We start from the raw sequence: 57,671 nt of genomic DNA on the forward strand, positions 1-57,671 counted from the left end.
AAAGCTGATTGCTCATTTTGAATCTGACGAGAATTTCTTCTCTTTAATACTCACTCGTTGTTCAGTTTTCAAAGATCAAGCTTCATTTAAGACTTTCATCGTCGCTTGTGTTTCTCATCAGCAACTTTTATATCTTATCACAGCCAAGTTATAAATGCAAGCTTTTTTATTTCTTATTCATGACTCAGCAGCTCGTATTTCTTGGCCGGAATTAGAATATACCATATCAGATAACTATCTGCAAGCTTTTTTCACAAAAAAAGAGTGGCATCATCTGCCACCCTCCTGTTTAGTGTATGATCTCTTGAATATATAGCTCACGTGAGCTCGCCAGGTTAATGATTCGGCCGTTCACATTAACCATCGGACGAGTCGGGTTACTGCGGTCGGAGAATATGATTTCTCCCCTGACACCATCACTGAGCCGGACTTTCATTCCATTATGAAACTCCGTAGTTTTATTGATAAACGTCTGAACGATAGCCGGATCGAGCTTGCCGAAGCCCTCCTTCTGGATTTGTTCCAGCACCAGATAAGGCGACTGCGCCTTTTTATAAATACGTTCCATCGTCATCGCATGAAAAATATCGGCTACTGCTACGATTTTGGCATAGAAATGAATCTGACTGCCCTGAAGCCGGAGCGGATATCCGGAACCGTCTACCTTCTCATGATGCTGAAGCGCCGCAAGTCTGACACCTTCATTGATTGCCGTGACGTTTCGAAGAATCTGATAGCCATAGGTCGTATGTCTGCGCATCTCATTACGCTCGGCAGCTGTAAGAGTCCCTGGATTATTCAGAACGGCCGGATCTACCTTCACATTGCCAATGTCATGCAAGAGCCCTGCAAAGGCGGCCTGGAGCCAGTCCCTTTGAGGATGACCGCACCACTGGGCGATTTTATAAGAAGTAAGGGCACACAATACGGCATGATGATACACGTAATCCCGTTCGCTGAAATGACGCGGGGTAAAATTGAGCACATGATAATCCTTGATCTGGGCGGTGAGCGCTTCTACTCCGCTGCGTAGCTCCAGAATCGGCAGGCTGCCGCCGGCAGCCAAGCTGTAACAGCGCTTGATCAACGCCAGCATTTTGTCATACTCATCATGAAGCGGAGTCCGGCTGTAGGATATGGTTCCGGCTGTCGGCTTCACTCCACCTTTGTCGGAATTCTTCGAGGCTTCCACCGGCCCGTTCTCTTCTTCTGCACCATCCACTTCCACCTGCTCAATAAAGAATGCTTCCAGAATCTCCATATCTCTGGGCAGCAAAACTTTTCCCTTCTCAAACAGTGTTCCACCAAGAGGCGTGATTACATCCTGGTTTATTTTTAAGCCCGGCTTCGCTTCCATTACCGAGATACTTGGCATTATATTCAACTCCTCTATCCTTTACCTTACTGAATCTTCGGATACGGTACTATTTACCTAATTATAGTATGGATATGAAGAAGAGACTAGTATGAAAGGTTTATTCTTCTAAATTTTTTTTTCAAAAAAAAAAGTACCTGTCAGCTTCTAAGCCGCAGATACTTTCAAAGTGTTCAATCTTTTCTATTATTCTTCAGAACCTTCATCATCACTTGGAGTTTCATCCGATTCCGTTTCCAGCTCAGCTGATGTGTTCAATTCGCCTTCAACGGACTCTTCAAATTCGTTCTCCTCTTCGCTCTTATCGGTACGGCAGACAGTTGACACGGAGTCATCGTCCCTGGTATTGATCAACTTCACACCCTGTGCATACCGACCCATTGTAGAGATGCCATCCATGCTCATCCGAATCAATGTGCCGCCGGTTGTGATAATCATCAAATCCTCTTCCTGCTTAACGACCTTGAGGCTGACTACACGGCCATTCTTCTCTGTAAGATTAATGGTCTTGATCCCCTTGCCGCCGCGGGTCTGCAGACGATAATCCGATGCAGGAGTACGTTTGCCGTATCCGTTAGCAGTTACGATCAGCACATCCAGTTCCTTGTCGATACAATCCATACCGATCACATGGTCATCGTCATCGAGCGTGATTCCTTTAACCCCGGTAGCGCTTCTTCCCATGGAACGCACATCTTCTTCCGAGAAGGTAATGGACATACCGTCTGCAGTTCCGAGAATCAGCTTCTGCTTGCCGTCCGTAAGCTTCACGTCAATCAGCTCGTCCTCTTCACGAAGATTGATCGCGATCAGACCGACTTTGCGGATATTGTTGTAATCCTCAAGCGGCGTCTTCTTCACGATACCCTCGCGGGTGGCGAAGAACAAATACTTGTCGCTGTCGGCCTCCTCGATCTGAATGACTGCGCTGATCTTCTCTCCTTGTTCAATCTGAATCAGATTGATAATTGGAGTTCCCCGGGCGGCGCGGCCAAGCTCCGGTATTTCATAGGCTTTGATCCGGTAGACCTTGCCTTTATCGGTGAAGAACATGAGGTAGTTGTGGGAATTGCTCACAAAGAGATGCTCCACAAAATCCTGATCCTTGGTGTCCATTCCTATAACGCCTCGTCCACCGCGCTTCTGGCTCCGGTAAGTCGTTACCGGTAGACGCTTGATATAGCCGGTATGCGTTACCGTAATCACGACTTCCTCGCGCGGAATGAGGTCCTCGTCGAGGATGCTCTCTTCCCCGATCGTGATCTCGGTCCGGCGTTCGTCGCCAAACCGCTCACGGATTTCCTGCAGCTCGTTGTTGATAATCTCAAGAACAAGCCCTTCATCAGCCAGGATGGCTTTATATTCTGCAATCTTGACGAGCAGCTCATTGTACTCATTCTCGATCTTGTCGCGTTCCAGACCGGTCAGACGCTGCATCCGCATATCCAGAATCGCCTGGGCCTGCTCCACGCTAAGATCGAAGGTAGAAATCAGTCCGTCGCGCGCGATATCCACGGTACGTGACGCCCGGATCAGAGCGATGACTTCATCCAGATTATCAAGAGCGATACGCAATCCTTCCAGAATATGGGCCCGGGCTTCCGCCTTCTTAAGATCGTACTCGGTCCGACGGCGGATGACGCTAATCTGATGCTGCAGATAATGGTACAGCACGTCGCGCAGATTCAGTACCTTCGGCTCTTTGCCGACAATGGCCAGCATGTTAATGCCGAAAGTTGACTGCATCGCCGTATGCTTATACAGGTTGTTCAGCACCACATTCGGATTCACATCGCGGCGAACCTCCACCACGACGCGCATTCCGTTGCGGTCGGATTCGTCGCGCAGGTCGGTAATACCGTCGATCCGCTTCTCGCGAACCAGTTCGGCAATCTTCTCCACAAGACGTGCCTTATTGACCTGGTAAGGAAGTTCGGTGACAACGATCCGCGCCTTGCCGTTATTGTCCTCGATGAGAGCCTTCGCACGCATCGTTACCGAACCGCGTCCCGTACGGTAAGCCTGACGAATTCCTTCACGGCCCAGAATGAATCCGCCTGTCGGGAAGTCCGGCCCTTTGATGTATTCCATCAGTTCCATCGGCGTGATGTCCGGATTCTTGATCATGGCCTGCACGCCGTCTACAACCTCACCGAGGTTATGCGGCGGAATATTGGTGGCCATGCCGACGGCAATACCGCCAACACCATTGACAAGAAGGTTCGGGAAGCGGGAAGGAAGCACATCCGGCTCCTGTTCCTCACCATCATAGTTCGGGTTGAAGTCAACGGTTTCTTTATTTAAATCGCGCAGCATTTCCATCGCAATCTTGGAAAGGCGCGCTTCCGTATAACGCATTGCCGCAGCCATGTCACCGTCGACCGAGCCAAAGTTGCCGTGGCCGTCAACGAGCATATACCGCATGGAGAAGTCCTGTGCCATCCGGACCATCGTCTCATATACGGCCGAGTCGCCGTGCGGATGATACTTACCGATAACTTCGCCCACGATTCTCGCCGACTTCTTGTATGGCTTGTCCGGGGACATGCCGAGTTCCGACATTGCATATAGAATGCGGCGATGCACTGGCTTAAGTCCGTCCCGCACGTCAGGAAGCGCACGGCTGACAATGATGCTCATTGCGTAATCCATGAAGGATTCGCGCATCTCGGTACCGATGTCCCTATCCCTGATTTGCGGGTTATTTTGTTCAGCCATGAGTTGCTGGACCTCCTTCGGTTAAGAAGAAACGGGTGTCCGTTTCCTTAATGCCTATCTCTTAGTATTTTCTAAAAAAACTCACAATTAAACGTCCCCGTCTACCGCTCGGGGGTTAAAAACTTTCGCTGCATGTACCGGGATATCAGCCCTGTCCGTAAGCCCGAAGACGCCATAGACTGCTATGGAGCCGCCCGCAGACACACGCACAAACCGTGCACAAGGACACCATCCCATATCTTTTAATTATATCATTCTTTAGAACACTTGTCCTTAAATTTCAGACGTACAGAGGGAGGAGTAGCATGAGAATTCAGCGGGTTGCCAGCAAATGGGCCAAGACAGAAGCCATTTTGTCAGACCGCTTGCTGACCCCTTATATTCCCGAAACCCGTAAGTTTGATGACGTATCGCTGAGTGACATGCTCTTGATGTATGAGACGGTCTATATCAAGCCGGACCGCGGGACATACGGAAACGGAGTCATGCGAGCTGAGATTAGAAGCTTGTCCTCGGCATCCAGAAACGGAGATCTGACGAAATCCGAATCGGATAGCATCGAGCCTGTCCAGAAGTCAGTGTATATTCTACGTTACGGCACGCAGGCTAAAGTATTCCGCTCTGTAGAGGAACTGCACCGGGCTATATCCGATCGCATCGGAGGCCGTTTGTATATTATCCAAAAAGGCATTGACCTTCTAAAATTTAAAAAACGCCCCTTCGACCTTCGGGTGCTCGTTCAAACGACTCTGCAGGGGAATTGGGAGACTACAGGGATGTTGGCCAGAATGGCCGCCCCGCAGAAAATCGTGACCAACTACCATAGCGGAGGACAGGTTCTGGCTCCCCATGAGCCGCTTGGCAGCCATATGAGTACCGGGGAACTGGAGCGCACTCTGAAAAAGCTGGCTAATCTGGGGGTTCGCGCAAGCAATGGGCTGCAATCGGCTTATCCGGACATCCGTGAACTCGGATTGGATGTGGCCATAGACAATCACCATGACATCTGGATTCTCGAGATCAATACGATGCCATCCCTCATTGCATTTAAAAAATTCGCAGACTCCTCAACTTACCGAAAAATCCGTCGCTATGCCGCTCATTACGGCCGCTCCGGCTTCAGTCCCGATTCAAGCCTTCGCCGCCGGCCGCCCGTTTAACAACTTTTCAACTTTTCAAGGCATTCTCCGGTAGGCTCCTGACGTAAAAACAGCCTCCGGCAACTCCCGGATAACCGGAAGTTCCGAAGGCTGCTGGATGAAAAGCATAGGTGCGAATACACCTGCCGTACTTAAATATCCAGATTTCTGACGGTCTTGGCGTGTTCGTGTATAAAATCGCGCCGCGGTTCCACGTTGTCCCCCATCAGGGTATCGAAGATGCTGTCCGCCAGGATGGCGTCTTCAATCGTGACCTGAAGCATGCTGCGGCTCTCCGGGTCCATTGTCGTCTCCCACAGCTGGGCGGCGTTCATTTCACCGAGACCTTTGTACCGCTGGATATTGTATTTGGCATTCTCGCCGAAGGAAGCGATGATTTCATCCCGCTCCGCTTCGCTGCCGGCGTAACGCACGGTTTTGTTGCGCTCCACCTTGAAGAGCGGAGGCTGGGCGATATAAATATAGCCGGCTTCGACAATCTTCCGCATATACCGGTAGAAGAAGGTCAGCAGCAGGGTCCGGATATGCGCGCCGTCGACGTCCGCGTCGGTCATGATGACCACTTTGTGGTAACGGGCCTTGGACAGATCGAAGTCATCGCCAATCCCTGTTCCAAGCGCTGTGATAATGGCCCGGATTTCCGCATTGGACAAGATTCGGTCCAGTCTTGCCTTCTCTACGTTCAGGATCTTGCCCCGAAGCGGCAGAATCGCCTGAAAATGACGGTCACGGCCCTGTTTGGCCGATCCGCCAGCAGAGTCTCCTTCGACGATGAACAGCTCGCTGATCGAAGCGTCCTTGGAGGAGCAGTCCGCCAGCTTGCCCGGAAGGGCGCTGACTTCAAGCGCGCTCTTGCGGCGCGTCAGCTCGCGTGCCTTGCGGGCCGCTTCGCGGGCGCGGGAAGCTTGCAGCGACTTCTCCAGAATCCGGCGCGAGACGGCCGGGTTCTCTTCGAGGAATTCCTGCAGCTTCTCACCGAACAACGATTCGACAATCCCGCGGGCTTCGCTGTTGCCGAGCTTGGTTTTGGTCTGTCCCTCGAATTGGGGCTCAGGTATCTTGACGGAGATAATCGCCGTCAGACCCTCGCGGACATCGTCCCCCGTCAGATTGGAGCTGTTATCCTTGATCATGCCGGATTTGCGGGCATAATCATTGATGATGCGCGTCAGCGCGCTTTTGAAACCCGATTCATGCGTTCCGCCCTCATGGGTATTGATGTTGTTGGCGAACGAATAAATATTTTCCGTATAGGAATCATTGTACTGCAGGGCCACTTCGACCTGGATCATCTCGCGAGATCCGCCGACATAAATCGGCTCTTCATGCAGCACTTCCTTCTTCTCGTTCAGGAATTTCACATATTCCATAATGCCGCCGTCGTATTTGAAGGTGTTGGAAACGCCGCTGCGTTCGTCCTTCAGCATAATTTCAATGCCTTTATTGAGGAACGCAAGCTCCCGGATACGGGTAAGCAGCGTGCTGTATTCAAAGACGGTCGTTTCGGTAAATATCTCCGGGTCTGGCGTGAATGTCGTCTTCGTTCCGGTTTCTTCCGTTTCACCGATCGTCCGGATCTCGTATTGAGGAACACCGCGACGATACTCCTGCTGGTAGATATGACCGTCGCGCTTGACAGTGACGACCACTTTCTCCGAAAGGGCGTTCACGACGGAAATACCTACCCCGTGCAGACCGCCGGAGACTTTATATCCACCGCCGCCGAATTTACCGCCTGCATGCAGGACGGTCATAACGACTTCAAGCGTCGATTTCTTCAGCTTCGTATTCTCGCCTACCGGAATTCCGCGTCCGTTATCGATAACAGTGACGCTGTTATCCTCATGTACGATCACCTGAATCTGGTTGCAATATCCGGCCAGCGCTTCGTCGATACTGTTGTCCACGACTTCCCATACGAGATGGTGCAAGCCCTTCACACTGGTCGAACCGATGTACATGCCGGGGCGCTTGCGGACGGCTTCCAGCCCCTCAAGCACCTGAATCTGGCTCTCATCATATGTCGGTTGATTCATTGACATGCCTTCACCTACTTCTTTCAGATTAACTCAAATATCCTGCCTTGCTCAGCTGTCGGCCAGTATCCTGGAGCGTTTCTTGAGAGTGGAAGAAGAAATAGGGGAATAATACACGGCGTTCTGTGTGACGACTATCGATTTCGCTTCTTCTTCGCCGATCCGCTCCAGTCTTTTATCCTGAAGAGCAGCAGTTACGAACTGTTTGGACAGCTTGGAGGATTTCTCTATGGATATATCAAAAATAGCGATCATTTCGGATGACCGGATTATTTTTTCCCCGCCCAAATGAATGTACATGCTCTTCTTCCCCCCCGCTCGATTAGGAATCGATTCTTCCTCCGTGGACATGAAACTGGCAGGCGCCTTTTAGTCTATCGGCGTTCAGGCTTTCGATCCCCGTCGCCGTAATGAACGTTTGCACTTTGCTTTGAAAGGTTTCGATCAGCTGCGTCTGCCGGTACGGGTCAAGCTCCGACAGAACATCATCCAGCAGCAGAACGGGATACTCTCCGATTTCTTCGTGAATCAGTTCGATTTCAGCAAGCTTCAAGGAAAGAGCGGTCGTACGCTGCTGTCCCTGCGAGCCGTATACCGAAGCCTCCCGGCTGTTGATAAAGAAAGATAAATCATCCCGGTGAGGGCCGGTCAAAGTCATGCCGCGCCGGATTTCCTGTTCACGTGTTTGTGATAACTTTAACATAAATTTGTCCAATAAGACAGCTTCATCTTCCTCTTCGCGCTCTCCGAAAGAGGGAATATACCGCAGCTTCAGCTCTTCTCCGCCGTTCGTAATCCCCCTATGGATCTCCTCTGCCCAAATCTGCAGCTTCTTAATGAATTGTTTCCTTTTTTTGACGATTTTAACACCATGCTCTGCCAATTGGGCATCCCAAATTTCCAGCATAGCCCCGCCGCCATCTTTCTTGCCCCACAACTGCTTCAGCAGATTCCCCCGCTGGAGAAGCACCTTCTGATACTGCTGCAGATGAAAGAGATAACCCGGCTGAACCTGCCCGATCTCCATATCCAGGAACCGGCGCCGGATTCCGGGAGAGCCCTTCACAATTTCGAGATCCTCCGGAGCGAACATGACCACATTCAGCGAACCGACAAATTCGCTCAGCCGGCGCTGCTCCAGGCCATTGATCTTGGCCTTCTTCCCCTGCGAGGAATAAGTCAGCTCAAGCTTCAGATTCCCGTATTTCCGAGCTACTTCGGCTTCTATATGGGCGGCTCCGTCCGGAGCGTTAAAGGCAATCAATTCCCGGTCTTTGGAAGTCCGGTGGCTTTTGGTCATTGCCAGGCAGTAGAGAGCTTCAACAAGATTCGTCTTGCCCTGCGCGTTCTGCCCGAGAATGAGATTGACATCCCCAAGTCCCTCCAGCATCAGCGCTTCGTAATTGCGGTAATGGCGAAGGCTTATTCGGTTCACAAACACTAGAAGGTTCCTCCCCCATTGTAGAAGCACGGCTTCCATGAAGAAACCCGCAAAGCGCATCCCTGGCCCTTGAGAATGACCGGGTACTTTGCGGGACTCTTAACCATCATTATACCACTTTTTTTGAACTTTCGGCTAACTCTTAAGGTTCTACGCTTCGCTTGCTTCGCCCTCTATCTCAAACGAACCTTCGCCTTGAACTTCCACCTTGTCCCCCGGATACAGCTTTCTGCCCCGGCGTTCTTCCCGTTCCCCATTCACCGTCACAAGGCCTTCCTGAAGCAGCGCCTTCGCCATCCCGCCTGTGGATACACAATCCGCCAGCTTCAAGAATGAATCCAGTTTAATATATCCACTGTGGATAACTACTTTTTTCATCGTTTCTTTTCCTCTCCGCCGCTTATCCACAGCCGTGGAACCGGCGTTAATTTGTCGTTCGATAAGGCAGAATGACATACAAAGCCTGACTCTCATCCAGCGGCTTCAGGATAATCGGGCTCATCATTCCGGTAAAAGCGATCGTCAGCTGTTCGCTGTCGATTACTTTGAGTACGTCCAGCATATATTTGGAGTTGAACGAGATTTTCAGCGGCTCCCCTTTGAAATCAATGAGATCGAGTTCTTCCCGAACCTTGCCCAGCTCGGATGAGCTGGAGGAGATTTCAATGCCGCCCTGTTCCAGCGTCTGAAGACGGACAATATTCGTTTTCTCCTCACGGGACAGCAAATAAGCCCGGTCAATCGACTCGCTCAGCTTTTTTGTTTCCAGCGTCAGTTCTGTTTTGTACACGGTCGGAATAATTCTAGAAGTATCCGGATAGACGCCGTCCAGAATTCGGGTGTAGAACAGCACGCGGTCAAGCTTGAACAGCACCTGATTATCGGCTACGACGATATCGATCAGCATATTCTGGTCGGGGATAATTTTGCTCAGTTCGTTCAGCGTCTTGCCGGCAATGACGACATTGCTGAATTTGACGTCTTCGGTCCCTTCCAGTCTCGCAGCTCTGGTGGCAAGCCGGTGGCGGTCCGTCGCTGTGAATTTGAATTCCCCTTCGTTCAGATTCCACAGAATACCGGTTAAGATTGGCGTTGTCTCTTGAGTTGAAATAGAGAAAGAAGTCTGCTTGATCATATTCTTCAACAGATCGCCTGGCAGCGAAATGGTTTCGTTGCCTTCGATGTTCGGCAGTACCGGGAATTCTTCCGGATCAAGACCCACCATCTGAATTTCCGTCGATCCGGAAGAGATAAAGGTCTGAAAGCCTTCTTTGACTTCCATCTGGATTTCTTTGGACGGCAGCTTCTTAATGATTTCAACGAAAAATTTGGCTGGCAGCACAACGCTGCCGGGTCTGTCCACTTTCACGATCTGCTGGCTTTCATCCTCGGTTGGTATAAACGATTGGATGGAAATATCCGTGTCGCTTGCAGTCAGAGTGACGCCCTGATGCGTGACCTCCAGCTTGATACCGGTAAGAATCGGAATGGTTGTACGGCTGGATATAGCCTTCGATACATGTTGAATGGATTCGTTGAGTTCATTTTTAAGAATGCTGATTTTCATATTTTCACTCCTAGATCAATAATGGCTTGAATGAAGAATGTTTTAATCTTTTTAATAATAGTATTAGTAGTAGGGGCGCCGAATATGTGGATAAGCCGGGCGAACAACATAAAATTAAGCCTACGCACATGTGTATAGATTGTGTATAGGCTTGTTTATTCCTTTGAAGTTAAGAAGGGTTTTTTATTTTCTCTGAAATATTGTTGACCACTTTATACAGATCCTGATCGACCTTGATCGATTGGCTGATTTTCTCATGGGCGTGAATGACGGTCGTATGGTCCCTGCCTCCAAAGGCTTCTCCGATCTTCGGCAGCGAATAATCTGTCAGCTCCCGGGAGAGATACATGGCAATCTGCCGAGGAAAGGCGACAGCTTTCGTTCGTTTACGCGCTTTGAAGTCCTCCAGCCTCAGGTTGTAGTATTCGCCAACCTTCTGCTGGATGTCTTGAATCGTGATCATCTTCGGCCGGTTGGACGGGATGATATCCTTCAATGCTTCGGCGGCCAGGTGTGTCGTTACATCCTGATTCGTCAGGGACGAGTAGGCTACGACTCGAATGAGAGCGCCTTCCAGCTCACGGATGTTTGTATCGATTTGGTTGGCGATATACATCATCGCTTCATTCGGGATGTCCAGATTCTCCGCCTTCGCCTTCTTGCGCAGAATGGCGATCCGCGTCTCCAGATCCGGTGGCTGAATATCGGTGATCAAACCCCATTCGAACCTTGAACGCAGCCGTTCCTCAAGCGTCGGAATTTCCTTAGGCGGACGGTCGCTGGAGATTATGATCTGCTTGCGTTCTTCATGCAGGGCGTTGAATGTATGGAAAAATTCCTCCTGGGTTGATTCCTTGCCCGCCAGGAACTGAATGTCGTCAATCAGCAGGATGTCTACGTTCCGGTACTTGTTGCGGAAGCTTTCGCCGCGATTGTCGCGGATTGAATTGATGAATTCATTCGTGAATTTCTCTGATGAAATGTAGATCACCTTATTGCTGGGATTATGCTCCAAAATATAGTGGCCGATCGCGTGCATCAAATGGGTTTTGCCGAGTCCAACTCCTCCGTACAGAAACAAGGGATTATAGGCTTTGGCCGGCGCTTCCGCTACAGCAAGCGAAGCAGCATGCGCGAACCGGTTGCCGGAACCGATGACGAACGTGTCGAACGTATATTTGGGGTTCAGCATATGCGTCTGGGCTTCTTCGCGGGAGACGGCGGGAGGTCCGGGGGATACCTGCACGACAGGCTCGGCGGGCTTGTTCTCTTCGATCACAAACTTGACGTCGACCTGATTGCCGGTTACTTCATATACAGTAGCTCCAACCAGCTTCGTATACCTACTCTCCAGCCATTCGACCGCAAATGTCGTCGGCGCCGAGATAATCAGCGACTGCGCATTGAGGGAAATCGCTTTGGTTGCCTTAAACCAGGTGTCGAAGCTTGGTTTGCTTAATTTGGTTTGGATAATCGATAAAATCTGCTGCCATAATTCGGAAGTATGGCTTTCCACACACTGTCACTCCTTTAAGTCTTCCAAATGTGGCTTGAGCCATGAAGTGGAAATGTCGAAGAAAATAAATTGATGGAGACTTTATCCCCAGTACGCAGGAAGAAAAGACAAAAAAATATGGATAAACTTGAATTGTTCACAACTTTATCCACAACTTGTTGATAATATGGAGGACAATCAAATCTATTCACATTCAAAAGTAATACCATCATAGCAAAAGTAACCTTGTTTTTCAATGAACGCGCCGATTTTATCCACAAAATCAACGCCTTGTGTATAAATTTTAACCACAACACTACATATTGTTGATAATTTGTATAGGGTTCGACATGATTCCGTAGATGCCGATTTTTTTATACACAGGTTGTCGGCAATCGGGGAAAGTGAATATGGGGACTGTGGACAACGGTGGATAACAGCGAAGGATTGTGAGTAAGCGTTATTCGGCTCAGGATTGTGGATAAACTCCACATATAATGAGGAAGGCATGAAGCAACTAAAACAGTTGACTTCGGGTTTTGTTTTATGATTTAATATATAAAGGTGTTTTCTGTGAAAACTTTCCCAGAATAATAAAGATGACGAGCTGCTGTTACTGTCCGTGAGGGACGGCTGAGCCGTTGATAGACAGTCATTTAAGTTCCAGTAAGGGAGGTGCAATACATGAGACCGACGTTCAAACCGAATGTGAGCAAGCGCAAGAAAGTACACGGGTTTCGTGCAAGAATGAGTACGAAGAACGGCCGCAAAGTGCTGGCTGCCCGCCGCTTGAAAGGCAGAAAAGTTCTGAGTGCGTAATTCACGCTGACAAGACCACTACGGTGGTCTTTTTTTTCAACTATAAGAGATGAATAAGCGGCACGCCTCTGAAAATTGCTGGATCTCCGCCAAAAAGAGGGAGAGGAACGTAGGGTGCTTTAGTTAGCGCAGAGGGTCGGCTTATTATTTGACAGGAAACGCACGGGCGTCTACCGATATCGCCAGGCGTTTCTTCTTGCTTAGATGGCCCAAAAGAGATCCGTTTAACGTTATGGTCCGGTGCCTATAATATATTAGAAGAAAAAATTCGAAGAGCCTGCAGAAGGGTCTTTGATGAAGGAGATTTCCGTGCAAAAAAGCTTGCGTTTACGAAACCGTGCGGACTTCAGCCGCGTATACAGACATGGCAAGTCGTTTGCAAACTATCAATTCGTGGTGTACTGGTTCAACCGAAAGCAAGTGGAGCGGTTCCGGGTAGGCGTATCAGTCAGCAAAAAGGTCGGAAATGCCGTCGTACGCAACCGGATGCGGAGGCTTGTGAAGGAAATTGTACGGCATCATGAACCGGAGATTGCCGGCGGGCTGGACATGGTGTTTATTGTGCGGAAGGGCGCGCTCAATATGAGTTATGCCGAGCTTGAAAAAAGCGTCCTGCACGTGCTGCGCAAAGCCAAGCTGCTCAAGGCCTCGCGCAAATAGGGAAGCCGGTGGCGTGTTTATTTGTCTTCATAATTATGGTATGATTTACGATGCAGTGGAATGTTTAAGAGAGGGGTTATGAAGTGTCTCTATTGAAGACTAGACGAGGAAAAAGATTTCTCCTCATCGCCGTAATGATCCTGATGGTGGCTGTTCTGTCAGGCTGCGGTCAATCGGCTACAGTTACGCATACGACGGAAGATTTGAAGAACGGGGGCTTCTGGCAGAGCAATGTTGTGTATTATTTTGCCGTAGCTCTGGACACATTCGCCAAATGGTTTAACGGGGAATACGCTCTGGCCGTATTGGTCATGGTGATTATTGTCCGTACCCTCATTTTGCCGCTAACCATCAAGCAAGTCAAGAGTTCTAGGGCGATGCAGGCCATTCAGCCGGAGCTTCAGAAAATCCAGAAAAAATATAAAGACAATCCGGAAAAGGTTCAGCAGGAAACGATGAAGCTGTTCCAGGAGAACAAGGTCAATCCGATGGCCGGATGTCTTCCGCTGATTGTTCAAATGCCGATCTTTATCGCATTGTACAATTCCATCTATTATAATCCGCTGCTTCGCGACCACAACTTCCTATGGTTGTACCTTGGCAAACCGGACAAGTACTTCATCCTTCCGGCAATTGCAGCCATTACGACGTTCCTGCAGACCCGGATGATGACGAAGATGAATCCTTCTCAGATGCAGGGTCCGATGCAGTTCATGATGATGGTCTATCCCGTATTGATCTTCGTCATGTCTTACAATTTCCCGTCTGCTCTCCCGCTGTACTGGGTATTCAGTAACCTATACACGATTATTCAGAACTACTTCTTGTACCGGAATCATGGAAGCACTCCGCAGGTGGCTGCCGTGGATACCGGTTCCGGCGGTAAAGGCAAACCAGCGAAGCTGAAGGAGGCCAAAAAGTCCAAATGAACAAGGTCGTCGCAACAGGGAAAACCATTGAAGAAGCTGTAAAGCGCGGACTCGCGGAACTCGCGGTCAGCGAGGATAAGGTTACGATCAACGTGCTTGAACAGCCCTCCAAAGGATTCCTGGGATTAATCGGTGCGAAAGATGCGAAGGTGGAGCTTACGCTCCTTCCCGGGCAGTCACCGATTCCAGCGGCGAGTGCTCCGTCACTGCCTCAGCAGAATGAAACATCCGAGACGAGAGAAGAGGCGACCGGCGGTGTGTCCCGCCAAGATTCCGGAAACCAAGCGGAGGAAGCCTACCGGGAGGCTGTACGCTTTGTTGTGGACGTAGCCGCTACGATGGGGCTTCAGGTTCAAGTAGAAGTTGTACCGGGTAAAGATGCCGATCTCCTGCAAATCTCCGGTCCCGATCTCGGGCAGCTGATTGGCAGAAGAGGACAAACCCTTGATGCATTGCAATATTTGGCCAATATTGTTGCCAACCGTTACTCTGATAGCTATGTCCGTCTGATCTTGGACGCTGAGAATTTTCGTGAACGGCGCAAGAAGACGCTTGAAGATCTGGCTGACCGTCTGGCTAGCCGAGTCGTCCGAACCCGCAAGGAAGTCATGCTGGAGCCGATGTCACCGCAGGAGCGGAAGATCATTCACTCCAGACTTCAGGACCATCGCCAGGTGAACACCTTTAGCAAAGGCGAGGAACCTAACCGCCGGGTCGTCATTACATTGAAGTAGAGATTATAGCCGCAATGACTCCTTGACCAATAAGGAGTCATTGTTTTTTTCAACAGGCAGGATCAAGTCATTCAGAAAGGTGAAGGTAATTTACTCATGATTAGCGATACAATCGCCGCAGTATCATCAGCGGTAGGCGAGGGAGGAATCGCGATCATCCGGGTTAGCGGACCGGACAGCATTCCTCAGGTGGCGGCTCTGTTTCGCGGCGGGAAGCAGCTGACTGAGGCGCCGAGCCACACCGTTCATTATGGACATATTGTACACCCTGAGAGTGGAGAGGTACTGGAAGAGGTGCTGGTTACGATTATGCGGGCGCCCCGTTCGTTCACAACCGAAGATGTGGTGGAGATCAGTACCCATGGAGGCATCATCTCCGTCCGCAGGGTGATGGATATTTTGCTGCAGCAGCAGATCCGCCTGGCGGAACCGGGTGAGTTCACCAAGCGTGCTTTCCTGGGGGGACGTATTGACCTGTCCCAGGCAGAGGCCGTCATCGACCTGATTCGTTCGAAGTCGGACCGGGCTTTCTCTATAGCCTTGAAACAGGTCGACGGCTCTTTGTCTCAACGGATTGGGACGCTGCGGCAATCCCTGCTTGAGCTTCTGGCTCACATCGAAGTGAACATCGACTATCCGGAGCATGATGTGGAGATGCTGACAGCCGAGTTCATTAAGGAGAAGAGCGAGGAGGTCATCACCGGCATTGACCGGCTCCTCAAGACTGCTTCGCAGGGCAAGATTCTCAGAGAAGGAATCACAACGGCTATCATTGGACGGCCCAATGTGGGGAAATCCTCCCTGCTTAATGCGCTTGCTCGTGAGAACAAAGCGATCGTAACTGATATTCCGGGAACAACACGCGATGTGATTGAAGAGTATGTCACGATCAATCAGATCCCGCTCAAGCTTCTGGATACCGCCGGGATTCGGGAGACGATGGATGTAGTTGAGAAGATCGGAGTTGAGCGATCCAAAGCCGCCGTGAATGAAGCGGACCTCATCCTGCTCGTACTGAACGCAAGCGAGCCGCTGCATGACGATGAATTGGAACTTATGGAACAAATCCGCGGTAGACAAGTTTTATGTATCATGAATAAAATGGACTTACCGCAGCGTTTGGATAAAGGGCAGCTTCTGCAGTATTTCGACGAATCTGCTATCGTGTCCATGTCGGTATTGGAAGAAGAGGGGCTTGATCGGCTGGAAGAGTCCATCTCCGAACTGTTCTTCGGCGGCAAGCTGGAATCGGGGGATATGACCTATGTCAGCAATGTCCGTCACGTCGCGCTCCTGAATAAGGCCCGTCAGTCCCTGACGGATGCGTATGAGGCTGCCGAGCAGCTGATCCCGATCGATATGATCCAAATCGACGTTCGGCTTGCTTGGGAACAGCTTGGCGAGATTGTCGGAGATACGGCTGCCGACTCGTTGCTGGATCAAATTTTCTCGCAGTTCTGTTTAGGCAAGTAAGACATTTATGATCGGCTGTTCGAATCATTATATTTAATAGAAGAATGGGATGGGCGTGCGCTCATCCTTCCATATAGAAGGAGGATTAGGAAATGAGTTATGAAGGAGGCCGTTATGACGTTATCGTCATCGGCGCTGGTCATGCCGGAAGCGAAGCGGCTCTAGCCGCCGCCCGCATGGGCTGTAATACGCTGATGGTTACGATTAATCTGGATATGATCGCTTTTATGCCGTGCAACCCGTCCATTGGGGGACCGGCTAAAGGGCATGTTGTTCGCGAAATCGATGCGCTCGGCGGGGAAATGGGCCGGAATATCGATAAGACCTTTATACAGCTTCGCATGTTGAATACCGGCAAGGGGCCGGCTGTACATGCGCTTCGCGCTCAAGCCGACAAGTTTCTATACCAGCATACAATGAAGGAAACGATGGAGAAGACCCCGAACCTGACGCTCCGTCAAGGTATGGTAGAACGGCTTGTCGTTGAGGATGATGTGTGCTGCGGAGTGATCACCAAGACCGGAACGATCTATCGTGCCAAATCCGTCATTCTGACGACTGGCACTTACCTTCGCGGAAAGGTCATTATGGGTGAAACGACGTATGAGAGCGGACCGAACAATCAGCAGCCATCCGTTAAGCTGTCCGAGCATCTGCGCGAGCTTGGCTTTGAACTCGTCCGGTTCAAGACCGGAACGCCGCCGCGTGTGCACAAGGACACCATCGATTTCTCCAAGACGGAAATTCAACCGGGTGACGAGCATCCGAAATTCTTTTCGTATGAGACCAAATCTTCCGATAATGAACAGCTTCCCTGCTGGTTAACCTATACATCTGAAGAGACCCACAGTATTATTAACAGCAACCTGCATCGCGCTCCAATGTTCACGGGTATTATTGAAGGCACCGGTCCCCGGTACTGTCCTTCGATCGAAGACAAGGTAGTCCGTTTCAGCGACAAGCCGAAGCATCAGATTTTCCTTGAACCGGAAGGCAAGAGTACGGCGGAATATTATGTCCAGGGGCTGTCGACCAGCCTGCCGGAGGATGTACAGCTGTCGATACTGCGCTCGATTCCCGGCCTGGAAAAGGTAGAAATGATGCGCAACGGTTATGCGATTGAATATGACGCTATGGTTCCAACCCAACTGTGGCCAAGTCTAGAGACCAAGAAGCTCCCAGGCCTGTTCACAGCCGGGCAAATCAATGGCACCTCGGGCTACGAGGAGGCAGCTGGACAAGGCATTATGGCAGGCATCAACGGCGCCCGGAAGGCGCTTGGCAAGGAGCCGGTAGTTCTGGACCGTTCCCAAGGCTATATTGGTGTACTGATCGATGATCTCGTGACAAAGGGAACCAACGAGCCGTATCGCTTGCTGACTTCCCGGGCCGAATACCGTCTGCTGCTCCGCCACGACAATGCCGACCTGCGGCTCACGCCAATCGGCCATGAAATCGGCTTGATTTCGGAAGACCGCTACGCGGCTTTCCTCGATAAGAAGGCGAAGGTCGAGCAAGAGATTCAACGCCTTCAAGACACGAAAGTGAAGCCGGTTGAAGTGAACGCCATTTTGGAAGAGAAGGGCTCTGCCCCCATTGTGGATGGAAGCAATCTGCTTGTTCTGATGCGTCGTCCGGAAGTCGATTATGCCGTTATTGAACGCATTTCGCCACCGCCTATTGTTCTGGATGATGAAATGAAAGAACAGGTGGAAATTCAGATCAAATATGCCGGTTATATCGAGAAGCAGCTCCAGCACGTGGAACGGCTGCAGAAGATGGAGCAGAAGAAGCTGCCTGAGGACATCGACTACAGTGTCATACATGGATTGGCTATTGAAGCACGTCAGAAGCTCGACAAAATCCGGCCGCTCTCGATCGGTCAGGCCTCCCGGATCTCGGGTGTCACTCCTGCCGATATTTCCATTCTGCTGGTTCACCTGGAGCATTACAACCGGGTAACTGCCGCTGCGAAAGGATAATGAACAGGTAATGGACGCGATACAGGAACAATTTATCCGGCAGCTGGGCGACCATCAGCTTGAGGTCTCGGATCGCATTGATCAATTTGAGACTTATTATCGTGAACTGGTCAGCTGGAACGAAAAAATGAATCTTACCGGTATTACCGAACGGGATCAGGTCTATACGAAGCATTTCTACGATTCCTTGTCTCTTTCTTTCTTCGTGAATATGGACAAAGTTGAGTCACTGGCGGACATTGGCTCCGGAGCCGGATTTCCCGGAATTCCGCTTAAAATTGCCTTTCCACATGTACAGCTCACGATCGTAGACTCGTTAAGCAAACGCATTTCTTTTCTCCAACATGTGTGTGAAACACTTGGACTTCAGGGCGTCACACTCTTGCACGGCAGGGCGGAGGATATTGGGCGGTTGCCGGCACATCGAGACCATTATGATCTGGTTACAGCTCGTGCAGTGGCTCGCATGGCACTGTTAAATGAGTTTTGCCTTCCTTTTGTTCGCAAAGGCGGTGAGTTTGCAGCCATGAAAGGCAGCGACCCGACAGAGGAAGTGGCAGAATCTGTATTAAGCTTGAAAGAGCTGCGGGCGGAACTGGTGAAGGTCGAATCCTTCAAACTTCCCATCGAAGAATCGAATCGGCATATTGTACGGGTTCGTAAGAACGGAACAACCCCAGCCAAGTACCCGCGCAAAGCAGGTCTGCCAGCCAAGCAGCCGCTGCTTTAATGTTTCACGTGAAACAATTTCCAATTATAATAACGAAAACCGTCTCTCGACAGAAGGGCGGTTTTTTTTGGATGCAGGGATAAAAACCGCTCATTTAGTCATAAATGACGAACCCCTGCCAAACGTGCTCTTGCAAAAGGGCAGTGTCTGATCAGCCTGCCTCTTCGCTTCAACTTGCCGCTTCCACCAAACGCATGCCCACAAAAGGGTGGCGTTCGAAAAGAATCCTTTTATGGCGAAAAGAAAGGAAAAATAAGGCCGCACGAAGAATAGGATTATCCACCAAAAAGTGATAGAATAATAGAGTAACCGCGAAGTTAATAAACAACAAGAGAGGCACAAATAGCTAACCGAACGTATTCGCCTTTGTTATACAAGGTGAACCCTCTTATGATGGCCAATGCAGGATCATGAGGGGACTTTTTATGTTTTATGCGATATGTGCCTGGACATAAAGGTTTGTACGATTGGGTTTCCGGGTAAGGGCAGCGTCGTACTATAATGAAATTAGGTGGTAATGAACGGAATGAAAGAACAATTCACCAGACTGTTTGGGTTTACCGAGCGAAGCAGCGGAGAAGAGATCAAACAAATCCCCGTGAATGAAGTCATCAGCAGTCCTTATCAGCCCCGGACGATCTTTGACGATGAAAAGATTGATGAATTGTGCCAGACGATTAAAACTCATGGCGTCATTCAACCCATCGTGGTGCGGATGAAAGACTCCCAGTATGAAATCATCGCCGGAGAACGGCGGTGGCGGGCCGTAAAGAAGCTTGGGATGGAGACCATTCCGGCCATTATCCGTGATTTCAATAACTCACAAGCTGCATCCATTGCGCTGATTGAAAATCTGCAGAGAGAAGGCCTTACGTCGATTGAGGAAGCTATCGCGTATCAGAAGCTGATTGATCTTCATCAACTGACACAGGAAAGTCTTGCACAGCGCTTGGGTAAAAGCCAATCCACTATTGCCAACAAAATTCGTTTGCTCCAGCTACCTGAACAGGTGAAGACGGCCCTGATGGAAAGACAGATCACCGAAAGACACGCACGGTCGCTGCTCTCTCTGGATAACGAGGAAATGCAACTGAAGGTCTTGGGCGAGATCATTTCCAAGGGACTGAATGTGAAGCAGACTGAAGCTCGGATCGCTTTTTACAAAGAAGCGACGAAGATTAAGAAAGCCAAACGAATTTCCTATACCAAGGATGTCCGGCTTGCGCTGAATACGATTCGCCAATCGATCGAAATGGTCACAGGGTCTGGAATGGAAATTAAGACCTCCGAAAACGACCGCGGCGATCACTATGAAATTGTTATTCAAATCCCCAAAAAATAATACGGATATGAAATGCTGAAGGCGGCCTTGAGGTGATCGGCCGCCTTTTTTTGCGGCTGAACCGCTGCAATAACAACTTGATATTACTTCATGATCTTTCCGACAATCCGAGGTGAAATTAGTGTCCAAAATCATTGCCATAGCAAATCAAAAAGGTGGGGTCGGCAAAACGACAACCTCTGTGAACCTGGGGGCCGGCTTGGCCACTTTAGGCAAAAAAGTGCTGCTCGTAGATATTGATCCTCAAGGCAATACGACGAGTGGTGTGGGGATCAATAAGGCTGATGTTGAGAACTGCATATATAACATCCTGATTGATGACATCGTCCCCCAAGAAGCTGTGGTTGAAACGAAAATTGAAGGCCTGAACATTATTCCGGCCACCATTCAACTGGCAGGTGCGGAAATCGAGTTAGTATCGACGATATCGCGAGAATTGCGTCTTAAGAAAGCGCTGAGCACACTGAAGCAGCAATATGACTATGTTTTAATTGACTGCCCACCTTCATTAGGCATTTTAACGATCAACTCCTTAACCGCAGCCGATTCGGTCATCATTCCAATTCAGTGCGAATATTACGCTTTGGAAGGATTAAGCCAATTACTTAATACGATTCGCCTGGTTCAGAAGAATTTGAATCCTCATCTTAGTATTGAGGGCGTGCTCTTAACGATGCTCGATGCTCGGACTAATCTGGGAATTCAAGTTATCGAAGAGGTGAAGAAGTACTTCCAGGAAAAGGTGTACCGCACCATTATTCCGCGTAATATTCGTTTGAGCGAAGCGCCATCTCATGGACAGTCCATCATCACTTATGACCCTCGTTCCAAGGGTGCTGAAGTTTATACTGAACTGGCAAAGGAAGTGGTATCTTATGAGTAAGCGTTTGGGTAAAGGGCTGGATGCCTTAATCCCTTCCTTATCGATCAACGAGGATGACAAGGTTGTCGAGATTCCGCTGGCACAGCTTCGTGCCAATCCTTACCAGCCCCGTAAAGAGTTCAAGGAAGAGAGCATTCAGGAGTTGGCAGAGTCGATCCGGCAGCATGGCGTGATTCAGCCGATCATTGTTCGGAGTGTGCTGAAGGGCTATGAAATTATCGCCGGTGAACGCCGGTTCCGGGCATCGCAGTACTGCGGCAAGGCGACGATTCCGGCTGTTGTACGAAGTTTTACCGATCAGCAAGTGATGGAAATTGCCCTAATCGAGAATTTACAGCGGGAAAATCTGAACGCAATGGAAGTAGCGGTTGCTTATCAAGGATTGATGGACCAATTCTCCTTAACGCAGGAAGAGCTGTCGCTTAAGGTTGGCAAATCCCGTCCTCACATCGCGAACTTTCTTCGGTTGCTAACCTTGCCGGATGAGGTGAAGGAATATGTTTCACGTGGAACAATTTCGATGGGTCATGCAAGAGCAATTGTAGGTTTGAAAGAACCGGCTTTGATTAAACAACTGGCTAATCAGTGTGTTGATCAGGACTGGAGTGTCAGAGAGCTTGAAGAGGCGGTTAAAAATTTAGATCGCAAACCTGCTTCTGGGCTGAAGGCGAAGACGGTGAAACGTGATCCATACATTGATAACGTTGAAGAAATATTGAGAGAACGATTCAAGACCACAGTGAAAATTAAACATGGTAAGGAAAAAGGGAAGATCGAATTGAATTATTATAGCACCCAAGATCTGGAGCGTCTGCTGGAATTGCTTAGCAAATAAAAGATCACGAGAACATATCCGATCTGTCCTTGACGGGATAAGGTATGGATATGTTTTTTTCGGAAGGAGATGCGAGGGTGGAGAGAGTCATCTATTTAGATCATGCGGCAACCTCATGGCCTAAGCCGCCGGAGGTAGTGCAGGCATTGCTGGATGCGCTGGACGCCGGTGCGAATGCAGGGAGAGGGAATCATTCCCTGGCGGTAGGCTCCGGGAGAGTGATAGTGAGGGCGAGAATGGCGCTGGCAGAATTGTTTGGAGTGAAAAATGCACAGGATATCGCCTTCACGCACAACACCACAATGTCGCTAAATATGGCGATCCACGGGCTGCTCCGTCCTGGCGACCATGTGATTTCAACGATGACTGAGCATAATTCGGTGCGCCGCCCGTTAGAGTATCTGCGTAAAACAAAAGGGATCGACATAGACTATGTAAAGGTGAACTCGGAGGGCTGGCTTGATTTGCAGGAGCTGGAGTCCTTATTCCGATCTCGTACTCGAATGGTTATTTGCAGTCACAGCTCCAACCTTTTGGGCAGCATTTTGCCAATTGGCGAGATTGGAGAAATGGCCCGAAGACATGAAGCAGTCTTTCTGGTCGATGCGGCTCAGAGTGCCGGAGCTGTCGGAATTGATGTACAAGCGATGAATATCGATATGCTGGCCTTTCCGGGGCATAAAGGATTGCTGGGACCGCAGGGGACGGGCGGGTTGTATATTTCGCCCAATGTCGATCTGGAACCGCTGATGCAGGGAGGGACAGGGAGCCAATCGGAGAATAGCGAGCAGCCAAATGTAAGACCTGACAAGTATGAAGCGGGAACACAGAACGCGGTTGGTATCGCTGGGCTGCTTGCCGGTGTGCAAAAAGTGAAGTCGATCGGGACACAAGCGATTTACGAGCATGAATGGGGATTTGTCCAATACTTGATGGATGGCTTGAGTGGGATTCGGGGGATCACTATGCTTGGTCCTTCTGCCGGTAAAGAACGGACCGGCCTGCTCTCTTTTGTAATCGAAGGGGTGGAGACGGCGCAAATCGCTCATAGACTGGATCGTGAATATGGGATTGCCGTCAGATCGGGAATGCACTGCTCGCCTTTGGCTCATCAGTCTGCCGGTACGCTGGAGAGCGGTGCCGTCAGGGTAAGTGTGGGAGTGAGCACTACAATGGATGAGGTTGTGACAATGGTGAATGCGATGAAGGAAATGTTCGGTCGCCGGTAAAAGAAAAAGGGCGAAAAAGATAAATAGAATGAATACAGATCCATAGGGTCGATTGACGCAAGAAACGGTAATATGGAGATAACAGCTGCTGCGCAATGCTAAACAAAAAGGAAGGTTACCTCGATGTCAGAAATGAATCAATTCATAAGTGATCAAATCCAATTGGTAATTCCGGGAATAGTCTTGATTCTGCTTATCTTGTTTATTCTTGTTCTTGTTCAGGGAGGCAGAATTCGAACGATGCGCCGGAAGTATGAGGCCATGATGTCGGGGACCGGGATAGATGATCTGGAAACTCTGCTGATCGATTTGAAGAATCAGAACGATATGCTGGAGGAAGCGCATGGACGCCAAGAAGACGCGCTCAGGGATTTGCAGGAGAAGCTGAAAGGAATGAAGGGCAAGGTCGCTCTCAAACGCTACAACGCATTTGGCGAGCGGGGAAATGATCTCAGCTTCTCGTTAGCCATCCTGGATGACCGGCGCAGCGGAATCGTCATTACAAGTCTTCACAGCCGCGACAATTCATACATTTACGCTAAACCTCTGGAGCAGGGGGAATCGTCCCATCCGTTGTCTCCAGAAGAAAAGGAAGTTATTGCTCTTGCGCTGCAGCAGATTTAGAGTGAGTATGCCACTGCTTCAATGCAGAGAATAAACTGGATGCAATGATCTCCGACAGCCTCATAACAAGGCTGAGACGGGTGTTCTGAAGGACAAAATACTCCATAAAGCCGCCGACGTTAACGATGCCCGTCATATGGATATCGCCGACCGGCGGCAATTGTTTATTAACACCCGCGCCGGGGCGGAGCGGGCCTTCCACGATCTGAATAGATCCGACGCTGGAGGATTGTCCCAGACAAGCGTCTATGCCGATTACATAAGGATGAGAATAGGTGGATTCAATAAGGGTTAGGGTGGACTCCAGATTGACGGCATGAACCGGCTGATCCAATGTGCCGTATAAAGCAAATAAAGGGCTGTGGAACCGTGACAATGCTGTGCCTACCAGCGGTCCAAGCGCATCGCCAGTGGAACGGTCAGTGCCTATACAGACGATGACAACGGGCGAACCAGGCCGAACCCGTGAGAGATGGAATAGCAGCCGATGGATGAGAGCCGAATAGATTTCAGGGTCGGTATGTGATATTTTTAAACAAGACATTTCGTGCAGGGGCGCAGGGTTGGCGGAGCGAATCATACCATCTTCCTTTCCGGGTGATTGTCTTTGATGATAGCTAGTATATGGATGGAAGAACGGTTTTATACTTCAGTAGGAAGAGTTGAGCCCTGATGCCTAGGAGGAGCGTGACTTATGAACGAGGAAATGCTGATCGCTTTTGATTCCACTCAGCAGGCACTGCGGGCGGAAATGCTGCTGGAGTATGCGGAAATTGAAATCGATATTTGTCCGACGCCAAAGGAGATTACAGCCGGCTGCGCCATGTCCATTCAATTCTTCAGCAATGCGCTGGCGGAAGTGGAGAAGCTAATAGAGGAGCAAAACATCGAAATACGGGGCATCTATGCCAAAAATGAAAAAGAGGGTGGCTATACCCTGATTGAGGGATAAGGAGGAGTAGGAATGAGGCTGGGTCTGAACATGTTGCTGGAATCAGAGACTCAGGAAACCGTCGATAAGGCGGTCAACCAGGCGACACAGTTCAAGGACAAAATATGGGATTGGTTCACGAATGTAGACATGTGGACGAATGTGCTGTTCTCGGGCCTGCGCATTCTTTTTATTTTTATCGTAACCCGGATTATCATTAAGGTCGTCTATGGCGTGATTGATAAGTCAATCGAACGAAAGACGGACAGCCGGTTTCTGGGGAACACAAGACGGTTCTCGACGGTTGGAGAACTGTTGAAGAATACTGTTACGGTCATTTGTAATTTCATTATGATCCTGCTTGTATTATCCGAATTTCATTTTGAACTGGGTCCGCTTCTGGCGAGTGCGAGTGTGTTGGGGCTGGCAATCGGGTTCGGTGCTCAGAGTTTGGTCAAGGATGTAGTTACGGGTTTCTTCATTATTCTTGAGGATCAGTTCGCAGTAGGGGACGTGATCTCCACCGGAGGCATAAAGGGGACCGTCGAAATGATCGGGCTACGGACGACGAAGCTGCTGGGCGGCAACGGGGAAATGTATATTATACCGAACGGCACCATTGCCAATGTGACGAATTATTCGATGTCGAATGCGATGGCGGTTGTTGATGTTCCGGTCAAAATCGAACGCAGCCTCGAAGAGACGCTCAGACTAATCGCCCAGGCGATGGAGGGGATCGAGGAGCGCAACGAGAATGTGGTGGCCGTGCCGAACATCCTCGGCATTCAATCCATGACCACTGCCGAATATGTGGTAAGGGTGACTGCCAACACGCTTCCTAATCGGAGAGAAGCCGCTGAGCGCCAGATTCAGAACGATATCAAGAAGGCGCTTGAACTGCAGCAGCTGAAGGAAGCTGAGAAGGCGGAACAGGAGAAGGCTGAAGCAGAGGCGAAGGCCAGGGCAGAAGATAAGCGGAAGGCGGATAGCCGCGAAGAGAGGGAGCACGGGCTGGGGAGCAAGGATACAGAGGCAAGAAGAGAAGCGCAAAGAGGGGTATTGGAGCAGTCAGCCGGAGAAGAACAGACAGAAGGGAGAAAGCCGGATGGAACGTAAAAGCTTTCAGCTGGGCGATATCGTTCAGATGAAGAAACCCCATCCCTGTGGAACGAATGAGATGGAAGTCATTCGGATGGGGATGGATATCCGCATCAAGTGTACGGGCTGTCAGCACAGCGTGCTGATTCCGAGAGCGAAATTCGAGAAAAACTTAAAAAAAGTATTGCGATCAGCCGAGAATAAAGAAAATGAGCTTGGATCAAATTAAGGCTTGTCATTTCGCTGGAGTCGTGATACAATAAATCTTGCTGCGGAGAGGTACCCAAGAGGCCCAAGGGGGCTGACTCGAAATCAGCTAGGCGTGTCAAAGCGTGCGTGGGTTCGAATCCCACCCTCTCCGCCACCTAGCGCTAATAAATAACCTTCGTCTTTGAAGACGAAGGTTTTTTTGTGCTTTGGGCAAATAAATTGACACATAAAGAGAGGCCCTTTCGGGCCTCTCCGTCAGCAGCGCTTGAATGATTTTTGGATCTCTCTGTACAAAACGCTAAAGCGAGTCAGGAACACTCCGGATTGGCTTTTTAGAACCGCTCCTTCAACGTATTACCTTTATCTACTGTAGTGACTGCAGCAGTATCCTCGTGATTGTGTCGGCTTACGATGTCCAACGGAACCACACCTCTCTCTCGCGCTGCCTAAGTATAGAATGGACAAGAACGAGGAGTTTTATACATCGCCGCTTAATAAAATTAGTGGACCCGGGCTTTCTCGACTTTCTTCCATTTGCGGTTCTTGTTGGCTGTCTCCGGAAACGGATCGCCTTTCTTCATCTGGATCTGTCTGGGATTCTGGATTTGGGTATGGAAGCTGCGGGCTTCCCCGACTTCCACATAAAGTCCGGGGTTAGGGGCTCTATCGCCCTTTTCGAATTCGGTCTGCTCACCCATAGTTCTTCCTCCTGTCTGAATTGTAGTGGAACTGCCGCTTTAGTGTGTGCGACCCGATGGAGGTTCATGTGCTTAAGCCAGGCCCCATATTCAGACAGAAAGCAGGCTTGCATCGCTGCTCCGGATTTGGTATATTATTATAGTTCGAGTTTGTGCTCGATCCTTGCTCCTGACCCGATCAGGGGCCTTAGACCATAAGGAGGTGAAAGTTATGCGCAAATACGAAGTGATGTACATTATTCGTCCTGACATTGAACAAGAAGCCGTTCAAGCAGCAGTCGAAAAATTCCAAGGCATCATCTCCAACGGCGGGGAAATTACGAAGCACGATGTGCAGGGTAAGAAACGTCTTGCGTATGAGATCAAGAAATTCCGTGATGGCGTTTATGTTCTGGTTAACTTTGCTGCAGAGCCTGCAGTTGTTGCCGAGCTGGAACGTATCATGAAGATTTCCGACGAAGTCATTCGTTATCTCATCACGAATGATGTTGTTGCCTAAGACATCCAGGTTCGCTTTGTAAGAACATCGCTCCAAAGGAGGGAAACCCATTATGTTGAACCGTGTCATCCTGATCGGCCGACTGACCCGCGATCCTGAGCTGCGTTATACGCCTCAAGGCGTTGCCGTAACCCAGTTTACGCTTGCCGTAGACCGACCTTTTACCAGCCAAGGCGGCGAACGTGAAGCGGATTTCATTCCGGTCGTTACTTGGAGACAGCTGGCAGAGACCTGTGCCAATTATTTGCGCAAGGGCCGGCTGACGGCGGTAGAGGGACGCATACAAGTCCGGAATTACGAGAATAACGAAGGCAAGCGTGTATACGTAACCGAAGTTATTGCAGATAATGTCCGGTTCCTGGAATCCACCCAGAACCGTGAAGGCGGCAACGCATCCGGCGGTGGCTCCATGCCTGAACCTCCATCGTACGGCGGTGGACGCGGAAACGGTAACGGAAACAGCGGTTTCTCGCGCAACAATAATCAGGATCCCTTTTCGGGCGACGGTAAGCCGATTGATATATCGGACGATGATTTGCCATTTTAATACGGAAGGACTGAACAGACAATGGCTTTTAAACAAAGAGAAGGCGGAGACAACGACAAGAGACCGGCTCGCCGCGGCGGCCGCAACAAGCGTCGTAAAGTATGCTTCTTCACTGTGAACAAGATTACTCACATTGATTATAAAGATACGGAACTGCTGAAGAAATTCATCAGCGAGCGTGGCAAGATTCTGCCTCGGCGTGTAACTGGTACAAGCGCTAAGTACCAACGCGCTCTGACAATCGCAATCAAGCGTGCCCGTCAGATCGCCCTGCTGCCTTACACTACGGAGTAAGCTGGCATAAGGAACGGCCGTCTATCCTCTTGATGAGGACAGGCGGCCGTTTTTTGTGATGCTGCTGGCGATGAGTGGGTGGCCGAGCGATAAGCAGAGGCTGCTGGAAGATGTGGATTGACCATACCTGCAAAATGGTGTAAATTATAAGCAACCTATAGTGAAGGGGAAATTTTGATGTCGGTGAGCGTTCTTAACTAAGCAATTTCATATTGCCTGATTGGATGAATTCAAGCTGCACCTAAGCTTTATTTAAGTGCGCTTAGATCCAGGATGGTGAATGAGTTAGTTAAGAACACGCAAAGCGACAACAGCCTCTTCGGGACTGTTCTTTCGCCTGAAATGATGAAGCCGTGCTCTTGGAGCACGGCTTTTTTGCTGCAACAAGACGCAGAGCATTTCATCATCCCAAGGCAGGGGGACATTCCTAAAGACAAAGGCAAAGAAGCCGCAGCGGCTCTCTTTGCCTTTTTTTGTATCCAAAAGGAGGGTTAGATCATGCATAACGCAAGTCAGGAAATGCTGCAGTACAACGAAATCAAGGCAGAGCTCGGACGTTACGCCGTATCCTATGCCGGCAAATCCCTGGTTCAGCAAATGGAGCCGATGACGGAGCTGTCCCGGATCAAGAAAGCCGCGGAAGAGACGGGCGAAGCCAAAGAACTGTTGATGAAAGGCTCCAGCGTTCCGCTTCCTTCAATGGAGGGAATCGAGTGGGTCATGTCTCTGCTCGGCACAGGCTATCTCTTCAATGAGCAGGATATGACGTCGGTGGCGGTCTTCCTGAACAGCTGTGCCCAGCTGCGGAAGTACATGGCTTCGAAGGATGCTTCTTCGCGAATCGGCGCGTATGCTTCCTCGCTTAACGAATTGAAAGAGGTTAAGGCGGAAATCGAGCGCTGCATCCGCTTCGGAGTTATTGAAGACAGTGCGAGCAAGGCGCTGGAGAAGGTGCGCAAGCGCAAGCGTACCGCAAAGGAGCGGCTGGTCAAGAAGATCGAGAGCGTGATGGCGCGTCATGCCTCGATCCTGCAGGAGAATCTGTACAGTGTCAGAGGCGAGAAGTATGTGATACCGGTTAAGCGGGAATACCACAAGCAGGTTAAGGGTCATGTATTGGACCAGTCGACAAGCGGGCAGACGGTATACATCGAGCCTGACGAGGTCGCTGCGCTCCAGAGTGAGCTGAGCCTGCTGACGGCAGAGGAAGCACGGGAGGAGAGCGTCATATTGAGCCTGCTGACTGGGTTGATCGAACGGGAACAGGACAGTCTTCGTCTGAACATCGAGATCACAGGCGTGTATGACTTTATTTTCGCCAAAGCCAAATACGGACTTGCGATGGGGGCAGAGGCTGTTGCCTGCAATGACCAAGGCATACTGAAGCTGCACGCGGGAAGACATCCAATGCTGCCCGGGATGGTTCCCATCTGCGTGGAGTTCGGTGAAGGGTACCGTTCACTGGTAATTACAGGACCGAATACCGGGGGAAAGACTGTGGTGCTGAAGACCGTGGGCTTGCTGGCGCTGATGGCTCAGTCCGGCCTGCTGATTCCTGCGGCTCCGGAAAGCGAGTTCCCCGTGTTCTGGGATGTGATGAGCCTGATTGGCGATGGCCAGAGCCTGACCCAGTCGCTCAGCACGTTCTCGGCACAGATGAAGGGTGTAGATGAAATGCTGAGAGCGGCAGGAAAGGGTGTTCTGCTGTTGATTGACGAATTGGCAGCCGGAACAGACCCCGGCGAGGGCATCGCCTTGTCCATTGCCTTGTTGGAGGAGCTCAGCCGCAAGCGCGCCAATGTGATGGTGACGACGCATTATAATGAACTGAAAGCTTTCGCGGCAGCTGCTCCGCAGTTCCAGAACGCGAGGATGGAATTCGATCCCATAACCTTACAACCGCTATACAAGCTTAAGATCGGGGAAGCGGGGGAAAGCTATGCGCTGCAAATAGCCGAGAAGCTGGGGCTTCAAAGCTCGGTTATTGAGCGCGCCAGACAAATTACCGGCATTCAGAAAGAAATGAAGACAGGGGGAAGTCAGCTTCATTTCCAGTACGGGGCAGAGGAGAAGTCAAACGATAGGGAAAAAAACGCTAAGAAGCCGGAAACCGAGGCGAAGCTTCCCGCTTATCAAATCGGAGATGCAGTCTTTATTACGTCCCTGGGGAGAACGGGGATCGTCTACCGTGAGCGCGATGCCAAGGGGATGGTCGGTGTGATGGTGCAGAAGCATAAAATGCAATTCAACCATAAACGGCTGAAGCCTTACCTATCCAAGGAAGAACTGTATCCGGAGGATTATGATTTGGATATCGTGTTCGAAACGAAAGAAGACCGGAAGAAACGCAATCTGATGCGCCGCAAGCATGTAGATGGTTTAATGATTGTAAAAGAAAAGGAAGATTTGGATTTTTAATCACCTTGATCGAATGTTTGAATGAGCAGCGGCATATAGTTGGGGTATTTACAATCAGCTGTGCCATAAGCTTATTCGACGGGGCTATTCGGGAGCATTCTGTTGGAATCGAATTCCTGCAGGATGCTTTTTTATCCAGGGGTGTCGGATTTTGTTGTTTCTTTTTCAGCTCGTTGTGATTACAATAGTAATATTGCCTAACTACAATTCATGCCTGTTCCGTGGGAGTAGGTGCCCGCTGCACGAAATCTGTGGGGTTTGATCTCATACTTATAAGTCGTGAGCGCGTATCGGGGAGCGGCATTGCAAATATACACGAAGAGGTGCATTCATCCTTGTCTAATCTATTAATGATAAAGAAGGAATTGATATGAAAAAAAAGTGGAAAAAAATATATATTGCTTATATCGTCGTTCTGGTGCTGGCCGCGGGTGTGTTCCTGTTCCGCAAGCCGCTGACGGTTCTGGCATTCGATCTGTTCCTGTCGGATAAAGTGGAAGCCACGCTTCAGGAGAAGTCGTATCAGCCTCTTAACGAGGACAAGACGGTTAAGCCTGAGCCGATTGTCTATAAAAGCGATCCATTCTCCTTGATGCTGCTTGGTACAGACCAACGCAAGAATGAGACGGCCCGTTCCGATACGATGATCTATGCAGTGGTAAGACCGAATGATTATAAGGTGCTGTTGATTTCCATACCGCGTGACACATACACAGAAATTATCGGTCATGACGATAACAAGAAAGACAAGATTACCCATGCCTACGCTTTCGGCGGTCAACAGATGGCTAAAGACACGATGGAGGCGCTCCTCGGCCACGATATTCAGTATTATGCCACCATCAATTTCAATGGTGTCAAGGATGTTGTCGATGCGCTGGGCGGACTGCCCCTGCCGATCAAGAAGACGATCGAGAACAAAGGCAAAGACCATGAGAAGTTCACCATTGTCGGCGGAAAGGATCTGTACAACGGCGAGGAATCGCTCAATTATGTCCGCTACCGGGAAGACAGTGACTTTAACCGTACCAAGCGCCAGCAGGTCTTCATGGATGTATTGGCGAACAAGATGCTCTCGCTGGGGCAGATCAGCAAGGTGGATGATCTGCTGAGCATTCTGGGCGAGAACTTAAAGACGGATATTCCACCGACGATGATTACCGATCTTGCCAAGAAGTTCATGGGCGGCAAGGAAGCGGATATATCCAGCTTTACCGTAATGGGGGAAGGAACGAAGATTGACGGCATTTATTATGATATGGTCGATGAAAAAGATCTGAAGGAAGCGAAGGCCATGATCGACAATTGGATGAATGCTTCCACTCCGGTAGATCAGTTGATCGAGCCCGGAAAGGCAAGCAACGCTCTGGAAGCAAAAGCGACCTCCGCGGCTCAGTAAAGCCCTTCCAATCTTTGAACATTGAGCGAACATAAGATCAAACCAAGCAGCAGCCCAGGTTACTTTACCGGCTGCTGCTTGCCGTTGTTATGGTATACTGGAACAAAAAAATGATTTCCTGGGGGACTTTCTGAGGAGGACCTGGATAATGAATATTGCGTTTTTTTTGCTGCCCAAGCAGGAGGTGGCCTGTGTGACGCTTGACTCCACGCTGCGGCAGACGCTGGAGCGGATGGAGCATCACAGGTACACGGCTGTCCCCATCCTGAATTCCAATGGCGAATATGCCGGCACGGTAACGGAAGGCGATCTTCTGTGGTATATGAAAGATTCGGGAGGCAAGGCTACGTTTGAGAATGCTTCGAAATTTCTGCTGAAAGACATTCCGTTGAGAATGAGCAACAAAGCGGTGTCTATCGATGCGGACATGGAGGATTTGATCAATCTGGCCAAAGTACAGAACTTTGTACCGGTTGTCGATGATATGAACCGCTTTATCGGAATTGTACGGCGCAGCCAAATTATCGAATACTGCGAGAAATTTGTTACCCGCCAGTCGCTGGAATCCATGTAACGGGCGATTCGGCGCGGATGTCGATCAGGCCTGCATTTTCCGGGTGAGGGAATGCGGGCTTTTTTAGAACATAAGGATTGATAGCCTTCGCATATGAAATATGCCCAATATTTCCCGGTAAATATTCACTGTCTAAAAAAATCGTCAAGCAATTATCTTGGGCAGGCATTGCCGGGGAGCTGCCTTCTGTGTGGCGCGGTATCATTTATGATATAATGGAGAATAAAGCTTTTTCCCGGAGGTAGAGAAGACGTGTCCAATATGCCGAAGGATTTGGATGTAGCCAAACGGGCCAAGGTCATTGAATGGCTGAAGACTGAGGTTATCGATCAGGTTTCACGGTTATTCAAAGCATTATGGGAGGGCAGCACCTCACGGGTCAGCGACAGCTTGGCGAGTCTCATTATGAGTTCGTATATACTGGGACGCAGGCTTGGCATTTCATATCGCGATCTGGATGACGCGCTGATGGAGAAGCTGCGAAAGCACCGGCAGGAAGGTCACCAGCTGGAAGAGTGGTATCAGGATATATCCGCACTAGAAGAACATATGCGTAAGAGGTGAACATTGTTGAAATATCGCTGGACATCCCTGGCCTGGAGTGTTGCCTATCTGCTCCTGCTGTTATCGCTGTCAACCCCATTCATTATTATTACAACTTTGTTTTTGATGGTACCGGCCGTTGTATTGTTCGCGACGTTGAACGTGAGGCAGTTTATCTTAACGATCCTGCCCGTATGGCTTATTCTGGGGATCATCAGTCCGATCTATATCGTGATCGCAGCCTATCTGATTATACCCGCGCTTGTCATGGGACGATGGTATAAAAGGAAGGCTCCGGCCCTGTCAACGATGTTGGCGGGTGCAATAACGCTGATGGGCGAGTTCCTGCTGCTTCTGCTGCTGGGCAAGACGTTGTTTCAATTTGATCTGTATTCCTACGTCTATGATGTGCTCAACGAGATGCGTACGATGGCATTGTCACCGATACAGGAATTCGGAATGGGCGGAATTCTGGGCGACAGCTCCGATATCAGCAACAACAGCCGGGCCTTTATCCAGGTTATCCCGCTTGCGCTTATTATGGGATCTTCCCTGATCACCGTGGTCACGCATTCGATTGTGAGACCGATCCTCGCAAGCATAGGCTATGCCGTTCCGAAGCTGAAGCCTGCCCGGGAGTGGAGAATTCCCAAGTCGTTCATCTGGTATTACCTGATTGCGACGGTACTGCAGATGTTCTTCTATAATTCGAGCAACAATTTTGTGCTCATGCTTACGGATAATCTGGTACCGCTCTTGCGTATCTGCTTCATTATGCAGACGATCGGCTTCTTCTTCTTCGTTGCACATGAGCGGAATTGGAACAAAATATTTCCGGTTGCGCTTTCGGTGATCGCCATCCTGCTGCCTCCGATCTGGATAATCGGAATCATCGATCTGGTGGCGCCGGTGCGTGAAATGGTGTCCAAATCGAAACGATAGGGTGAGTGCTCATGCCAAAATTTTTGCAACGGCGCTGGCACGGCTATCACACCGTTTGGGCGTTCTTGCTGCTGCTGGTTCTGGTTATTGCCGTCAGTATATATAATTGGGTGCTTGGCGTAGTCTGTCTATTCCTGGCCGGCACGCTGTGCATCACCATGCTGAAGACGGAGCTGTCTTTCCGGCGCAATTTGGTGGAATACATCAATAGTCTCACCTTCCGCATCAAGCGGGTGGAAGGTGAAGCGGTCAGCACGCTGCCGTTGGGCATTATTCTGTACGGTGAGGATCGGAATGTTGAATGGAGCAACCGTTACGCCGGAGAGATCTTTGCGCGGAAATCGTTGGTTGGCGATCTGCTGCCCGACCTGCTGCCGGATCTGGGACCTGTGATGGTCCAGCCTGTGAAGCGGGAAAGCGGCAAGGACGGAGTTCAGAAGGAAATCCGGTTGGAAATCAGCGTTGACGAACGTTACTATCAGGTCGTGATCGTACCGAGTGAACGGCTGCTGTATTTGTTCGAAATCACCGAGCTTGTCGATCTGCGACAGCGCTACGAGGAGGAGAAGCTGGCTCTAGGAATCCTGCTGATGGATAATCTCGACGAGGCCGCGCAGGGGATGGATGACCAGCAGAGGACTTCGCTGATCGCAAAGGTTACGAGCGAAATTACCGATTGGGCCAGACAGTTTGATGTATATCTGCGCCGCTTGTCTTCGGAGCGGTATTTGATGCTCCTGAACCACCGCAGCCTGCAGGCGCTGGAGGAGAGCCGTTTCGTCATTCTGGACGAGGTCCGGGAAATGACGGCCGATCTGAAGGTGCCGATGACATTGAGCATCGGCCTTGCCTTCGGTGCCGAGTCCGCCAGCGAGCTCGGCGCTCTGGCTCAGTCGAGCCTTGACATGGCGCTCGGCAGAGGCGGGGACCAGGCCGCCGTCAAGGCGGGCCAGCGGCTGTCCTTCTATGGTGGCAAGACGAATGCCGCCGAGAAGCGGACCCGGGTGCGGGCACGGGTCATCGCGCATGCGCTGCGCGACCTGATCCAGGAGAGCGACCGGGTCATCATCATGGGCCACCGCAATCCCGATATCGACGCGGTTGGCGCGTCGATCGGCCTTCTGCGGGCGGCCCAGATGTACAATGTCGAGGCCGACATTGTGCTGGATGGCCCGAACCCCTCCATTACGCGCATGCTGGATCAGCTGAAGCGGGATGAGGAGCTGTACAGCTCATTCATCAACACAGAGCAGGCGCTGCAGATCATGACCGAGCACACGCTGCTGATCGTGGTCGATACGCACAAGGCTTCCATGACGATGGAACCGCGGCTTGTGCAGTCCGCCAGCCGGATTGTGGTCGTGGATCACCACCGCCGGGGCGAGGAGTTTATCAACGAAGCGGTGCTTGTCTACCTGGAGCCGTATGCGTCCTCGACCTGCGAGCTTGTAACCGAGCTTCTGCAGTATATCCACGAGAAGGTCAAGCTCAGCACGCTGGAGGCGACGATGCTGCTGGCGGGGATTACGGTGGATACGAAGCATTTTGCTCTGCATACGGGGTCGCGGACGTTCGAAGCGGCGGGATTTCTCCGCCGCTTGGGGGCCGATACTGTCCTCATACAGCGGATGCTGAAGGAAGATCTTCAGGAGTACATCTCCAAAGCGGAAATTATCAAGCACGCCCGAATGGTCTACGACCATATTGCGCTCGTTGTGACAGAGGCGGGCATGAAAATTCCGCAGCTGCTGATCGCCCAGACGGCTGACACACTGCTTGGGATGACGAATGTTCTGGCCTCGTTCGTGATCAGCGAGCGGCCTGACGGCCTGATCGGCATCAGCGCCCGTTCCCTGGGGCGGATGAATGTTCAGGTTGTGATGGAGAAGCTGGGCGGAGGCGGCCATTTGACGAATGCTGCGGCCCAGTTGGAGGGAACATGCAAGGATGCGGAGGCCAGACTGCTGGAGGTGCTGGCAGAAATTGAATCGAAAGAGGGTCTGTTCGAATGAAAGTAATATTCATCAAGGATGTTAAAGGACAAGGCAAGAAGGGGCAAATCAAGGAGGTATCGGAAGGTTACGCAACGAACTTCCTGCTGCCGCGCGGTATGGCGCGCCCGGCGACCGATGGCAACATGAAGACGCTGGAGAATCAGGCAGCAGCCGAGCAGCGCCGCAAAGATCAGGAGAAGGAAGAAGCGCAGAACCTCGGTGAGAAGCTGGGTGCCCTGACGCTTGACATGAAAGCGAAAGCCGGGGAAGGCGGCCGGCTGTTCGGCGCCATTACAAGCAAGCAAATTGCCGAAGCGCTGACGAAGCAGAACGGCATTACGATCGACAAGCGCAAGATCGAGCTCGAAGAGCCGATCCGCCATCTGGGAACGACACAGGTTCAAGTGAAGCTTCATACGGAAGTCAAGGCAGTGCTGAAGGTCCAGGTCACGGAGGAATAGTATGGGCGGAGATCTCTTTTTCGATCGGGTTCCCCCGCAGAATCTGGAAGCGGAACAAGCGGTCATCGGCGCGATTCTGCTGCAGGATGAAGCGCTGATAACCGTCATGGAGCGGGTGAGCACCGAAGACTTCTACGACAAGCCGCATCAAATGATCTTTGAAGCGATGATACAGCTCGGAGAAGAGAACCAGCCCATCGATTTGGTCACCCTGACAGCCAAGCTTCAGGATAAGGGAGAGCTTGAGGATATTGGAGGAGTCAGCTATCTGGCCAAGCTGGCGCATGCAGTTCCGACGGCCGCCAATGTGGACTATTACGCTCAAATTCTCGAAGAAAAGGCCATGCTCCGCCGGCTAATTCGCACGGCGACGCAGATTGTCAGCGAAGGCTACAGCGGCGGCGAGGACGTTGCCGGCATGCTGAGCGATGCGGAGCGGCGCATTCTCGAAATCTCCAACCGACGGAGCGGCAGTGGATTTATCGCCATCCGCGATGTGTTGATGGAAGTGTTCGAACGGGTTGAGCTGCTTCACCAGAACCGGGGAGGAACCTCAGGCATTCCTTCAGGCTTCGCCGATCTGGACCGGATGACGAACGGCTTCCAGCGCAACGACCTGATTATCGTGGCGGCCCGTCCTTCTGTCGGCAAGACGGCGTTCGCGCTGAATATCGCCCAGAATGTCGCCGTGCGCGCCAAGGAGACGGTTGCCATATTCAGTCTGGAAATGTCCGCCGCCCAGCTGGTACAGCGTATGATTTGCGCCGAGGCGAATCTGGATGCAAATCTGATGCGAACCGGCGACTTCAAGAGCGATGATGATTGGTCCAAGCTCACGATGGGTATTGCATCGCTCTCGGAAGCGGAGATTTATATTGACGATACGCCCGGAATTACCGTGGCCGATATCCGGGCCAAATGCCGGAGACTCAAAAAGGAGAAGGGGCTCGGCATGATCCTGATCGACTATCTCCAGCTGATCCAGGGCCGCGGCAAGAACGGGGAGAACCGCCAGCAGGAGGTCTCGGATATTTCCCGGACGCTGAAGCAGATTGCGCGTGAGCTGGATGTTCCAGTCATCGCGCTCTCCCAGCTTAGCCGCGGCGTCGAACAGCGGCAGGACAAGCGGCCGATGATGTCGGACCTTCGCGAGTCGGGCTCGATCGAGCAGGACGCTGATATCGTAGCGTTCCTGTACCGGGACGACTATTATAATCAGGAGACTGAGAAGAAGAACATTATCGAGATCATTATCGCCAAGCAGCGTAACGGGCCAGTGGGAACCGTGGAGCTGGTGTTCCTGAAAAATTTCAACAAGTTCGTTAACTACGAGCGTACCCATGCCGAACCATTCGCCGGGTAAGAATACTTCTGACAATTTCCGAACGATTGCACATTCACCCGTGCAATCGTTCGTTTTTATTTGACTTTGAAAATAACGGCTGTTACACTGATAATTGTGCTTTAGCGGATTAAACCGTCTAAGGCGACCGTTTGGGGCTGCTTAATTATTATGATCTTAAGAGGCCCTATCAATAAATAATGGTGCCGACAGCAGCACCAACGGAGGAATGAACATGTCAACGGTAGTCGTTGTGGGAACACAATGGGGAGACGAAGGCAAAGGCAAAATCACGGACTTTCTGGCAGAGCGTGCAGATGTGGTCGCCCGCTATCAAGGGGGCAATAATGCCGGCCACACGATTCTGATTGACGGCAAGAAATTCAAGCTCAGCCTGATTCCATCGGGTATCTTCTATAAAGAAAAGATCTGCGTGATCGGCAACGGCATGGTGATCAATCCAGCCGCGTTAATCGACGAAATCAACTATATTCACGAGAATGGCTTCGATACGGACAATCTGAAGGTCAGTGACCGCGCCCATGTCATCATGCCTTACCATATGGTGCTGGACGCGCTGGAGGAAGACCGCAAGGGGCCGAACAAGATCGGCACAACCCGCAAGGGCATCGGTCCGGCTTATATGGACAAAGCGGCCCGCGGCGGCATCCGGATCGCCGATCTGATGGATGCGGAAGAGTTCGAGTTGAAGCTGCGTCACCTGATGAACGAGAAGAACCAAGTCATCACCCAGGTGTATGGCGGCGAGCCGCTGGATGTCGAAGAGACGCTGAAGCAGTACCTGGAATACGCGGAAGTGCTCCGCCCTTACGTAACCGATACTTCGGTCGTGCTGAACGATGCAATCGATGACAGCTCCAAGGTGCTGTTCGAAGGCGCCCAGGGCGTTATGCTCGACATCGACCAGGGTACGTATCCGTTCGTTACGTCGTCCAATCCGTCGGCGGGTGGCGTCTGCATCGGCTCCGGTGTTGGACCTTCCAAGATCAAGCAGGTTATCGGGGTAGCCAAATCGTACACAACCCGTGTCGGCGACGGTCCGTTCCCGACCGAGCTGAATGACGAGATTGGCGACCTGATCCGCGAGACCGGACATGAATACGGAACCGTAACCGGACGTCCGCGTCGCGTAGGCTGGTTCGACAGCGTCGTTGTCCGCCATGCGCGCCGGGTGAGCGGCCTGACGGGTCTGTCGCTGAACTCGCTGGATGTGCTGAGCGGTCTGAAGACGGTCAAAATCTGCACCGGCTACAAATACCGCGGCGAGATCATCACCCACTATCCGGCAAGCCTGAAGATGCTGGCCGAATGCGAAGCGGTGTATGAAGAGCTTCCTGGCTGGGATGAGGACATCACTTCGGCCAAGACATTGAAGGATCTGCCGGAGAATACCCGCAGATATGTGGAGCGTGTCTCCGAACTGACGGGCATCCCGATTGCCATCTTCTCCGTCGGCCGCAACCGTGACCAGACGAACCAGGTGCTGCCGATTTACGAATAACCCAGCAGAAGTACGAATGAAGTACGGATCAATCCGCCGGAGCCAGCGCTCCGGCGGGTTTTTTAGCTATTGGGCCAACTCCCCGTAAGCGGCGTCCAGTTCATCGTATCACATCTCATCGCAATCACATCGTTCTGTACACTCTGGATGCCCGCCACAGGCAACTGGCCAATTTGGATAGCCGGCTTCCCTACACGTTTCTCCCGGCCCTTATCGGGCATACTGAAGAATAGCCGATCTATGCCCAACCGGGCATGATGAAATACGCGCTATCATGTGCCAGTTACAGGGGAGAGATGAACATGAAATGGGTAAAACGCGGGCTGGGCATCTGCCTGATCGCGGTGTTGTCCGGCTGTCTCACCATTCTGACAACGGGTGTAGTCGTCAACGCCTATGTCCGCTCTGTGATGAATGAAGTCGGTTTGAAGGTGGAGACGCCAGGCCCGGGCTTTGGCGGTATGCTGAGTGCGCTGCTGGGGACCGGAGGGTCCAAGACAGCCGACAAGAGCAATGCGGCCGCCAAGGATAAGAAAGACGGCTCGCAGACGGCATTGGGCACGGCCGGGGCCGTGCCAACGCCATCGGCTTCCGCTTCGTTCGAGGAGGCGGTCCCTACGGCCTCCTCGAATTCCGGCGGGGCAGTGTCCGCAGCAACAACGAAGCAGGGAAGCGGAGGCACCGCCGGAGGGGGACAGGCCCAGGACGATGCACTGCCTGTTATGGGCGCCGTTTCGGAGGACAGCACAGCCGGGACCGATCAGCAGCTCGTTGTCACGCCGGATGATATGAAGGACCTTAAGAAGAACCTGCCTTCCGAGGATAAGGTGAGCATTTTCAACATTTTGATGAAGAAGGTCCCGCAGGATGAGATGCAGAAAATATCCGCCGACATGGAGAACGGGCTGACAGAGCAGGAGGTCGCGGACATTCAGTCGATTATTTCCAAGTACGTTACCCAAGATGAATACAACAAGCTGATGGCGATGCTGACTGCGGATTCCAGCACGCCGTAGCATGGCAATTTCAAGCAGAAATACAGTGAACGTCTTGTGGAGAAAAGGGGTTCAGCTTTAGAAAAATCGGGAGGAACCGGCATGTAAAGCGGAAGTATGAGCTTTCATGCCGGTTCTTTATGTGCTGCGCCCAAAGTTGAAATGTCTCTTTCGCCTGTGTTAAAGTAAACAGGGACCTGATTTGGTTAATTTTTTGTAACTTATTCCACGTCATTCGAATGCGCTTGCTAAAGCGCTCAGCATATACTTTCTGCTCATACAAAAAGTGACCAAGCGGTCTTACCATAGTCCCGGCTGCTTAAGGCGGTATAAGGGGCAGGCTGAAAGGGAGAGTTTCATGAAAGGGAAGAACGACTTCCAGGATTGGAAGAACAGGCATGAGCTGTCTTCCGGCCTGGTGACCGGACAACCGGAGGACGAAACCGGCATGGTGCATACGCAGCCGGAGAAGCGTTCCCGCCGACGGATGCGTCTCGCCTGGCTGGGCGCCGTTGCCGGTGTTGCAATACTGGCCATCTCCGCCGCCTCGGCGCACCAGCATTACGTCGAAGCCAATACGGAGAGTTATTACCGGGTTCTGCTGCACGGCAAGGAGATCGGAACGCTCTACAACAAGGATGATTTGCAGACCCTCTTCAAGACCAAACAGCAGGAATATCAGGACAAGTACCCGGATGAAGTGATGGTGCTCCAGACGGACGGCATTACGACCGAAGCGGAGAAAGCCTACAAGCCGGAAGTGAACAGCGAAGCGACGCTGGACAAGTTGAGTGAAATGCTGAAGGCCTATGCCGTAGGCGTACAGTTGGTAGTCGACGGCAAAACGGTCGGAATTGTCAAGGATCAGGAGACGGCAAGCGCCGTCCTGAAGGGAGTCAAGGACTACTACATATCCGGAGAGACGGAGGCTGCAGCTGCCAAGTCGAAGCTGACCCGGACGGCCGCTTCCACGTCTTCCGCCTCTTCCGGAGATCATGTGCAGTCGGCGGATATTCGCGAGAAGATTTCCATCGTGCCCGTTAAGGCCGATCCCAATAAGGTGCTGGACGTGAAGGAGGCTGTCAAGGCGCTTACCCAGGGCGTTGAATCGCCGCTAGTTTATACCGTTCGTGAAGGCGATACGATTTCCAGCATCGCCAAGCGCTATGGCGTGACGCAGAAGGAGATTTATCAGAACAATCCTGATGTGAAGGAATTGACGCTGCAGATCGATGACGAGCTGAAGCTGACGGTTCCCCAGCCTCCAGTAACGGTCGTTACGACCGAGACGGCGAAGGAAACCATCGTCACAGAGCCTGAGGTTGAGATCCGCACGAGCAGCCTGCTGCCGAAGGGCAAGGTCAAGGTCGTGCGTCCGGGGCAGACCGGACTGAAGGAAATGCAGTACCGGCTGACCAAGGAGAATGGTGAAGTCGTCAAGGAAGAATGGCTCGGTCAGACTGTCCTGAAGGCTTCACTGCCGACCGTCGTGTATCGCGGAACGAAGGTGGTCGGTGTCGGTTCGGGCGGTTTCGCCTGGCCGGTCAGCGGAGCAGTGATCTCCAGCAGCTTCGGCGAACGCTGGGGAAGAGCGCATAAGGGCGTCGATCTTGTCTCCGGCAACCGCACGATCAAAGCGGCTGATGCCGGAACCGTTACCTTTGCCGGTGTCCAGAACGGATATGGCAATGTCGTGGTCATCAGCCATGGCAACGGGTACGAAACCTACTACGGCCACTTAAGCAAAATCCTCGTCTCCACCGGCCAGAAGCTGAGCCAGGGCGAGTCGATCGGCATTATGGGAAGCACGGGACGCTCTACGGGTACTCATTTGCATTTCGAGATCCGCAAGAGCGGCACGGCAATGAATCCGCTGAAGTTTTTGAATTAAAACTGCAAGATGATTGGGAAGAGCCGTCCGGCAGCCGCCGGGCGGTTTTCTTGGCTGGAGAGAAATGTACAGGTTGGCGGGGTGTCCGCAAGTACCTGAATCTGTTTCGAGTGCCTTGATCGCCTCGATTGCCCCAACGGACCGACCGCGCTAATCGCCCCGATTGCACAGACCGTCCGATTGCCCCGTTCTGATCACCTTGACTGCCCCAACTGCCTGGACGCGCTGATCGTCTTGACTGTTTCGACCTCCCCAACTGCCCGGGCTGCCCGACCACGCTAATCGTCCCGACCGCCACGCTGCTTCGACTACCCTAACTGCCTCGATTGCTTTGACCGTCCCGACTGCTGCTAACGCTTCGAAGCCAAGGACTCACTTTTGGAGTCGTGGGGTTATTTTGCTGTTTTTGCCGCCATGGGTGCAGCCTATATACTTCGTAGGATGTGACGCCAGGGCAGGTGTGTTAAAATAAGTGGAAAGAGTTTTATAGTAACAATGAAGGGTGAAACGGTGGAATTATGGCGATGGGAACGATTCTGGTTGTAGATGACGAGCAGCCGATTGCAGATATCTTGAAGTTTAACCTCGAAAAAGAAGGATACGAAGTAGTATGCGCCTTTGACGGGATCAGCGCGGTCGATCTGGCTCTGTCCAAACGGCCCGATCTGATGCTGCTGGATCTCATGCTGCCCGGCAAGGACGGTATGGATGTGTGCCGCGAGGTACGCTCCGCACATCTGGATATCCCCATCATCATGCTGACCGCCAAGGACGGGGAGATCGACAAAGTGCTCGGCCTTGAGATGGGCGCGGACGATTATGTGACCAAGCCGTTCAGCACGCGCGAGCTGCTGGCCCGGGTGAAGGCGCAGATGCGCCGGCAGAACAAGCCAGCCTTGGCGGAGACAGCGAGCGGACCCGAGGAGAGTAAGCAGGGCATCCATCATTTCGATCTGTTCATCGACACCGATATGTATACCGTCTATAAGAACGGGGAGCCGCTCGATCTGACGCACCGCGAGTACGAACTGCTGCATTATATGGTCCGCCATGCTGGCAAGGTCATGACCAGGGAGCATCTGCTTCAGGCGGTATGGGGATTTGAGTATTTCGGAGACGTCCGGACCGTCGATGTAACCATCCGGCGGCTTAGAGAAAAAATCGAGGAGAACCCGAGCAAGCCGGAATATATCTTCACGCGCCGCGGGCTCGGTTATTTGATGCACAGTCCTAAAAACGGAGGATTGTGATGAAAGGGATGTCCTTCTTCCGGACAATTCAAGCGAAGCTGATCATCATTTACGTGCTGCTGATTCTGATTGCGATGCAGCTGATCGGCGTGTATTTTGTAAGCTCTATGAAGAATTCACTGACCGACAACTTCACGAAGGACTTGAAGGCAAGGGCGGAGATGCTGTCCATCCTGACGGCAGACAAGTTCGGCAGCGAAGCGGGCGGCGCGGACGAGGATTCCTCGGTCGACAGCCTCCGCGGCATGGTGAACAATCTGTACATCAGCGGCGCGGAAATTCAGGTACTGGATGCCAGCGGCAAAATCATCACCACCTCGGTTCCGTCGCAGACCGATTATGTGGGACAGCGCAACACGCAGACCGTAGTCAGCCGGGCGCTTCAGGGAATCGGGGACAACGAAGAGTATATTATCGGCGACGACAATGTGCGAAAAAAAGTTGTGGCCAAGCCCGTATGGCTTGGCGGCAAGGTGGTTGGCGCTATCTACATCGCGGCGGACATGAAGGATCTGTATGCGACGATCAGCCGGATCAACAGCGTATTCATCTCCGGCATGCTGATTGCACTCGCACTTACGGCGGTTCTGGGCGTCATTCTGGCGCATACGATTACGCAGCCGATCAAGGAGATGACCCGGCACGCCACGGAGGTCGCAGAGGGCAGCTTCGACCGGAAGATGCCGATCTTCGGCAGTGACGAAATCGGCCAGCTCAGCAAAGCGTTCAACTATATGACGGGCAGACTGAGAGTCGCGCTATCCCAGAACGAGGAGGAGAAGGAGAAGCTCGCCTCTATTCTGACGAATATGAGCGACGGGGTGGTCGCTACCGACGAGACTGGCCGGGTCATCCTGATGAACCGCCGGGCCACGCTGATGCTGGGCTGCTCGGAGAAGCAACTGCCTGCGGGACTGCGGCTGGAGGGGCTGCTCGGCTTGGTTCCCGATCAGACGACGGCGCTGGAAGGCGGCATGGCGCAGTCAACCATGCTGCGGCTGGGCGAGGAAGAGGGCGAGAACCCGAACATCGTCCGGGTCACCTTCACGCCGATCCACCGGCGCGAGGGCGGTACAGCAGGCACGATCGCCGTGCTGCAGGACGTAACCGAGCAGGAAAATCTCGAAGCGTCCCGCCGTGAGTTCGTCGCGAACGTCTCGCATGAGCTGCGGACGCCGCTGACGACGATCAAGAGCTATGCGGAAGCACTCGATGACGGCGCGCTGGAGGACCCGCAGCTTGCCGGACGCTTCGTCGGCGTCATCCGCAGCGAGACGGAGCGGATGATCCGGCTCGTTACGGACCTGCTGCACCTGTCACGCTTCGACTCGCGGGAAGCGCAGCTTCGCTACCAGGAGACCGATATAGCCGAGATGCTGGAGGATGTGGCGGACCGCTTCTCCTTCCAGATTCGGCAGAAACGGATCTCGATCAGCACCGTCGTGCGCCGGGGTGTCACGACGGCCTGGCTGGATCGCGACCAGATCGATCAGGTGCTCGGCAATCTGGTCTCCAACGCGTTGAAATATACGCCAGAGGGCGGGCGCATCGAACTGGAAGCGGGGAAGAGCGAGGCCGGGATGCTGGAGGTGTCCGTTCAGGACTCCGGCATCGGCATTCCGAAGAGAGATATCGAGCGCATCTTCGAGCGCTTTTACCGGGTGGATAAGGCCCGTTCGCGCAATATGGGCGGCACCGGTCTCGGGCTGTCCATTGCCCGGGAAATTGTGAAGGCGCACGGAGGGACGATCTGGCTTCAATCGGAGCTGGACCAGGGCTCCAAGGTAACCTTTACGCTGCCTCTTGACACGCAAAGGGGGGAGCAGGCATGAAGGAACGGGTGAAATCCTGGATCTTGACGCTGCTTGTCCTGAGCAGTCTGGTCGAGAGCTATTATCTGGTCTACCGGCTGCCGGGCAGCGACTCGGCCGTGTTCTCCGAGAACCTGTATGTGAAGACCGACAATATGGGGCCTGAAGAGAAGGCGGAGAACCTGCTGTACCCCAGCCGGATGGTCATTCATCTCGGGAACGGTAAGCATACGCTGTTCTACCCGAGTTCCACCTTCTATAACTTGATCCTGACGAGGTTGAAGGGACGCAGCTTTGAGAGCTTTCAGCGCCGCTCGGTCCAGGACTTCGACTGGGCCAAAATCCGCACCGAGAATCCGGGCATCGAGCTATCCTTCGGCTCCGGGATTCCCGTCGCGCTGCTGCAGCGGATCATGCAGCTGTCGCCGGATTCCCTGTTCGAGGAGGAGAGCATCGACCGGATCTGGATCTATACGGCGAAGAATGATTCGAAGCCGCATGCCGTCTTTTTCAGCACAAGAGGAGATATCGTCTACGAGGCCGCCAAGGCCGACCTTACCGTTCAGGACGTGCAGCAGCATGTGGATTTCGGCAAGTCATGGACGCCATATACGACGGTGAACGGCAGTTACTATGTGCCGGAGAGCAGTCTCTCTCTGCTTCAGGCCGAAATGCCTTCCGGACTGTATACGGTGGAGCAGATGCAGAGCAGTCTCTTCTTTGACGCAGGCAGTACCCGATATATACTGGAAAAAGATGGTTCGGAAATCTACACGGACAGCAAGCGCAGCCTTCAGGTCGACGAAGACCGGAAGTGGATGAGCTACAGCGATCCGACCGCGCTGCCGGCCGGGGAGAGCAACGATGCCAAGGATGTGCTGGAGGCGGTCGATTTCGTCAACCAGCATGGCGGCTGGAATGGCACGTACCGGTTTCAGTCGGCGCAGGAGATTGACCAGGACCGGACGGTCTCCTTCCAGCGCTATTTTGGCTCCTATCCATATGGCGCCTACCCTGTGCTGGATCAGCCGCAGCTTCATTATGGGCAGATTCGCCTCCAGCTTCAGCAGGGTACGGTGACGGCCTATGAACGGTCTCTCATGTACAGTCAAGAGAATGGGGGGACCAAGAAGGTGGCCCAGCTGCCGGGCGGGGACGAGCTCCGCGTGAAGCTGGCGGAAGTCTCCAAGGGCACAACTGTCATCGATTTGTACCCGGTGTACAAACCGCTGGAGAAAGGGAAGAATCTGGAGCTGGTGCCGGTCTGGCAGGTTGAGCTGGGCAATGGAAACACCACAACGCTGGAATGACGACGGATAGGGAAAAGGAGGGGAGTTCATGGATTGGGGAAGGGCCAAAAGTGTGCTGATCTACTCGTTTCTGCTGCTGAATCTGCTGCTGTGCTACCAGCTGTGGATCGATCTGCGCGATCAGGCGAGCGCCAGCATGGACTTCACCTCGCTGTCGGATGCCACCCAGCAGATTATGAAGGAGAAGGATATCCGTATCCTGTCTCCGATTCCGGCGAATACGCCCCAGCTCCCCGACATCACCTACCGCTACTCGGCGGGAGATGGGGATGGGACGGTGAAGCTGAACCAGCCGGTAGACAGCAAGCTGATCTTTACGTTCTCCGAGCTGAGCGCGGAGCTTCAGGATGAAATTCCGGATATCGGGAATTTCCGGTTCGACTCGCTGGAGAGCGAGGGCGGCGTGTTCGTGCTTCATCCGCTGGTCGACGGCAAGTGGCCGTTGTTCAGCGTGAAGCTTGAACTGATCTACGACAATCAGAAGATCGTCGCCTACCGGCGGCCCCAGATCGAGATCGGCGAGAACGGTAAAGGCAAGGCTCAGAAGGTGCTGCCGGCGTCGAAGGCGCTGGGCAGTCTGATTGAGAAATTTTTTCCGCAAGGAGCCGCAGTAAAGGAAATCGAGCTTGGCTACTACGGCGAGCTGTTTAATTCGGAGAGCCAGGTGGCGGCGCCGATGTGGCGGTTTATGCTGGAGGACGGCAAGACGTATTACGTGAACGGCATCAGCGCCGATATCATCAGTCCCAAGACGCCTTGAGCAAAAGGGTCCGGGATGAATATAAGAGGGGAAGACAACGATGGGAATATCTTTTACGGTGCTGTCCAGCGGTTCGACCGGTAACGCCACGATCATACGGGGCGGCGGCAAGACGGTGATGATCGATGCGGGTCTCAGCGCGAAACGGATAGAGGAACTGATGGCCATACGCGAGATGAAAGGCGAAGAGCTGGCCGGCATCCTCGTAACGCATGAGCACTCCGACCACATCAAGGGGCTTGGAGCGGTGGCGCGCAAATATAATCTGCCGATCTATGCCAACACGAACACCTGGGGAGCAATCGAGAAGAGCATCGGCAGCATTGAAGAGCATAACCGGCATATTCTGGAGACCGGCGAGCATCTTGATTTCGGCGACATGCGGGTCGAGTCGTTCGCCATCTCGCATGACGCCGCCGAGCCGGTCGGCTACAACTTCTATGATGGCAAGGACAAGCTCAGTGTGGCAACAGACCTGGGCTATGTCAGCGAGAAGGTGAGGCTGGCGATTTCGGACGCTGACGTTCTCGTGCTGGAAGCTAACCACGACATTGAGATGCTCCGGATGGGGCGCTATCCCTGGAATACGAAGCGGCGGATTCTCGGCGATATGGGCCATTTGTCCAATGACGCGGCTGGCGCGGCGCTTAGCGAGATTCTGACGGGACGCACAAAGCGGACCTATCTCGCCCATCTGAGCCGCGATCACAATATGATCGATCTTGCGAGAATGTCGGTACGCGCGGCGATGGAGGACCGGGGCTGCTTCTACAAGGATAGCGAGTTCAGGCTGTGCGATACGTATTACGACCGGCCTACGCCATGGGATACGGTGAGCGAATCATAAGCTGATCCAGCTCGGACATTTTGCCCTCAAGCTCGCGGCGGGTAATGAATCCCTTGTCGATCATAAGCTCGACCACTGCGCTGAGCGTGAGTGTGAGGTGGTAGTGCTCGTCCTTGAGATCGCCGAGCTTGCCAATAAATTGCACCAGATCCATACTGCTCATTGAAGATTCCATGACCTCATTACACATCCTTTATATGGGAAGTTTTATTTTGCGGGAACAGGCCGCATCTTCCCGCCGCTGTGATACAATAGGAGGGCGAAGCGGAGCCCGAAGGTTCGGGAGCTGCCTGGGAGAGCGTCTGCAGGTGATTTTTCGCCTGCTATGCAAACTATGAATGTTCGGTGCGGCTATTATTTTCTATTAGTATAGTCGTGGCTGCTGCCATATATTCCTTGTGTTTATAAAGAACGGGTACGGAAATGCTGCTTCATGCTTGGTGCGGGAGTTACAGAGGGGAGAGAGTGACAAGTGGGACTGTTTGATGATGATTTCTATTCAACCAGAGTGTCCAGAAGGAGAGAGCGGAAGGCCTCCAAGCAGCCGATGCCCCGAGGATGGTCGGCGCGGAGCAAGAGCCGCAATCTGTCCACCCTGCAGATTTCCGCTATCAGCTCCGTTATCAGCGCAGTTGTCGCGGTACTGCTGTTCAGCCTTGTGACTGGGCAGCTGACCCATGACAAGTCCCATTTTCCCGCTGTTATTCAGAACGTCAAGCAGAGCAGCGGGGATCCTTACGACCGCATTGTGCAAGCGGCGGCGGCTGTACGCCCAGCGGTCGTCAGCATTATCAACCATAAGGAAGATACCAGCAAGAGCCAGCTTGATGAGTCGGCTCTTGGCTCAGGCGTGATTTATAAGAAAGAGAACGGGAAGGCTTATATTATCACCAACAACCACGTCATTTCCGGTGCAAGCAAGCTGGAGATCGTCATGGTGGACGGCGAGACCCGCAAAGCCGAACTCGTGGGAGCGGATAAGGTCAGCGATTTGGCTGTGCTCTCGGTAAATGCGGACGGCATCAACACGCTGGCGAAGATGGGCGATTCCTCCAAGCTGCAGTTGGGCGAGACGGTCATCGCCATCGGCAACCCGCTTGGTCTGGGTGACACGCTGACCTCCGGCATTGTCAGCTACACGAACCGGAAGATACCGGTATCGCTGAATCAGGACGGCGTGTATGATTGGGAGCAGGAGGTTATCCAGACCGACGCTGCCATCAATGAAGGCAACAGCGGGGGCGCGCTCGTGGATTTGAACGGCCGGGTCATCGGCATCAACACGATGAAGATTTCCGATACCGGCGTCGAAGGCCTCGGATTCGCTATTCCAGCCAACCATGTCGTGAAGATTGCCGAGGAGCTGGCCGCGAACGGGAAGATTGTCCGGTCCTATCTTGGCGTCTATTCCATGGATCTGAACAATCCGTACGTGCCGCTTGACGAGAATCAGCTTAAATCGCTTCACCTGCCGAGCAGCGTAACCGAAGGCGTAGTTGTTCTCGATGTTGTAGGCCCGGCGAAAGAAGCGGGGCTCAAGCTGAACGACGTCATCACGAAGTTCAACGGACAGACGATCGATTCGACCATTAGCCTGCGCAAGTATCTGTACGACGACACGAAGGTCGGTGACTCCCTTGTTATTACGTTTTACCGGGACGGGGTTGAGAAAGAGGTCACCGTGAAACTGGAGCAAAAACCGGAGGAATAATTCCGGAAGATCCCGGATATAATGATAAGGCGTTCCTTTCATGGCAGGCCGCAGCCCTTGATAAATCAGGAAAACGGCCTGCTGCGAAGGATGAATAGCCTTTAGCTCAGCTTGCCTTTAGGGCTGTGATGTGGTACTATGATCTAAATCATATGTTATGCTCGAACCCGAATTTTCACATTGAAAAGGGTTGTCGATGGGCGGAGAGCCTTTTTCAATGTGTGAATTTTTTCTTTGTTCAAAGACAAAATAACATATTAATTTCTTTTTTGGAGGCTATACACAATGCAAACAGGTACAGTTAAATGGTTCAACGCAGAAAAAGGCTTTGGCTTCATCGAAGTTGAAGGCGGAAGCGACGTATTCGTACACTTCAGCGCGATCACTGGCGAAGGCTTCAAAACGTTGGACGAAGGCCAACGCGTTGAATTCAACGTTGTTCAAGGCAACCGCGGACCGCAAGCTGAGAACGTTGTAAAACTGTAAATCAAACCCCGCCGTCCCGCTTGTCATAGAGTCGGGGCGGCCTTTTTTACAAATATGGAGAGTTCAATCCTTGGATATAAGAATGCATAGGCTGCACTGTCTATGAGGATGGAGCGGTTTCTTTCTGCGGATAGGAGAGCGGATGAATCACCCGCTTTGATCCTATAGATGCATGCGTCTGACCTTTTGTTAAGCATTTTAGCGAAAGAAAGGGAGGGAACGGCAATGAACTACCGGAAGAAGCCCATGGAAGAAATACCGGAAGAGATGACGGCCGTATGGTCCTGCACGAACGATGATTGCAACGGGTGGATGAGAGACAACTTCACGTTTGAGACTGCGCCGACCTGTCCCTTATGCCAGGCTCCGATGAAGCAGGGATCGAAAATGCTTCCCCAGCTGCTCAATTCTAACGGTGATCTCAAATCGCTGAAAAAAGGAATCTCCATTTCCTAACAGGATGTCTGTTCCTCAATATAGAGAAATAGAAGGTAGAGGAGATAAAAAGACAAAAGACGGAAAACCGTCTTATTTTTTTTGCTTTTTTCTACATCTTTTGTGATCAATGTCACAAATTTATTGGTTTTGACCGATAAAAAGCCCGTGGATGTGTGACATATATCACAATCTATCGCTTTAAATTTTGACAGAATAAAAGCAATTAAACGGGGGGAAGGAAGGGAAACCATGGACGTTCTAATGCTGTCGCGTATGCAGTTTGCGTCGACAACGATTTTTCACTTTTTCTTTGTGCCTGTCACGATCGGATTGTCTTTCATCATCGCGATCATGGAGACCATGTATGTGCGCAAAGGGGACGAGGTATACAAACGGATGGCGAAGTTCTGGGGCAAGCTGTTCCTGGTCAACTTCGCTATCGGTGTGGTTACCGGTATTCTCCAGGAATTCCAGTTCGGTATGAACTGGTCGGATTATTCCCGATTTGTCGGAGATATCTTCGGAGCGCCGCTGGCGATTGAAGCGCTGCTTGCGTTCTTTCTGGAATCGACATTCATCGGGATCTGGATCTTCGGCTGGGAGAAGGTATCGAAGAAAATCCACCTGCTCTCCATCTGGTTCGTAGCCATCGGCACGACGTTGTCCGCGTTCTGGATTCTGGCCGCGAATTCCTTCATGCAGCATCCGGTAGGATATACGATTAACAACGGGCGGGCGGAAATGAATGATTTTCTGTCCCTGATCACGAACGGTCAGGTTCTGGTTGAGTTCCCGCATACGGTGCTCGGCGCTTTCGCCACCGGTGCGTTTCTGATTATCGGGATCAGTGCATTCAAGCTGCTCAAGAAGCAGGATATGGACTTCTTTAAGCGCTCCTTCCAGATTGCCGCGATTGTCGGCGTTATCTCCTCCATCGGCGTTGCCTTTGCCGGACACTGGCAGGCTCAGTATCTGGTCAAGACACAGCCGATGAAGATGGCCGCGTCCGAAGGACTTTGGGAAGACAGCGCCGACCCTGCGCCATGGACTGTTGTGGCCAGCATTGACCCGGAGAACAAAGTTAGCAGTCATGAGCTCAAGGTTCCGTACGTTCTCAGCTTCCTGTCTTACAGCAAGTTCTCAGGTTCCGTCAAAGGGATGAACACGCTGCAGAGCGAATATGAGCAGGCCTACGGCCCTGGGGACTATATTCCGCCGGTTCGCACAACGTTCTGGAGCTTCCGTATTATGATCGCGGCCGGTATGGCCATGATTTTCATTACGTTGTGGGCAATATATTTGATGTGGCGCAAAAAATTGGATCAGCCGAACACGAAGTACTTGCGGATCTGTCTCACCGGACTACTGCTGCCGCCGATTGCCAACACTGCGGGCTGGACGATGACCGAGTTCGGCCGTCAGCCATGGACCGTATTCGGACTCTTGACGACCGACAAGAGCGTCTCGCCGAATATTACGTCCGGGCAGGTGCTGTTCTCGCTCATTACTTTTAATACTGCATACGCCGCACTGCTTATCGTGCTGATCTATCTGTTCGTCAAGGTAATCAAAAAAGGACCGAATGGCATCGAAGACGAATCGGAGCATTCGACAGATCCATATAATACGAAGGAGTGATACTATGATCTCACTTAATGAACTATGGTTTGTGCTGATCGCGGTACTCTTCGTCGGATTTTTCTTCCTGGAAGGCTTCGACTTCGGAGTTGGCATGCAGTCTCAGCTGCTGCCGGCCAATGAGAAGCAGCGGCGGGTCATGATCAACTCGATCGGCCCTTTCTGGGACGCCAACGAAGTATGGCTGATCACTGGGGCAGGCGCGATGTTCGCGGCGTTCCCCAACTGGTACGCGACGCTGTTTAGCGGCTTCTATGTACCGTTCGTATTTGCACTGTTCGGCCTGATTCTGCGCGGTGTAGCCTTTGAGTATAGAGGCAAGGCGGAGTCGGCGGGCTGGAGAAAAACCTGGGACCTGTCGATTCTGATCGGCAGCTTCCTGCCGCCTTTCCTGCTGGCCATCGTGTTCGCGAGCTTCATCAAAGGGCTGCCGATTGACGGAGATATGCAGATGCACGCCTCCTTCTTCGGCGATATCGTCAATGTGTACACGGTTCTTGCCGGCTTGACCGTTATTCTGCTCTGCAATGTGCACGGCCTGCTCTTTACGGCGCTGCGCACCTTCGGCGAGCTGCAGGACCGGGCGCGCAAGCGGGCGCAGATACTGCTGCTGCCGACAGGCGCACTGCTGCTGGCATTCGTCATCATGACGTACTTCGAGACCGATATTTTTGAAGTTCGCGGAACCCTGCTGTGGGCGATTGTCCTGCTCGGCATTGTGGCGTTCGTGCTGTCCGGTTACTTCTGCAAGAAGAAGCGCGACGGCTGGGCGTTCGGCATGACGGGCGCGGTGCTGGGACTCTCGGTAGTCTCCGTCTTCGTGGGTCTGTTCCCGCGGGTTATGGTGAGCTCGCTCGGCGAGGCATTTAACCTGACAATTACTAATTCGGCTTCCGGTCACTACTCGCTCAAGGTCATGACGATTGTGGCGCTCACGCTGCTTCCGTTCGTGCTTGGCTATCAGATTTGGAGCTATTTCATCTTCCACAAACGGCTTAGCGACAAGGAGACTCTGGAATATTAATGGATAAAAATTTGCTTGGGTACAAAGGAGTCAAGCCAGTCTTTGTGGCGGTAGGCTTCCTGACCCTGGTGCAAAGCTTATCCATCCTTCTGCTGGCGAAGTCGCTCGCGGAAGTCATCTCCGCGCTGTTCGCGGGCGATCCGCTGAAGGAACAATGGGGCACTGCGCTGTTGTTCCTTCTTGCGTTTCTGGTCCGCCATGCGTGCGGGCAGCTCATGAGCGGGCTGGCCTATCGGTTCGCGGAGAAGACGAGCGGAGACATGCGCCGGAGGATGATGGAGAAGCTGTTCCGGCTCGGACCGCGTATGGCCGGAGATCAGGGAACGGGAACGCTGGTTACGCTGGCGCTTGAAGGCGTAACCAAGTTCCGCACCTATCTGGAGCTGATCATTCCCCGGATGGTCGGAATGGGAGTGACGCCATGGGTGCTGCTGCTGTATGTGTTCCTGCAGGACAAGACTAGCGGGATCATTCTAACCTTGACGATGCCGATCATCGTGGTCTTCATGATTCTGATCGGCACGACCGCACAGAAGCATATGGACCGCCAGCTGGCGTCGTACCGGACGCTGTCGAATCACTTCGTCGATTCGCTGCGCGGCCTGGAGACACTGAAGTTCCTCGGACGGAGCAAGAGCCACAAGCGCTCCATTGCCGAGGTCAGCGACCGCTACCGGTCGGCGACGATGAAGACGCTGCGGGTGGCGTTCCTGTCTTCGTTCGCGCTCGACTTCTTCACGATGCTGTCGGTCGCTTCCGTCGCCGTCAGCCTCGGTCTTCGCCTGGTGAACAGCGAGATGACGCTCGTGACCGGACTTACGATTCTGATTATCGCCCCGGAGTACTTTCTGCCCGTGCGGCTGGTGGGCGCGGACTTCCACGCCACGCTGGACGGCAAGGAAGCAGGGGAGAAGATAAAGAGCATTATTGATAAAGAAACGGTGCAGGCTTCGCTGATCGGGGAGAAGACCGCCCCGGTTCAGGCAGGGGAAGCCGGGGCAGCGGCTGCTTCCGGACAGACAGTATCGGCCGAACGAGCAGTGCCGGCTGAACATGCAGCGCCGGCTGAACATGAACAAGCGAAGCAAGGCGATCGGACGGAATCATCCGGAGCGATAGATGGGACTGAACCGTCTATTCGAGGCGGAAAGAGCCAAACCGGTCAGACAATCGTCCCATCTGTGGCGGGCGCTCAGCCTGCTCTGCCGACGGCTGAAGTTTTCACGTGGAACAATGGTGGCACTCTGTCGCTTAACGGTATCGGCCTGCGCCATGAAGAAGACGGTCCAGCTTCGTTGATAGATGTTCATCTGCAGTTTGCCGGAACCGGCAAAATCGGCATCATCGGCGAGAGCGGCGCCGGCAAGTCAACGCTGATCGATATACTGGCCGGCTTCCTGCATCCGGGAGAAGGCATGATCACGATCAACGGCCAGGCGGTCAGCGGATTGACAGACGACGCCTGGCGGCGCCAGGCCTCGTATATTCCGCAGCGGCCGTATATTTTCAGCGGGACGCTTGCGGATAACGTCCGGTTCTACCATCCGGAAGCGTCGATAGAAGCCGTCGAAGGGGCCGTTGCGGCGGCGGGCCTGGCACCTCTTGCCGCTAGCCTACCGGGAGGCCTGAACGAGCCCATCGGCGGCGGCGGACGCCGACTCAGCGGCGGGCAGGAGCAGCGTGTGGCGCTCTCCCGGGCGCTGCTCAGCGACCGGCCGATCATGCTGCTCGATGAGCCGACAGCCCATCTCGATATCGAAACCGAGTATGAGCTGAAAGAGACCATGCTGCCGCTGTTCGAAGGCAAGCTTGTCTTTCTGGCTACACACCGCCTGCACTGGATGGCGGATATGGACCAAATAATTGTCATGAAGCAGGGACGGGTCGCCGAGGTCGGCACCCACCAAGAGCTCCTTGAACGCAAGGGAGCCTACTATGAGTTGGCGATGGCGCAATTGGAGGCGATCGGATGAGAAAGGAAAGCTGGTTAACCGCATACGTTCCCGCGTACTTCTGGCGCTTTCTGCTGATCGTGCTGCTTGGAACACTGACGATCTTCACGGCTTCGTCCCTGATGTATACGTCCGGCTTCCTGATATCCAAAGCATCCATTCCGCCGGAGAACATTCTGATGGTCTATGTCCCGATCGTCGGCGTCCGCGCGTTCGGTACGAGCCGGGCGGTCGTCCACTATGTGGAGCGTCTGGTCAGCCATGATACGATTCTGCGCATTCTCTCCAAAATGCGTCAGCGCCTCTACGACATCCTGGAGCCGCAAGCGCTGCTGCTGTCTTCGCGCTTCCGCACGGGCGACATTCTCGGCATGCTGGCGGACGATATTGAATATCTTCAAAATATATATCTGCGCACCGTATTTCCCGCAGTCATCTCGCTGATCGTCTACGCGGGAGCGGTGATTGCCATCGGAACCTTTGATGTGCGGTTCGCGCTTGTAACCGCGCTGTATATTTTTGTACTGGTCGCGGTGCTGCCAGCCCTGTCGCTACTGCTGACCCAGCGCCGCCAGCGCGAGGTGAAGCAGGAGCGGAACCGACTGTATCAGAAGCTGACGGACGCCGTGCTCGGGATGAGCGACTGGATGATCAGCGGACGGCAGAGCCAGTTCGTCGAGACGTATGAGCAGGACGAGCGGGTGGTGGCCCGCACCGACGCCGCGCTGCGCCGCTGGGCGCGCACCCGGACCTTCATCGGCCAGGCGGTGATCGGCCTCGGCGTCCTCTCCATGATCTGGTGGGCGGGCGGCGAGTTCGCGGACGGGGCCATCCCAGGAACGCTGATCGCCGCGTTCGTGCTGGTCGTCTTCCCGGTGGCCGACGCATTCCTTCCGGTATCGGAGGCGATCGAGAAGATTCCGCAATACCGGAACTCCCTGGAACGGCTGCAGGGGGTAGAGGAGCCGCAGGCTGAAGCGTCAGGCGCGGCTGGTCTAGCTGCTCCGGCTGGCCGGGCAGCCGCTTCTGTTGCCACTCCGGTTGCCGGGGCGAATATCGGTGGGAAGACGGCTGCCGGATTATCGGCAGGTTGGTCTCCCGCGTTAGCGGATGGACCGACTGCCAGCGCCGGGGCGGAGCGGCCAGGGGGAGACACCGGTTTCGCGGCTGTGGAGGCCGCATCGGTTGCTGAAACGGCTGCTCCTCCGCTTGCCGGGATGAACGGCGGAGGGAAGACGGGTGTCGGACCCGCTGCAAGCGCCGAGGCCGGGAAGACAGGAACGGCATCGGGCGCTTCTACTGCCGCTTCCTCCGCAAGAACTACCGCTGAAGCTGCCGAAGCCGCTTCCGGCGGCTTGAACAACTGCTCGGCTCATATCTCCATCCGTCAGGCGGGTTACCGCTACGGTCAGGATGGAGAGTGGTCGGTGCAGGCCCTTGACCTCGACATTCCGCAGGGCAAGCGGATTGCCATCATCGGCCGCAGCGGCGCCGGCAAATCGACGCTGCTGAAGCTGATCCAGGGCGCCCTCTCACCGGGCGCCGGGCATGCGGAGATTAACGGGAAGCCTGCCGTCTCCTACGGAGACGACATTCCCAAGCTCATCTCCGTCCTGAACCAAAGTCCCCACCTGTTCGATACAACGGTGGGGAACAACATCCGCCTCGGCCGCCCCGATGCGTCCGAGGCCGACATCGCCGCTGCGGGCGCGCTGGCGAAGCTGGACGGCCTGATCGCGTCGCTTCCGGCCGGGTATGATACGCCGGTTCGCGAGGCGGGCCAGCGCTTCTCCGGCGGCGAACGGCAGCGGATCGCATTGGCGCGTATCCTGCTGCAGAACACCCCGGTCGTCCTGCTCGACGAGCCGACTGTCGGCCTCGACCCGCGCACCGAGCGGGAGCTGCTGTCAACGATGTTCGCCGCCATGCAGGGCAAGACGCTGGTGTGGGTCACCCACCACCTCGTCGGTGCGGAGAGCATGGACGAAGTCATTTTTATGGAAAATGGCCGAATTATCATGCGCGGCACCCACGCCGATCTAATGGCGGCCGAG

At 52.6% G+C, this 57,671-nt stretch carries 54 protein-coding genes and 1 tRNA gene (1 of these 55 running past the window's edge); 44 read left to right on the forward strand and 11 right to left on the reverse strand.

What is annotated here, in order from left to right; genetic code table 11:
• Window positions 1–289: 289 nt before the first annotated feature.
• Together KIH86_RS00060 and gyrA are read right to left on the reverse strand one after the other, a co-directional pair.
• A complete protein-coding gene (locus KIH86_RS00060; protein WP_223087933.1) occupies window positions 290–1,375 on the reverse strand; it encodes an HD-GYP domain-containing protein in 1,086 nt (361 codons plus the stop codon).
• Between the two features lie 186 nt (window positions 1,376–1,561).
• Window positions 1,562–4,093, reverse strand: coding sequence for a DNA gyrase subunit A (gene gyrA, locus KIH86_RS00065; RefSeq protein ID WP_223087931.1), 2,532 nt, complete (start codon window positions 4,091–4,093; stop codon window positions 1,562–1,564).
• A gap of 305 nt (window positions 4,094–4,398) precedes the next feature.
• Between gyrA and KIH86_RS00070 the strand changes: the two genes are divergently transcribed.
• Complete coding sequence (locus KIH86_RS00070) at window positions 4,399–5,253, forward strand: YheC/YheD family protein (RefSeq protein ID WP_223087928.1); 855 nt, start codon at window positions 4,399–4,401, stop codon at window positions 5,251–5,253.
• Between the two features lie 131 nt (window positions 5,254–5,384).
• Here the strand turns inward: KIH86_RS00070 and gyrB are convergent, their stop codons facing one another.
• The 6 genes from gyrB to dnaA all read right to left on the reverse strand — a co-directional run bounded on the left by gyrB (window position 5,385) and on the right by dnaA (window position 11,813).
• Entirely contained in the window at window positions 5,385–7,295 is a 1,911-nt protein-coding gene (gene gyrB / locus KIH86_RS00075; RefSeq protein ID WP_223087926.1) for a DNA topoisomerase (ATP-hydrolyzing) subunit B, read from the reverse strand.
• 45 nt (window positions 7,296–7,340) lie between these two features.
• Complete coding sequence (remB, locus tag KIH86_RS00080; RefSeq protein ID WP_223087923.1) at window positions 7,341–7,589, reverse strand: extracellular matrix regulator RemB; 249 nt, start codon at window positions 7,587–7,589, stop codon at window positions 7,341–7,343.
• 22 nt (window positions 7,590–7,611) lie between these two features.
• Window positions 7,612–8,730: a DNA replication/repair protein RecF gene (recF, locus tag KIH86_RS00085; RefSeq protein ID WP_223087921.1), complete on the reverse strand. Its 1,119-nt coding sequence runs from the start codon at window positions 8,728–8,730 to the stop codon at window positions 7,612–7,614.
• Between the two features lie 150 nt (window positions 8,731–8,880).
• On the reverse strand, window positions 8,881–9,108 hold the full coding sequence (gene yaaA / locus KIH86_RS00090) for a S4 domain-containing protein YaaA (RefSeq protein ID WP_223087918.1): 228 nt from the start codon (window positions 9,106–9,108) through the stop codon (window positions 8,881–8,883).
• 46 nt (window positions 9,109–9,154) lie between these two features.
• The gene (gene dnaN, locus KIH86_RS00095) at window positions 9,155–10,297 is read right to left on the reverse strand and encodes a DNA polymerase III subunit beta (RefSeq protein ID WP_223087914.1); all 1,143 of its coding nucleotides are present in this window, start codon (window positions 10,295–10,297) and stop codon (window positions 9,155–9,157) included.
• A 169-nt stretch (window positions 10,298–10,466) separates the two neighbouring features.
• Entirely contained in the window at window positions 10,467–11,813 is a 1,347-nt protein-coding gene (gene dnaA / locus KIH86_RS00100; protein WP_223087911.1) for a chromosomal replication initiator protein DnaA, read from the reverse strand.
• A gap of 663 nt (window positions 11,814–12,476) precedes the next feature.
• Here dnaA and rpmH point away from each other — a divergent pair.
• The 12 genes from rpmH (at window position 12,477) to KIH86_RS00160 (ending at window position 24,032) form a co-directional block, all read left to right on the forward strand.
• Window positions 12,477–12,611: a 50S ribosomal protein L34 gene (gene rpmH / locus KIH86_RS00105; RefSeq protein WP_025337168.1), complete on the forward strand. Its 135-nt coding sequence runs from the start codon at window positions 12,477–12,479 to the stop codon at window positions 12,609–12,611.
• Between the two features lie 309 nt (window positions 12,612–12,920).
• A complete protein-coding gene (gene rnpA, locus KIH86_RS00110) occupies window positions 12,921–13,271 on the forward strand; it encodes a ribonuclease P protein component (protein ID WP_223087947.1) in 351 nt (116 codons plus the stop codon).
• 143 nt (window positions 13,272–13,414) lie between these two features.
• Window positions 13,415–14,200, forward strand: a complete 786-nt coding sequence (locus tag KIH86_RS00115; RefSeq protein ID WP_262416652.1) for a YidC/Oxa1 family membrane protein insertase — start codon at window positions 13,415–13,417, stop codon at window positions 14,198–14,200.
• Window positions 14,197–14,934, forward strand: a complete 738-nt coding sequence (jag, locus tag KIH86_RS00120; protein ID WP_223087906.1) for an RNA-binding cell elongation regulator Jag/EloR — start codon at window positions 14,197–14,199, stop codon at window positions 14,932–14,934. The genes KIH86_RS00115 and jag overlap by 4 nt, the downstream gene beginning before the upstream one ends.
• A gap of 96 nt (window positions 14,935–15,030) precedes the next feature.
• Window positions 15,031–16,407, forward strand: coding sequence for a tRNA uridine-5-carboxymethylaminomethyl(34) synthesis GTPase MnmE (gene mnmE / locus KIH86_RS00125; protein WP_223087904.1), 1,377 nt, complete (start codon window positions 15,031–15,033; stop codon window positions 16,405–16,407).
• 92 nt (window positions 16,408–16,499) lie between these two features.
• Window positions 16,500–18,389, forward strand: a complete 1,890-nt coding sequence (gene mnmG, locus KIH86_RS00130; protein ID WP_223087901.1) for a tRNA uridine-5-carboxymethylaminomethyl(34) synthesis enzyme MnmG — start codon at window positions 16,500–16,502, stop codon at window positions 18,387–18,389.
• Between the two features lie 10 nt (window positions 18,390–18,399).
• A complete protein-coding gene (gene rsmG, locus KIH86_RS00135; protein ID WP_223087898.1) occupies window positions 18,400–19,119 on the forward strand; it encodes a 16S rRNA (guanine(527)-N(7))-methyltransferase RsmG in 720 nt (239 codons plus the stop codon).
• Between the two features lie 526 nt (window positions 19,120–19,645).
• On the forward strand, window positions 19,646–20,461 hold the full coding sequence (gene noc, locus KIH86_RS00140) for a nucleoid occlusion protein (protein WP_223087896.1): 816 nt from the start codon (window positions 19,646–19,648) through the stop codon (window positions 20,459–20,461).
• Window positions 20,462–20,582: 121 nt separating this feature from the next.
• A complete protein-coding gene (locus KIH86_RS00145; RefSeq protein WP_223087892.1) occupies window positions 20,583–21,344 on the forward strand; it encodes a ParA family protein in 762 nt (253 codons plus the stop codon).
• Window positions 21,337–22,179 (forward strand): ParB/RepB/Spo0J family partition protein, encoded by an 843-nt coding sequence (locus KIH86_RS00150; protein WP_223087890.1) that lies wholly within the window; start codon window positions 21,337–21,339, stop codon window positions 22,177–22,179. The genes KIH86_RS00145 and KIH86_RS00150 overlap by 8 nt, the downstream gene beginning before the upstream one ends.
• 77 nt (window positions 22,180–22,256) lie before the next feature.
• A complete protein-coding gene (locus tag KIH86_RS00155) occupies window positions 22,257–23,408 on the forward strand; it encodes an aminotransferase class V-fold PLP-dependent enzyme (RefSeq protein ID WP_223087887.1) in 1,152 nt (383 codons plus the stop codon).
• Window positions 23,409–23,531: 123 nt separating this feature from the next.
• Window positions 23,532–24,032 carry a DUF4446 family protein gene (locus tag KIH86_RS00160; RefSeq protein ID WP_223087885.1) on the forward strand — a complete coding sequence of 167 codons (501 nt, stop codon included), beginning with the start codon at window positions 23,532–23,534 and terminating at the stop codon, window positions 24,030–24,032.
• On the opposite strand, the gene yyaC is transcribed toward KIH86_RS00160, so the two are convergent.
• Window positions 24,004–24,612: a spore protease YyaC gene (gene yyaC, locus KIH86_RS00165; protein WP_223087883.1), complete on the reverse strand. Its 609-nt coding sequence runs from the start codon at window positions 24,610–24,612 to the stop codon at window positions 24,004–24,006. The two genes, KIH86_RS00160 and yyaC, sit on opposite strands and share 29 nt — an antisense overlap.
• A gap of 114 nt (window positions 24,613–24,726) precedes the next feature.
• On the opposite strand from yyaC, the gene KIH86_RS00170 reads away from it, so the two are divergent.
• The 4 genes from KIH86_RS00170 (at window position 24,727) to KIH86_RS00185 (ending at window position 26,425) form a co-directional block, all read left to right on the forward strand.
• On the forward strand, window positions 24,727–24,984 hold the full coding sequence (locus KIH86_RS00170) for a DUF3343 domain-containing protein (protein ID WP_223087879.1): 258 nt from the start codon (window positions 24,727–24,729) through the stop codon (window positions 24,982–24,984).
• 30 nt (window positions 24,985–25,014) lie between these two features.
• The gene (locus KIH86_RS00175; RefSeq protein WP_223087941.1) at window positions 25,015–26,079 is read left to right on the forward strand and encodes a mechanosensitive ion channel family protein; all 1,065 of its coding nucleotides are present in this window, start codon (window positions 25,015–25,017) and stop codon (window positions 26,077–26,079) included.
• Window positions 26,069–26,290 (forward strand): DUF951 domain-containing protein, encoded by a 222-nt coding sequence (locus KIH86_RS00180; protein ID WP_223087876.1) that lies wholly within the window; start codon window positions 26,069–26,071, stop codon window positions 26,288–26,290. The genes KIH86_RS00175 and KIH86_RS00180 overlap by 11 nt, the downstream gene beginning before the upstream one ends.
• A 44-nt stretch (window positions 26,291–26,334) precedes the next feature.
• A tRNA-Ser gene (locus KIH86_RS00185) sits at window positions 26,335–26,425 on the forward strand.
• A gap of 346 nt (window positions 26,426–26,771) precedes the next feature.
• On the opposite strand, the gene KIH86_RS00190 is transcribed toward KIH86_RS00185, so the two are convergent.
• On the reverse strand, window positions 26,772–26,969 hold the full coding sequence (locus KIH86_RS00190; RefSeq protein WP_223087874.1) for a YjzC family protein: 198 nt from the start codon (window positions 26,967–26,969) through the stop codon (window positions 26,772–26,774).
• 211 nt (window positions 26,970–27,180) lie between these two features.
• On the opposite strand from KIH86_RS00190, the gene rpsF reads away from it, so the two are divergent.
• The 20 genes from rpsF to KIH86_RS00290 all read left to right on the forward strand — a co-directional run bounded on the left by rpsF (window position 27,181) and on the right by KIH86_RS00290 (window position 48,368).
• Window positions 27,181–27,468 carry a 30S ribosomal protein S6 gene (gene rpsF / locus KIH86_RS00195; RefSeq protein WP_223087872.1) on the forward strand — a complete coding sequence of 96 codons (288 nt, stop codon included), beginning with the start codon at window positions 27,181–27,183 and terminating at the stop codon, window positions 27,466–27,468.
• A gap of 52 nt (window positions 27,469–27,520) precedes the next feature.
• Window positions 27,521–28,015: a single-stranded DNA-binding protein gene (ssb, locus tag KIH86_RS00200; RefSeq protein ID WP_223087870.1), complete on the forward strand. Its 495-nt coding sequence runs from the start codon at window positions 27,521–27,523 to the stop codon at window positions 28,013–28,015.
• A 21-nt stretch (window positions 28,016–28,036) separates the two neighbouring features.
• Window positions 28,037–28,309, forward strand: coding sequence for a 30S ribosomal protein S18 (gene rpsR, locus KIH86_RS00205; protein WP_038699819.1), 273 nt, complete (start codon window positions 28,037–28,039; stop codon window positions 28,307–28,309).
• Between the two features lie 273 nt (window positions 28,310–28,582).
• Window positions 28,583–28,804 carry a hypothetical protein gene (locus KIH86_RS00210; protein ID WP_223110242.1) on the forward strand — a complete coding sequence of 74 codons (222 nt, stop codon included), beginning with the start codon at window positions 28,583–28,585 and terminating at the stop codon, window positions 28,802–28,804.
• Between the two features lie 3 nt (window positions 28,805–28,807).
• Complete coding sequence (locus KIH86_RS00215; protein ID WP_223087863.1) at window positions 28,808–30,727, forward strand: endonuclease MutS2; 1,920 nt, start codon at window positions 28,808–28,810, stop codon at window positions 30,725–30,727.
• A gap of 370 nt (window positions 30,728–31,097) precedes the next feature.
• A complete protein-coding gene (locus tag KIH86_RS00220) occupies window positions 31,098–32,126 on the forward strand; it encodes an LCP family protein (protein ID WP_223087861.1) in 1,029 nt (342 codons plus the stop codon).
• A 148-nt stretch (window positions 32,127–32,274) separates the two neighbouring features.
• Window positions 32,275–32,700 (forward strand): CBS domain-containing protein, encoded by a 426-nt coding sequence (locus tag KIH86_RS00225; RefSeq protein ID WP_223087859.1) that lies wholly within the window; start codon window positions 32,275–32,277, stop codon window positions 32,698–32,700.
• 261 nt (window positions 32,701–32,961) lie between these two features.
• Window positions 32,962–33,264, forward strand: a complete 303-nt coding sequence (locus KIH86_RS00230; protein ID WP_223087938.1) for a MazG-like family protein — start codon at window positions 32,962–32,964, stop codon at window positions 33,262–33,264.
• Window positions 33,265–33,270: 6 nt separating this feature from the next.
• Window positions 33,271–34,185 carry a DUF2232 domain-containing protein gene (locus KIH86_RS00235; protein ID WP_223087857.1) on the forward strand — a complete coding sequence of 305 codons (915 nt, stop codon included), beginning with the start codon at window positions 33,271–33,273 and terminating at the stop codon, window positions 34,183–34,185.
• An 11-nt stretch (window positions 34,186–34,196) separates the two neighbouring features.
• Complete coding sequence (locus KIH86_RS00240; protein ID WP_223087854.1) at window positions 34,197–36,197, forward strand: DHH family phosphoesterase; 2,001 nt, start codon at window positions 34,197–34,199, stop codon at window positions 36,195–36,197.
• A complete protein-coding gene (rplI, locus tag KIH86_RS00245) occupies window positions 36,194–36,640 on the forward strand; it encodes a 50S ribosomal protein L9 (protein WP_223087852.1) in 447 nt (148 codons plus the stop codon). Before KIH86_RS00240 ends, rplI begins: the two co-directional genes overlap by 4 nt.
• 1 nt (window position 36,641) lies before the next feature.
• A complete protein-coding gene (gene dnaB / locus KIH86_RS00250) occupies window positions 36,642–38,003 on the forward strand; it encodes a replicative DNA helicase (protein ID WP_223087850.1) in 1,362 nt (453 codons plus the stop codon).
• A gap of 214 nt (window positions 38,004–38,217) precedes the next feature.
• Window positions 38,218–39,504 carry an adenylosuccinate synthase gene (locus KIH86_RS00255; RefSeq protein WP_223087847.1) on the forward strand — a complete coding sequence of 429 codons (1,287 nt, stop codon included), beginning with the start codon at window positions 38,218–38,220 and terminating at the stop codon, window positions 39,502–39,504.
• 302 nt (window positions 39,505–39,806) lie between these two features.
• Window positions 39,807–40,520, forward strand: coding sequence for a hypothetical protein (locus tag KIH86_RS00260; protein WP_223087844.1), 714 nt, complete (start codon window positions 39,807–39,809; stop codon window positions 40,518–40,520).
• A 337-nt stretch (window positions 40,521–40,857) separates the two neighbouring features.
• Window positions 40,858–42,390 (forward strand): peptidoglycan DD-metalloendopeptidase family protein, encoded by a 1,533-nt coding sequence (locus tag KIH86_RS00265; RefSeq protein ID WP_223087841.1) that lies wholly within the window; start codon window positions 40,858–40,860, stop codon window positions 42,388–42,390.
• Between the two features lie 518 nt (window positions 42,391–42,908).
• Complete coding sequence (yycF, locus tag KIH86_RS00270; protein WP_316503370.1) at window positions 42,909–43,640, forward strand: response regulator YycF; 732 nt, start codon at window positions 42,909–42,911, stop codon at window positions 43,638–43,640.
• Window positions 43,640–45,472 carry a cell wall metabolism sensor histidine kinase WalK gene (gene walK / locus KIH86_RS00275; protein ID WP_223087839.1) on the forward strand — a complete coding sequence of 611 codons (1,833 nt, stop codon included), beginning with the start codon at window positions 43,640–43,642 and terminating at the stop codon, window positions 45,470–45,472. The genes yycF and walK overlap by 1 nt, the downstream gene beginning before the upstream one ends.
• Window positions 45,469–46,761, forward strand: a complete 1,293-nt coding sequence (locus KIH86_RS00280) for a YycH family regulatory protein (RefSeq protein ID WP_223087836.1) — start codon at window positions 45,469–45,471, stop codon at window positions 46,759–46,761. Before walK ends, KIH86_RS00280 begins: the two co-directional genes overlap by 4 nt.
• 28 nt (window positions 46,762–46,789) lie before the next feature.
• Window positions 46,790–47,521 carry a two-component system regulatory protein YycI gene (gene yycI, locus KIH86_RS00285; protein ID WP_223087833.1) on the forward strand — a complete coding sequence of 244 codons (732 nt, stop codon included), beginning with the start codon at window positions 46,790–46,792 and terminating at the stop codon, window positions 47,519–47,521.
• A gap of 40 nt (window positions 47,522–47,561) precedes the next feature.
• Window positions 47,562–48,368: an MBL fold metallo-hydrolase gene (locus KIH86_RS00290; RefSeq protein WP_223087831.1), complete on the forward strand. Its 807-nt coding sequence runs from the start codon at window positions 47,562–47,564 to the stop codon at window positions 48,366–48,368.
• On the opposite strand, the gene KIH86_RS00295 is transcribed toward KIH86_RS00290, so the two are convergent.
• Complete coding sequence (locus KIH86_RS00295) at window positions 48,337–48,531, reverse strand: hypothetical protein (RefSeq protein WP_407672217.1); 195 nt, start codon at window positions 48,529–48,531, stop codon at window positions 48,337–48,339. The genes KIH86_RS00290 and KIH86_RS00295 overlap by 32 nt on opposite strands.
• Window positions 48,532–48,840: 309 nt before the next feature.
• Here KIH86_RS00295 and KIH86_RS00300 point away from each other — a divergent pair, with 309 nt between their 5' ends.
• The 7 genes from KIH86_RS00300 to KIH86_RS00330 form a co-directional block, all read left to right on the forward strand.
• Complete coding sequence (locus tag KIH86_RS00300; protein WP_223087826.1) at window positions 48,841–50,079, forward strand: S1C family serine protease; 1,239 nt, start codon at window positions 48,841–48,843, stop codon at window positions 50,077–50,079.
• Window positions 50,080–50,364: 285 nt separating this feature from the next.
• Window positions 50,365–50,565, forward strand: coding sequence for a cold-shock protein (locus KIH86_RS00305; protein WP_039878010.1), 201 nt, complete (start codon window positions 50,365–50,367; stop codon window positions 50,563–50,565).
• A 225-nt stretch (window positions 50,566–50,790) separates the two neighbouring features.
• Window positions 50,791–51,021 (forward strand): cold-shock protein, encoded by a 231-nt coding sequence (locus KIH86_RS00310; RefSeq protein ID WP_223087823.1) that lies wholly within the window; start codon window positions 50,791–50,793, stop codon window positions 51,019–51,021.
• A 231-nt stretch (window positions 51,022–51,252) separates the two neighbouring features.
• Window positions 51,253–52,641, forward strand: a complete 1,389-nt coding sequence (locus KIH86_RS00315; protein WP_223087820.1) for a cytochrome ubiquinol oxidase subunit I — start codon at window positions 51,253–51,255, stop codon at window positions 52,639–52,641.
• Window positions 52,642–52,645: 4 nt separating this feature from the next.
• Window positions 52,646–53,665, forward strand: a complete 1,020-nt coding sequence (cydB, locus tag KIH86_RS00320) for a cytochrome d ubiquinol oxidase subunit II (RefSeq protein ID WP_223087818.1) — start codon at window positions 52,646–52,648, stop codon at window positions 53,663–53,665.
• Complete coding sequence (locus KIH86_RS00325) at window positions 53,665–55,638, forward strand: ABC transporter ATP-binding protein/permease (RefSeq protein ID WP_223087816.1); 1,974 nt, start codon at window positions 53,665–53,667, stop codon at window positions 55,636–55,638. The genes cydB and KIH86_RS00325 overlap by 1 nt, the downstream gene beginning before the upstream one ends.
• A protein-coding gene (locus KIH86_RS00330; RefSeq protein WP_223087813.1) for an amino acid ABC transporter ATP-binding/permease protein crosses the window boundary here: on the forward strand, window positions 55,635–57,671 show its 5' portion. The gene runs 72 nt beyond the window's last position; 2,037 of the gene's 2,109 nt are visible here — the first part of the coding sequence; it begins with the start codon at window positions 55,635–55,637; its stop codon lies beyond the right edge, outside the window. Before KIH86_RS00325 ends, KIH86_RS00330 begins: the two co-directional genes overlap by 4 nt.

The sequence above is a fragment of the Paenibacillus sinensis genome (assembly GCF_019904155.1).
GTDB classification, from domain to species: Bacteria; Bacillota; Bacilli; order Paenibacillales; family Paenibacillaceae; genus Paenibacillus_AQ; species Paenibacillus_AQ sinensis.

What these genes read in the sequence shown, in the direction of transcription:
- KIH86_RS00060 (WP_223087933.1), bottom strand. Translation starts at nt 1,375, where the DNA reads ATGCCAAGTATCTCGGTAATGGAAGCGAAGCCGGGCTTAAAAATAAAC.
- KIH86_RS00265 (WP_223087841.1), top strand. Translation starts at nt 40,858, where the DNA reads ATGAAAGGGAAGAACGACTTCCAGGATTGGAAGAACAGGCATGAGCTG.
- KIH86_RS00070 (WP_223087928.1), top strand. Translation starts at nt 4,399, where the DNA reads ATGAGAATTCAGCGGGTTGCCAGCAAATGGGCCAAGACAGAAGCCATT.
- KIH86_RS00280 (WP_223087836.1), top strand. Translation starts at nt 45,469, where the DNA reads ATGAAGGAACGGGTGAAATCCTGGATCTTGACGCTGCTTGTCCTGAGC.
- rsmG (WP_223087898.1), top strand. Translation starts at nt 18,400, where the DNA reads ATGGACGCGATACAGGAACAATTTATCCGGCAGCTGGGCGACCATCAG.
- mnmE (WP_223087904.1), top strand. Translation starts at nt 15,031, where the DNA reads ATGATTAGCGATACAATCGCCGCAGTATCATCAGCGGTAGGCGAGGGA.
- rplI (WP_223087852.1), top strand. Translation starts at nt 36,194, where the DNA reads ATGAAAGTAATATTCATCAAGGATGTTAAAGGACAAGGCAAGAAGGGG.
- yyaC (WP_223087883.1), bottom strand. Translation starts at nt 24,612, where the DNA reads ATGATTCGCTCCGCCAACCCTGCGCCCCTGCACGAAATGTCTTGTTTA.
- KIH86_RS00305 (WP_039878010.1), top strand. Translation starts at nt 50,365, where the DNA reads ATGCAAACAGGTACAGTTAAATGGTTCAACGCAGAAAAAGGCTTTGGC.
- rpsR (WP_038699819.1), top strand. Translation starts at nt 28,037, where the DNA reads ATGGCTTTTAAACAAAGAGAAGGCGGAGACAACGACAAGAGACCGGCT.
- KIH86_RS00180 (WP_223087876.1), top strand. Translation starts at nt 26,069, where the DNA reads ATGGAACGTAAAAGCTTTCAGCTGGGCGATATCGTTCAGATGAAGAAA.
- rpmH (WP_025337168.1), top strand. Translation starts at nt 12,477, where the DNA reads ATGAGACCGACGTTCAAACCGAATGTGAGCAAGCGCAAGAAAGTACAC.
- KIH86_RS00325 (WP_223087816.1), top strand. Translation starts at nt 53,665, where the DNA reads ATGGATAAAAATTTGCTTGGGTACAAAGGAGTCAAGCCAGTCTTTGTG.
- KIH86_RS00295 (WP_407672217.1), bottom strand. Translation starts at nt 48,531, where the DNA reads ATGAGCAGTATGGATCTGGTGCAATTTATTGGCAAGCTCGGCGATCTC.
- jag (WP_223087906.1), top strand. Translation starts at nt 14,197, where the DNA reads ATGAACAAGGTCGTCGCAACAGGGAAAACCATTGAAGAAGCTGTAAAG.
- yaaA (WP_223087918.1), bottom strand. Translation starts at nt 9,108, where the DNA reads ATGAAAAAAGTAGTTATCCACAGTGGATATATTAAACTGGATTCATTC.
- KIH86_RS00190 (WP_223087874.1), bottom strand. Translation starts at nt 26,969, where the DNA reads ATGGGTGAGCAGACCGAATTCGAAAAGGGCGATAGAGCCCCTAACCCC.
- yycF (WP_316503370.1), top strand. Translation starts at nt 42,909, where the DNA reads ATGGCGATGGGAACGATTCTGGTTGTAGATGACGAGCAGCCGATTGCA.
- KIH86_RS00175 (WP_223087941.1), top strand. Translation starts at nt 25,015, where the DNA reads ATGTTGCTGGAATCAGAGACTCAGGAAACCGTCGATAAGGCGGTCAAC.
- rpsF (WP_223087872.1), top strand. Translation starts at nt 27,181, where the DNA reads ATGCGCAAATACGAAGTGATGTACATTATTCGTCCTGACATTGAACAA.
- ssb (WP_223087870.1), top strand. Translation starts at nt 27,521, where the DNA reads ATGTTGAACCGTGTCATCCTGATCGGCCGACTGACCCGCGATCCTGAG.
- KIH86_RS00220 (WP_223087861.1), top strand. Translation starts at nt 31,098, where the DNA reads ATGAAAAAAAAGTGGAAAAAAATATATATTGCTTATATCGTCGTTCTG.
- KIH86_RS00290 (WP_223087831.1), top strand. Translation starts at nt 47,562, where the DNA reads ATGGGAATATCTTTTACGGTGCTGTCCAGCGGTTCGACCGGTAACGCC.
- gyrB (WP_223087926.1), bottom strand. Translation starts at nt 7,295, where the DNA reads ATGTCAATGAATCAACCGACATATGATGAGAGCCAGATTCAGGTGCTT.
- KIH86_RS00255 (WP_223087847.1), top strand. Translation starts at nt 38,218, where the DNA reads ATGTCAACGGTAGTCGTTGTGGGAACACAATGGGGAGACGAAGGCAAA.
- dnaN (WP_223087914.1), bottom strand. Translation starts at nt 10,297, where the DNA reads ATGAAAATCAGCATTCTTAAAAATGAACTCAACGAATCCATTCAACAT.
- dnaB (WP_223087850.1), top strand. Translation starts at nt 36,642, where the DNA reads ATGGGCGGAGATCTCTTTTTCGATCGGGTTCCCCCGCAGAATCTGGAA.
- KIH86_RS00315 (WP_223087820.1), top strand. Translation starts at nt 51,253, where the DNA reads ATGGACGTTCTAATGCTGTCGCGTATGCAGTTTGCGTCGACAACGATT.
- gyrA (WP_223087931.1), bottom strand. Translation starts at nt 4,093, where the DNA reads ATGGCTGAACAAAATAACCCGCAAATCAGGGATAGGGACATCGGTACC.
- KIH86_RS00260 (WP_223087844.1), top strand. Translation starts at nt 39,807, where the DNA reads ATGAAATGGGTAAAACGCGGGCTGGGCATCTGCCTGATCGCGGTGTTG.
- remB (WP_223087923.1), bottom strand. Translation starts at nt 7,589, where the DNA reads ATGTACATTCATTTGGGCGGGGAAAAAATAATCCGGTCATCCGAAATG.
- noc (WP_223087896.1), top strand. Translation starts at nt 19,646, where the DNA reads ATGAAAGAACAATTCACCAGACTGTTTGGGTTTACCGAGCGAAGCAGC.
- KIH86_RS00150 (WP_223087890.1), top strand. Translation starts at nt 21,337, where the DNA reads ATGAGTAAGCGTTTGGGTAAAGGGCTGGATGCCTTAATCCCTTCCTTA.
- KIH86_RS00230 (WP_223087938.1), top strand. Translation starts at nt 32,962, where the DNA reads ATGCCGAAGGATTTGGATGTAGCCAAACGGGCCAAGGTCATTGAATGG.
- KIH86_RS00215 (WP_223087863.1), top strand. Translation starts at nt 28,808, where the DNA reads ATGCATAACGCAAGTCAGGAAATGCTGCAGTACAACGAAATCAAGGCA.
- KIH86_RS00160 (WP_223087885.1), top strand. Translation starts at nt 23,532, where the DNA reads ATGTCAGAAATGAATCAATTCATAAGTGATCAAATCCAATTGGTAATT.
- KIH86_RS00240 (WP_223087854.1), top strand. Translation starts at nt 34,197, where the DNA reads ATGCCAAAATTTTTGCAACGGCGCTGGCACGGCTATCACACCGTTTGG.
- KIH86_RS00115 (WP_262416652.1), top strand. Translation starts at nt 13,415, where the DNA reads ATGGTGGCTGTTCTGTCAGGCTGCGGTCAATCGGCTACAGTTACGCAT.
- KIH86_RS00225 (WP_223087859.1), top strand. Translation starts at nt 32,275, where the DNA reads ATGAATATTGCGTTTTTTTTGCTGCCCAAGCAGGAGGTGGCCTGTGTG.
- yycI (WP_223087833.1), top strand. Translation starts at nt 46,790, where the DNA reads ATGGATTGGGGAAGGGCCAAAAGTGTGCTGATCTACTCGTTTCTGCTG.
- KIH86_RS00310 (WP_223087823.1), top strand. Translation starts at nt 50,791, where the DNA reads ATGAACTACCGGAAGAAGCCCATGGAAGAAATACCGGAAGAGATGACG.
- walK (WP_223087839.1), top strand. Translation starts at nt 43,640, where the DNA reads ATGAAAGGGATGTCCTTCTTCCGGACAATTCAAGCGAAGCTGATCATC.
- cydB (WP_223087818.1), top strand. Translation starts at nt 52,646, where the DNA reads ATGATCTCACTTAATGAACTATGGTTTGTGCTGATCGCGGTACTCTTC.
- mnmG (WP_223087901.1), top strand. Translation starts at nt 16,500, where the DNA reads ATGAGTTATGAAGGAGGCCGTTATGACGTTATCGTCATCGGCGCTGGT.
- KIH86_RS00170 (WP_223087879.1), top strand. Translation starts at nt 24,727, where the DNA reads ATGAACGAGGAAATGCTGATCGCTTTTGATTCCACTCAGCAGGCACTG.
- KIH86_RS00210 (WP_223110242.1), top strand. Translation starts at nt 28,583, where the DNA reads ATGGTGAATGAGTTAGTTAAGAACACGCAAAGCGACAACAGCCTCTTC.